Origin of the sequence: Pseudomonas sp. T8 (assembly GCF_024610635.1) — a bacterium.
Lineage (GTDB): Bacteria > Pseudomonadota > Gammaproteobacteria > Pseudomonadales > Pseudomonadaceae > Aquipseudomonas > Aquipseudomonas chlororaphis_I.
The window spans coordinates 5,513,453-5,569,920 of record NZ_CP102374.1; the positions used below are offsets into that span (position 1 = coordinate 5,513,453).

The following is a 56,468-nucleotide window of genomic DNA, read 5'->3' on the forward strand; positions in this document are numbered from 1 at the left end:
GCGGCGTATGCCTAGCGACGCATTCATAGCAAATTGCTCCTCAAGCGGATTCGCTCCTCACGGTTTTTATCCGCTGGGTTGAGCAGGCCTGAAGCCCTTTCGAGCGAGATCCGTATCCAACCAGCGGTGATTTTGTAGACAGATCTTATCAAGCATTCATTCGGATATTGGGTACGAACGCAGGCTTCAAGGCCTTCCACCGGTCCAAATGTCCTTTTGATCGATCCCGACCATAGCATAGTCCTCTTGACAGTTACCTGCTGACTGTTATCTTACAAGTGCGGAGGCTTTCTGGCCAATGCGTGTGGCAAGCGATGGCGAGGGCTCGTATTGCTTTCTGGTCCTCGTCCGCTTGCTTTGTGTCCCGATGCTCGTTCGACCACTACTGGGAGCACTAGAATGCAAAACAACAAAAAATGCGGGCTGAACGTGCTCGCAACCGCGGTTACTTTGCTGATGACTATGGGAGGGGCAAACGCAGCGGAGACTGAGGTAGTCAAGATTGGCTTTGCGGGGCCCTTGACCGGTCCATCAGCACACCAAGGCCAGGATGTTGAACATGGCATCCAGATCGCAGTCGAGGAGGCAAATCAACAGCAACTGAAAATCGGCGACAAGGTTGCCGAATTCAAGCTGGTTTCTGAAGATGATGTTGCGGATCCTCGCACCGGTACTGCGGTAGCCCAGCGCCTGGTGGATTCGAAAGTGGCAGTCGTAATTGGCCACTACAACTCCGGTACCAGTATCCCCGCCTCAAAAATTTACGCAGCCGCCGGCATCCCCCAAATCTCACCATCCGCTACCAACCCAGCGCTCACACGCCAAGGAATCCCTTCGGTGTTCCGTGTTGTCAACGATGACGCCACTCTTGGCCGCTACGCAGGCAACTATCTGGTCACCAAGATGGAAGCCAAGCGTATCGCTATCTTTGACGACCGTACTGCATACGGCCAGGGTCTGGCAGACGAAGTGACAAAGGCTGTTAAAGCAGCAGGCGGCAACGTGGTGGTGCGCGAATACACCAACGACAAGTCCACTGATTTCAACGCCATCCTCACTACCGCCAAGGCACAAAAAGCCGATGCGGTGTTCTTTGCCGCCTTGGACTACCAAGCCGCCCCAATGGCCAAGCAGATGAAAAACCTGGGCCTGAAGGCGCGCTTCATGAACATTGGCAACCTGCCTAACGACTCCTTCAAGCAGATGGCTGGTAGCGCTGCCGAAGGTGTGTATGCCTGGAACTACGGCACCCCGTTGTTGGAGATGCCCAAGGGCGCTGCTTTCGAGCAGAAGCTGAAAGACAAGTTCGGCGTTGGCGTAGTGCAGTCCTCACCAGCTGCCTATGACGCGACCTGGGCGGCAATCAACGCCATGGTTAAGGCCGGCTCTCCTGATCCGAAGGTGTACCTGCCTGTCCTCAAGCGTGAGAGCTATGAAGGTGTAACGGGCACCATCGCCTTTGACGACGAAGGCAATTTGAAAAGCCCGGCTGCAACGGTGTTCCAGTTCGAAGGTGGCGCATGGAAGACCTTGGCCGTTCAGCGGGATTAAGTAACGGCAAACCCTCGAATAATTAGCGGGCTGAAGCCTGCAAAAAACAATAAGACTTCACCCATCTGCCAGGTCCGTCGATGCATGACAACCCATTGTCATGCGTCGTCGTCAATGCAGTTTCGAGGATTCAGCTCGTGGACGGAAATTTCGATATTTTGTTACAACAGGTGCTCAACGGGTTGGTGTTGGGCAGCATTTACGCGCTAGTAGCTCTGGGCTACACCATGGTCTACGGCATCATCGGCTTGATCAATTTTGCCCACGGCGAAGTGGTGATGGTTGGTGCGATGGTGACCATCTCCGTTCTTACGATGCTCGCTGGCGCGGGATTCGCCCCCGGCATCGTCACCTTGCTTCTGGCGATCATGGCGGCGGCCGTAGTGTGCATGTTGCTGGCTCAAGGCATGGAGAAGTATGCGTACCGGCCGCTGCGTAAAGCGCCGCGACTGACTCCATTGATTCTTGCCATTGGCATCTCGATTGCCCTGCAGAACTTGGCGATGATGATCTGGGGGCGTGGCTACAAAACCTTCCCTGAAGTGGTCGAGACCCAGCCTGTGGACGTCTTTGGCGCCACCATGACCAACGTGCAGTTGTCGATCATGCTGATCGCTGTGGTGATCATGCTCGGCCTCTGGTTGTTGGTCGACAAGACTCGTCTGGGCAAAGCCATGCGCGCCACTGCGCAAAACCAGGAAGTTGCCGGACTGATGGGCATCAACATTAACCGGGTAATTTCCGCGACCTTCCTGATTGGCGCGAGTTTGGGCGCCATCGCCGGAGTGATGCGTGCGATCAACTACGGCCAGGCAGATGCCTATATGGGGCTGCTGCTGGGTTTGAAGGCTTTCTCTGCGGCGGTGCTTGGTGGCATCGGTAACCTGTTCGGCGCCATGGCAGGCGGGCTATTGCTGGGTCTGATCGAGTCGCTTGCGGCTGGTTACACCGGCCAAATCACCGGGGGCTTCCTCGGCGCCAACTACCAGGACATCTTCGCCTTTGCTGTGCTGATCCTGGTGCTGCTGTTCCGGCCCAATGGCCTGCTTGGCGAACGCCAGGCCGACCGAGCCTGAGGACGGGATCATGAAAAACCTCAAGACACAGTACCTTTTGTTGATCCTTGGCTTTATCGCCTTGCCGTTTTTGGTCGAGGCGATTCCCATGCTGGGCCCGACCTGGGTGCGCATCCTCGGCTTCGCCATGCTCTATGTGCTTCTGGCCCTGGGGCTGAACATCGTCATCGGTTACGCCGGTCTACTCGACATGGGGTATATCGGTTTCTATGCGATCGGTGCCTACCTCTATGCCTTGCTCGCGTCGCCACACTTGAACTTGGCTGGCCTTGCCAGTGGCGTGATGGATTGGCCATTGTGGGTGATCATCCCTGTGGCAGCGGTCGCTGCTGCCATCTGCGGGGTGCTGATCGGTGCGCCTGTGCTTAAGCTCCGGGGTGACTACTTGGCAATCGTCACCCTCGGTTTCGGCGAGATCATCCGAATCTTCATGAACAACCTGGACCAGCCGGTGAATCTCACCAATGGCCCCCAGGGCATCAGCAATATTGCGCCTCTGCATGTCGACTTTGGGCCATGGACGCATGCTGCAGGCAGTGAAGTGGTTCCAGTGTTGTCCCTTCAGCAGAACTGGAGCCTGTTCGGACTAAACGTGTCACCGGTAATCAGCTACTACCTGTTCTTCCTGTTCATCGTCATCCTCTGCATCATTCTGTCCAAGCGCCTTGAGGTCTCGCGTATCGGTCGCGCTTGGATGGCACTGCGCGAGGATGAAGTCGCCGCAGAGGCCATGGGTCTAAACAAGCGCAACCTTAAATTGCTTGCCTTTGCCATGGGCGCAACCTTCGGCGGTGTGTCCGGCGTCCTGTTCTCCAGCTACCAAGGCTTCGTGAGTCCCGAATCCTTCACCCTGATGGAATCCATCATGGTCCTGGCCATGGTCGTGCTTGGGGGTATGGGGTCCATCCGTGGCGTGGTTCTTGGTGCGTTGATCCTCTCGGTAATGCCCGAATTGTTCCGAGACCTGGTCAACTGGATTCAGCCGTGGGTGATGGACAATGTCACCTTCATCAGCCGCGACATCCTACGCAACGTTCTGGACGCATCGACTCTGCGCATGCTGGTGTTCGGACTGGCGTTGATTCTGGTAATGCGCTTCCGTCCTGAAGGCCTGTGGCCATCCGACAGGCGTCGCAATGAACTGCATGATACCGATCCTGAATTGGCCCCTGTGGCCGCCGCGCTGAGTACAACCGTGCAGGCTCCTGCGACCGAAGCATCCTTCGACTACCCGGCCAAAGAGGCGGACAAGGCATGAGCGACGTACTTCTCGAACTGCATCAGGTCAGCAAGTTTTTTGGCGGCTTGCAGGCTCTACACGGAATCGATCTGAGCATCCGCCGTGGCGAGATTCGCGGTCTGCTAGGGCCTAATGGTGCCGGTAAGACCACTCTGTTCAACGTCCTCACCGGTTTGTATCAGGCCGAGCAGGGACGCGTGGTGTTCGATGGCAAACCCCTTCGTATCAGTAAGCCTGACAAGGTGGTAGAAGCCGGCATTTCACGTACCTTCCAGAACATCCGCTTGTTCCACAACATGACGGCTCTGGAGAACGTAATGATTGGGCGGCATGTGCGCACCCGCAGCGGTGTGTTCGGCGCGATCTTGCGCACCAAGGCCTGTGTTCAAGAGGAGCGGGAGATCCGCCAAGCCGCCCGGCATTGGCTCGACTACGTTGGCATTGCCCACCTAGGGGGCGAACTAGCGCGCAATCTGTCTTACGGCGACCAGCGCCGCTTGGAAATCGCCCGCGCCCTGGCGACCGAGCCAAAACTGATCGCTCTAGATGAACCGGCCGCCGGTATGAACGCTTCGGAAACTGAGGGTCTGCGCAAACTGATGTGCAAGATGCAGGCAGATGGAAAGACTGTTCTGTTGATCGAGCATGACGTGAAGCTGGTAATGGGGCTGTGCGATCACGTCACGGTGCTCGAATTCGGCCGCAAGATCGCTGATGGCCTACCGGCCGACGTGCAGAAGGACCCCAAAGTCATCGAAGCCTATCTCGGTGCGGAGGCTGTGGCATGAAAAACATCCTGGAAGTAAATGATCTAAAGGTCGCCTATGGTGCGATCCAGGCTATCAAGGGAATCGACCTCAAAGTCGGAGAGGGCGAAATGGTTGCCCTGATCGGCGCAAACGGTGCAGGCAAGACCACCACCCTCAAGACACTGGCCGGTCTGCTGACTCCTAGTGCCGGGCAAATTACCTTCGACGGCAAGGCTCATGCTGCGATCAAGGGTTACGATCTGATCCGCGAAGGCCTGGCATTGGTGCCGGAGGGACGTGGCATCTTCCCCAAGCTAACGGTGCACGAAAACCTTGAAATGGGCGCTTTTTCCCGGCGTGACGGCAAGGATGCTATCGGTGCAGATATCGAGCGTATGTATGGAGTCTTCCCTCGCTTGAAGGAGCGTGCGTTTCAGCTGGCCGGAACCATGTCCGGAGGGGAGCAGCAGATGCTGGCGATTTCCCGCGCGCTAATGGGACGTCCGAAATTGCTGCTTCTAGACGAGCCATCCATGGGCCTTGCACCAATCATCGTACAGAAGATCTTCGAGACGATTCGCGATGTAGTGAAGGGCGGTGTGACGCTGCTTCTGGTAGAGCAGAACGCCCGCTTGGCCTTGCAGACTTGCGATCGTGCTTACGTCATCGATTCGGGCCGTATCGCTCTGACGGGCGATTGCCATGACTTGCTGCACGACAAGCAGGTCCAGAAAGCCTATTTGGGCGAATGAGGCAGTCGGAAGGGCTAGCTCATATCGCCAGTTGATCGTGAGTTTTCAATTTTAACTAGGGGTATTTTGCTGTGACTGATATTGAGCGGTACGCGTTTGATACGCGAATCCACCATGCCGTAAAGCACAATGGTGTGGTGTATTTGACAGGCCAGGTTGGCACACCGGGAGAATCTGCTGCAGCGCAGACCCAAGAGGTTCTTGAGAAAATCGATCGGCTTCTGGCACTGGCAGGCAGCGATAAAACCAAAATTTTGAACGCGATCCTTTGGCTGGACGATCTCCGGGATTTTGAAGAAGTGAATCGTGTGTGGGATGCCTGGTTGGTCAAGGAGCATGCACCTGCGCGGTCAACCGGTCAGGCCCGGTTAGCAAAATCCGGCATGCTGGTTGAGATCATCATTACGGCAGCTGCTTGAGGCGCTCACTTAGCCTGGTGCGCTCACGATTAACGCGGTCCGAAGGGTCGTGCAGAAAATAACGACAAGAAAACTCGCCGTCGCTCTTGTGGCGGCGACGTTGATCGAAGGTTTCAAATGACGTCGCTCCAACCGAATCAACAAGGTTCTCTGCAACATGGCTTGACATCCCGTCAGGTATCCATGATTTCCATCGCCGGCATCATCGGTGCTGGATTGTTCATCGGCTCCTCAATAGCGATTGCCTCAGCCGGCCCGGTGATTCTCGTGTCTTACGCGATGACCGGCCTTTTGGTGTTACTGGTAATGCGTATGTTGGGTGAAATGGCTGTGGCCAACCCCAACAGCGGTTCATTTTCCACCTATGCCGGCGAAGCTATCGGGCCTTGGGCGGGCTTTACCATCGGCTGGATGTACTGGTGGTACTGGGTGCTGATCATCCCGGTAGAGGCCATCGCTGGAGGTGACATTCTCCATGGCTATTTCCCTGCCATACCGTCCTGGGCATTTGCCTTCGCCATTATGGTACTGCTGGCCTGCACCAATTTGGTCAGCGTGAAAAACTTCGGTGAATTTGAATTTTGGTTTGCCCTCGTAAAAGTCATCGCGATCATTGCTTTCATCGTGGTCGGTGGCATGGCAGTCCTGGGGGTTTGGCCGTTAGCTGAGGTTGCGGGCGTTGAGAAGCTTTGGTCGGCCGGTGGTTTCGTGCCTAATGGTTGGGATGCGGTTCTCGGAGGGATACTGATCACGATCTTCTCCTTCTTTGGTGCCGAAGTAGTCACCATTGCAGCGGCAGAAACAGCCAATCCCCAAGAAAAAATTCGTCGTGCTACCAACCTGGTTGTCTACCGAATTGCAATTTTCTACCTGCTTTCGATCTTCCTAGTGGTTTCGCTAGTGGCCTGGAATGATCCGCGTCTTGTGGAGGTAGGTTCTTTCCAGCGCGTATTGGAAGTGCTAAACATCCCTGCGGCGAAGCTCATTGTAGATCTGGTAGTCCTGGTGGCCGTCACCAGTTGCATGAACTCTGGACTGTACACCGCTTCACGTATGCTCTATTCGCTTGGCGTGAGAGGCGAGGCGTTGGCTGTGACCAAGAGTGTTTCGCGCAATGGCGTTCCGGTGGTGGCAGTCATCCTGTCGACTCTCGCGGGCTTCGCCGGTTGTCTGCTGAATTATCTTTTCCCCGGCAAGGTGTTCGTATTTCTCTTGTCGACTACAGGCGCCCTTGCGCTGCTGGTGTACCTGGTTATCGCCATCTCGCAGCTGCGGATGCGTGCACGTGCAGAGCGGGCCGGGATCGAGTTGTCGTTCAAGATGTGGATGTTCCCTTGGCTGACCTGGATGGTGATTGGCACGATTCTCATGGTCTTGGGATACATGCTGCTGACAGACACGTATCGATATCAAACGTTGATGACGGTGGTCCTGACACTGCTCATCATGCTGATATACGCAGTCCGTCAAAGGCTGCGTGATAGACGTCAGCAGCGCGTCGCGGTGGTCCTTGGTAGGGTCGGTGGATAGGGATCAACATAAACGCGGGGGCTCATCAGCGGTGAGCTTTCAACGAGAGTTATGAGCGCCTGCAGGAATAGCGAACCCAAACTCTCATCATCTGAAGGAGGCGGCCAATGAAAACTAGGTGGCATCTGGTGTGGGGCTCAGTGTCTCAGATGGTAAAAACGGCCATGTCTAACCTCCTGTCTGATGGAAAGCGTGGCCGCCACCAGAAAGTAAGGGCTATAAAGAACTTTCTCATCGTTCACTGAGGAGCAGGCTGTTCGTGATGGGGCTGCTGCGATATCCCCTCTGCCGGAAACTGCACTCGACTGTAATGCAGGCTTAGAAAGCTGGGACCCCTGGGGTCTCCAGCGCCATTCGACGACGGTGGTTACGAATGACCAGCATGACGTGCAGCACAGCTACTGCCGGCTCGGGGCTCGCAGTGCGGACACTGGACGTTGAAGGGAGGGGTGAGCAAAAAATGATCAATTATTGTTTGCGAGATAATTAGAGATAATTCTGCCAATGGCCATCCCTAAGCCATGTCCCCAGCACCGCGGCTTTGCTGTTCTATGGATCGTTGAGGTCTCAGGGGCCCGAGGCCTGGCCCTACAGATTTACGTCTCTGCAGCGGCCAGCGCCTCACTCAGGCCTCCTTGAATGAATCAGCTAACGGCAGAAAATTGGTTGAGTTGCTGGATTTTGTGTCGCTGAATTAGTAAACGGAGAGAATCTCGGTTCGAAATCCGGAGGATATCTCCATTCGGAAAAGACTCCCTTCATCCACAGCACCGTCAATCATATGTTCAGAGGTGGAAGAGGCTCGGTTGACTTGAAAATCAAGCGCCCCATCTCCTGTCTCCAGGCCTATGTTGTCTTGCATGGTGGTGCAGCCACCACCGACCCGAAGAAGTTGGATGTGGTCCAAAACCGCCAGATCATCCGGTAAATCTTCAGCAACCCGCTGGGAAAACTGAAGCAGTGATGGCTCCGCAAGGACATAGAGCCAAGCTTCGCTATCATCGTTTCCGGTGCGTCTCAGCACGCGCCCGAGCACCTGACGATAATGTAGTTCCGTTCGAATTCGGCTGAGATAACAGCACACCTGTAAGCGAGGGATATCCGTACCTTCGCTTATCATTCCAACGGCAACAATCCACTTCCCCACCCCACCACGAAAGTCCTCGATGAGCTGTTGCGCGCCTGGGGTCCGGGTGGTTACCACCAAGCACTCTTCGCCTCGCGATCTGAGGACCGCAGCGACCTGGTTGGCATGCCTGATGTTCGCAGCAACGACCAAGCCGCCGGCATCCGGTATCTCGTAGCGCAATGCATCCAGTTTGCTGCGTCCAAGATCGATGACCTTCTCGATCAAGTCATGATGAGTGAGTAGATCTTCAAACGTCACGGGAGACTCGCTCAGCAACTGAGCGATGCTCGGATAGACAGTGACAATCGGTAACTCATCGACAAGCTCTGTGAGCTTTACGGCGCTGTTATCGATGACCACTATCCTTGGAGAACGGCAAACCTTGTCGGCTACCGCCTCCTTGAGGCCGTACCGATAATCACAAACGAGTCGGCCTTCCGGATCAGAATACCTCGCCAAAGCGATCGCTTTTTCATCGGAGCGCCATGGAGTACCGGATAAGGCTAATGTGAAGGCAGCTTGGTCTTGCAATCGTTGGAGGATGATTTGTCCCCAGGCGTTGCTCAAAAGTGGATCGTGTCCTGCGCAGTGATGAATTTCGTCGAAGACCGTCAACACTCGATAGTCTTTGAGCAACTGCCAAAATGATGCAGAGCGATGCTCCATCGCTTGATAGGTGGTAGCGACCCCAATTGACCCTAGACGGCCGTCAAACGAGCGGCCCAACACATCGGCGAATGTCTTCTCCAGTCCCCCAACCACTTGGCAGGAGGGCGCGAAGCACAGGACAAGATCAATGAGTCCGGCGTGCAATAAGCTTTTCGCGAGCTCAGCAGCCATCCGGCTTTTGCCGGCACCAGGTGTTGCTTGGCAAAAGAAATGGGATGAAGACTGATAATGCCCAAGCGCCGCGGCAACACAGGCGTTCTGCCATATACGCATACCCGTCATGCAGCTACCAACAGCTTCAGCGTATTTTCGATAGCGCGAAGGTGCCCCAAAAGCCTTGAACTGCGGTCACGCGCTTCAATGTAGTCATCCTCAACCCGAGCCTTGAGGACCGGCATCTCGGTGAATAGCTGCTTGTAGCGCTCTGCTTCACCCAGAGCGGTGAGCATGTCCAGACGTATTTCTTTCGCAAGGGACTCGAGTCGCCGGGTTGGACAACCATGGGATAGTTTTTGGGATGACGCCATGGGGGCAATCAGGCTTGGCGTCTCAATCTGGGGAGTCGAAAAGCGATGGTCCACAAGGAGTGGAGTAATAGCTTCAGGCATGTCCATGACGTGAAAGACTTGGTCACGCTTCCGTCGTATCGGGTCTTGTGTGATCCAGCCGACGCGCTTCAGGCGTTGAATCTGGTCATAAATGTAGCGCCATAACTCAACGTCGTGGGCCTGGCCATTCAAGCGAAGGGCATAGCCATCCCTCAGCGAACGGGTCGTAAATTGCTGAAAATGTCCATCCTTGAGAAGCTCGAAGACATGCCTGTCTAGCTTAAATGTTGCGGGTTTCATACAGGCACCCAAAGCAGCCGGAACGGGCAAAATGCGGATTATAATCCGTCGCTAGCTGTCAGGTAAACGACCGATAGTGCCGCCTTAGTCAATCGAGGCGGTTATGCAAGCGCTGGCAAAGGATCTCGGGCAGAAAATCCGCGAGAGGAGGATAGCGGTCGGGTTGTCCCAAGACGCCCTAGCGTTTGCCTGCGGGATGGATCGCAGCTACATGGGCAGGGTTGAGAGGGGTGAAGTCAACCTCACGGTAGAGAAACTTTACAGAATTGCGATTCAACTGAAGTGCCAGCCCCACACGCTTCTGCCGCGCGTGCCCCGGTGAGAATGAAATAGCTGATGGCAGATTTTTCTTGAAGACCGACAAGGTCAACCTAACCTATTTCTACCTGGTTAAATTCATTTTTTTGCCAAAGTTGTAGTAGGTCACAAAGCCGATTTTAAAATTTCATTCTGATAAAGTCGGGCGCGGTTGATAGTTTAATGAGAACTTCTAGAGGGTTATTAGTTCAATTATCTTGTTGGGCGCGGCGCGTGAACCTCTAAGAGTATTGAGTTCGACTCTGAGAGCATGGTTCTCGTGCTCCAGTGAAACAATTTTTGCGAGAGCTATCTCATAAGATTTTTTGATTTTATCCCGCTCTTGCCGGGCCACGTTTTTTAAGTGCTTCTGTTGTTCGGGTTTTTTTGCTTGGCTTTGGATGCTGGGGGTTTGAGAGGCTGGAATGGCAGCGATAATTTCCAATATAAGTTGAGCGTGTTCTGGTCTGCTCTTTTTTATTGATCCTCTTTTCCGTCCCGCTTCTAACGCCACAGTATCTTTATTGATGGCGGAGCCTTTTTGGATGTTTATAGGTTTGTTAGATATCAGTCTCTGAAGTGCTTCGCGGTATTCGTTGACAGCGCTCATTCAATTTCCTCCATTTTTTTTCGCAAGCCTCGTCTTTCTAGTTTTTCATATAATGACGAGATTTCAGATTCCAGTTGGCTGAATTGAGGTGCGTTGGAAGGGTAAAGCTCTTTTGCTCTTACCAAGTTATTAATTCCTTTTTTGATCTTCTTCAAGCTGCGATCATCATCTAAGATTGATTTTTCACAGTCAACGCATCCAAAGATGCTAGTAAAAGAAATTTTATCGCAGTGGTCTAAATTAGTACATCCCCCGATTGGTCCATTTTTGTAGACCATTTCCCCTTTAATGAATTTATGTTCAGTTAACTGCCGGTCTGTAGTGATAATTAATGGGCGACCTTTGTCGCGCGCTTGTTGGATTCGATTTCCCTCTCCTCCCCACAGTCGATTTGAGGTTTTGATAATGTCGTTGTCATAGTTAAAAAATTGAGCTGCTCTGCGCTCATGCTCCAATTCGCCCATCCAATTCTGAGCTTCATCGGACTGTAAAAAATTCACTGAAAATATACTATCCTTTCGATAGTATGAGGCCATTGCCTCTGTTAACTGTTTGAACTGGAGGGCACTAGATCCCAGTGATAACATCCCTGAGCGAGCCCCATAAACCGCTAGTGATCTTCGACATTGATGTGTTGCTAGTGGCCAAGGCGCACCAAGTGCTAAGTCAGGATCGCTTCGCCAATCACGGAACCCATCAAACAGTTCAAGCTCACGTATGTCTGATTCACAAATGCACAGAGTGGGAATTTTTTTGAGGAGTCTGCTAAGTGCTGTTTGGCAGATGCTCCCTGCTACTGGTGCTCCTTCGAAATGCCATGTATTTTTATTCGAGGAGCCAGCGTTGTGCTTCCTAGCTACCCTGCCAGCGAATAGAGGATACTGTAATTTATTTCGGTCGTCCCATCCGCACATAAAAGCAGATATTGTTCCGATTATCTTCGCGGCATTAATGCCTTTTTCAATAATTTCATGAGTTACCCAGAAGGTTGGTGTGTGGTTTTGTGCTGCTATCTTTGAAGTATAGCCTTTCAAAATTTTGAACGAGGCAGTTCCAGAATCAATCGACGCGTAAGTATCAGATGGTAGAAAATTTGCCTCATTGTCACGCATTCCCGAGAACAAATGAATCCAGTACTTGGCTGCCGCTTGGACTTCGCCAATGTACATTGCTAGTTCTTTCCAGTTTCTTATTGATAAGCCTTCAAAAAGCCTCGCGAGTCCATTATGGCTCACGGCCTGGTTCCAAGATATAATATTTTGGCTTCTATTGCTGTGGGCTTCTGGTACGGCATAACCATAAGTGGTTAATCTTGTTTTATGAAATTCTTCTATTTGTGCTGAGTGGAGGTTAAATTCATCAAGTATTTTACTTAGGCCATTAATGAGCTCGCCGTAAATCCTTGAGGGCATTAGCTTTGTTTGCAGAGGGGTGTTTTGTTTGGCTTTCGGATATTTGTTGTAAATTAGCTCAAGCTTGTCAAGTAGGTGGCTAGGTGGGGCAATGGTGAATTCGTTATGTCTGGTGCGTATTGCGAAAAGCTCCTTAAATACTGTAATCAGAGATTTCATCGAGTCTGGCGTGAGCGCGGCGAAGCTAGTAATAATTGATGTGTGGTAGTTTGAATCATTTAGTAAGTTCGTCAGGGTTGTACTGTTACTAAGCGCGAGCCTCGCCAGTTTTCGCAGCAAAATCAACCGTACCGAGGCTACTCGCCTTGGTGCGCCGGAAAGATAAAGTCTAGCGAGTTGCGCAATTTTCATTTCTCTGATGATTATGGTTTTGAGCGGGCTGTCAGTTTTAGACCATGAGGAAAAACTGTAGACGCACTTATTTTTAGCATCATATACACGCATGTCCCACACGTCATCGATGAAGTAGGAGATTACCTGACCCTCAAAATCTCGCGATATTACGAGACTGTCCTTCGGTGAAAGATAGAATGAAAGACTCCCTCCTTCCTCAGGAAAATATGCTAGTTCTTCTAGCCGGTCATGAACTCTAATTTTGTTCACACAACTGCTCCTATGTGTACCAGCGTGTCGAAGTGGATAGCCCAGAATTCATCTAAATGCCCTAACTCTACTTCGTTACGAATCTGGGAAATCAAAAATGGAATATTGGATCCTGTATGGCTAATTGCACTCAGGACTTCGTCGATTCTGTGAACGGTTGGGGCAATCTTCTGGATCCAATGTTCATGATCTATATTTGGTTTAGTTGCCATAATTACAAATCTTAGTGAAAGCAGTCGACGGATGTCGTCTTCGTCGGCATGCACTGAATAGAAATCACAAAACAAACACGTCTCGGGATCCCGGCAAGAGGGTTTTGGCGCCTGTTCGGTGAAGCCGGCGGTCCGTTGCGGATCTATATCTGATTTTTTTACGCAGCCTCCAACACCTATAGTTGCTTCCTGCCTCTTGTCCGTGGCGATACGGACCGGAATGTGCTCAGTAGTGCGCGTCTTAGCGATTGCTGTTGAATGGATAGCATCAAGCAAATTAGTTATTTGACTGGCGAACTCTTCCAATGCAGGTCTAGCATAGTTTTTTGCTACTGTACTCTCGGTGTTGCTGAGCTTTTCAGCGGTCAGGACAGTGTCCCCACCACTTTTGCTAATATACTGGTAGCTTACATTTTTTCGCCATTGTATGGCAGGAACCCAAGAGATTAAGGGGTAAATTTTTCGCATTAATTTTTTTAAGGTTTGAAGTGCGCTAGTGCCAACATAACCGATTGTGTTCGTTCCTTTGGGTAAAATGACAAACACATAATTAGATTCTCGGCCATCAAGTAGCCAGTTACGTATTTCAAGAATTTTATGAAATGTGGGTGTGAAACGGGCTCCGAATTCTGGCGCGACAGTCTTGCCATTAGCTCTAGGCTTCACGCCAAAGAAACGATAACCTTGGGTGCTGGGTAATACTTCAGAGCTTTCGATGTCAAGTTTTTGAGCGATACTTAGGTTGCATCCGGTCGCCCCTATGAATGCTAGCATGCCCGCGGTCATTGCGTGATTTGCAATTTGGAGTCGAATGCTAGAGCGCTTATCGATATTGTTTTTGATGTATGCTTTTTTGTAGTTGGTATAGTTTAAGTTGTATAGTAGATTGTTTTTAGGGATGCTGAAGTGTTCTGCTGTCGTTTCCCAGCTGGGAAATTCTGAGCATGTTGACAGAAAGTTGGCCATACTTAAGTTGGCTTTTTGGGTCTTAGCGGTATTTTGATGAAGACTGTAGACGAAATAGGGATCACTTCCTGGGGAAATTAGGTGTATAGGAAAATCACCGCCCTCAACCAAAAGGCGATGCGCTTCATCAATGAACTTGATTAACGTCGCAAATGTCCGGGATTGGGCGTCACTGCTTAGCTGTTTTAAATTGATATGAGCTTGACGGTCTGTCTGGATTATTGAAGTAGTAAGCAGTGCTATTTCTCTATCATGCATCCCCGTAGCATAACTTAAAACTTGTCGAGCGGAGACTTGCAGTATTGCCGCACTGTTAGCTGCAAGAGAGTTGCCCCTTATTGAAGAGGAGTCAACCCTGTCCAGCAAGTATTTAGTGTAACCAATGTACGCCAGACTACCTGATTCTCTGCTAGAGAGCTTGAATTCTTCTGTTTGCCCATCAACCCAATCAAAGAAGCACTTGATTGTAGTGTGAAAGCCTACTGTTGTGAGAAAGCTAGTCTGCGCTCGAGCTACTTCAATAATTTTACTGATCAGAGAAAGTCGATCAATATCAAGCGATGATGGATTAATGTACATTCCCTCGTACTTTCCATACCTGTTAATCGACCGTTTCTTTCTTTGTCGATAGCAAAGCGCACCGAAATCTAAGTAACGTTTTCCGTTCGTAACTTTGTTGTCGCCTGCGATGACAGTATTTTGTGGGTGTAAAGCTTCAACATCAGGATTTTTATAATCGATGATGGAGATCGGGCGTACTGCTAGACTAGTTGTCATAATGTCACGTAAGCCTTACATATTTGAATAGGGCTTGTTCGAACTCGCTCTCTACCTGTGACTTCCATTCTAGTCTTGATTTATAGTTTAGATATTGCATTGTTGTTGACTTGTCACGATGGCCCATGCGCTGTTGAACATAGTCTATGGCAGCTGTGATTGCCCTGTTACCAAGATGTTTTAGCTGACTTTCAAGAAGGTTCATCCCGAAAGTCGCCCTGAGATCATGAAATGTGAAATTCTGAAACTCAGGTTCCTCCTTGCGTATACGGGGAATTAGTATTTCGATGATATGTTGCCGAATTGATCCGCCGTCCTGAATCGAAACCTCGCTTGCTCGATCGGTTAATAGCGTATTGCGGCTTACCAATGAGTTCTGCCTGTCGTAAAGTTCTCTTTTGCTAGTGTAGTATGGAATTCCATTCTTACTTAAGAAAAGGTAGTTGTCATCAGTGTCCCCATAGAACGAGCGCTTGCGACGCTTTACTGCTTCCGGACTGCGGCTGTAAATTATCATGTCTCTAACTAGCCAGCCGGGTACGAGTAACGTCAATGGCGTGCCTCGTTTGGTGTCAATGCAGGTTCCTGATCCAACACTGAGCCGCAAGTTTCCGTCTCCATCTAAATTTCCATACAAATGCCTGGTCCTAATCGTTCCAGCCGTCTGCATCCGTGCACCTGTAAACAAGGCGAAATAAAATATAAGTTGGTACTCGCGAGAAGAAGATAGTAATGCTTTCAAAATCAATATTTGATGACTTAACACCAGCGGGCGAAGAGAGCCACCATCCCGTATATATTCTGCGGGAAGATTGTTCCTAGGCGTCTTGATAGCTAGGTTGTGAGATTTTACATTTATAGCGTTTTGAGTTCCGAATCCAGAGGTTACGATAATTTTCTTGACTACATCTTCGAAGGGCAGGTGTGGGATCTCCTCTTTATGAATTATATTCCAGTCTATTATTGATCTATAAAATATGGCAATTGCGTTTATCCTCGCACCTGCAGTGCTGGTTGATATTTCTCCTAGGTCTCGCAATTCAATAAGATGCTTGTGATAGCGGAAGGTTGCCTTGAGTCTGTTGTTTTTCGGAAGGTATAGATAGTCTAGACCTTCGTCTTCTAGAAATCGTAAGTAATTAAGTAGGTGGTCGGCGATTCCACGAAAGGTTCTAGATTCGTATCCGCTCTCTCGTTGAAGTTTAGTTGTTAAGTATAAGTTTGCGATTCGCCAAGGCTCTCCGTTCCCCTGAATAATAACCGGGAAGTTTGGATAGTAACCATCCTCACCACCTAACGTTACGTATTCAGTTGGACCACTAAAGACAGCCTCATTTTCAGCGGCAGAATAGCTGACTTGTAATAACTGAAATTCGGGTATGAGAACCCGATGAGCCTGGGAGCTGTAGCGGTCCCTGCTGCGAGATTTGGATTGCTTGGAACGCATCATGCACTCATCCTTTTGGTCGCTTGTCCACATGCTTCTACATGTGGATATAGGTGTCAAAGGGTCTACATGTAGACTGTCATCGGCGACCCTGTTACAAAAAAGGCCATCGTCGTCGACCCGGGCGGCAACCCCGACCTGATCATGGCGCGGCTCGACGCGCTGGGGCTGAAGGTGGTGAGCATCATTCATACCCATGCTCACCTGGATCACTTCCTGGCCTCCGGGCAGATGAAGGAGAAAACCGGCGCGACCCTGCACCTGCACAAGGAGGATCAGTTCCTCTGGGACAACCTGGAGATGCAGTGCGGCATGTTCGGCGTGCCTTACACGCCGGTACCGGCGCCGGATCGCTGGCTGGCGGACGACGAAGAGCTGGCCTGCGGCTGCGGCGTGGCCCTGCATACGCCGGGGCATACCCCAGGTTCCATGAGCTTCTGGTTCGCAGAGGCTAAGCTACTGATTGCCGGCGACACCTTGTTCAAGCGCGGGGTAGGGCGCACGGACCTGTGGGGTGGCGACCAGGCCACCATCGTGCGTTCGATCAAGCAGCGTCTGTACACCCTCGATGAAGACGCGACCGTGGTGGCCGGGCATGGTCCGGACACCCGCCTGGGCGATGAAATGCGTGAGAATCCCTTTGTCAGGGCCTGACATTTGCTGTCAAAAGTTTCACGGAATTTTTGTCATTGGCCGTGTTCAAACGCCTGCAAAGGTCTGTTGCCAACGTCCGCTGCATCACAGAATGAAAAAAGTAGGAGCTTCTCCATGTTCACCTCGCGTCGTTTGATCGTTGTTGCTACTGCTGTGGCCTTGTTGTCCGGCTGTGCTTCGCCTAACCCCTATGACAATCAGGGGCAGGCCGACGGCTCCACGGGCATGAGCAAAACTGCAAAATACGGTGGCTTGGGTGCCTTGGCCGGTGCGCTGGCCGGTGCCGCCATCGACCACAACAACCGTGGCAAGGGCGCGCTGATTGGCGCCGCGGTAGTCGGTGCTTCCGCCGCCGGCTACGGCTACTACGCCGACCAGCAGGAAAAGAAACTGCGTGCCAGCATGGCCAATACCGGGGTCGAAGTGCAGCGCCAGGGCGATCAGATCAAGCTGATCATGCCGGGTAACATCACGTTCGCCACCGATTCGGCGAACATCGCTCCAAGCTTCTATCAGCCGCTGAACAACCTGGCCAACTCCCTCAAGGAGTTCAATCAGAACCAGATCGAAATCGTCGGCTACACCGACAGCACCGGCAGCCGCCAGCACAACATGGACCTGTCCCAGCGTCGCGCCCAGAGCGTGGCGACCTACCTGACCTCGCAAGGTGTCAGCGATGCCAACCTGTCGGCCCGTGGCGCTGGCCCGGATAACCCGATCGCCAGCAACAGCGACGTCAATGGCCGTGCGCAGAACCGTCGAGTGGAAGTGAACCTCAAGGCGATTCCTGGCCAGCAGTATGGTGGTCAGCAGCAACAGCCGGGTACGGTTCAGCAGTATCCGTAACTGATCGCTTGAATGAAGAAATGCCCGATCCTGTGATCGGGCATTTTTGTGTGCGGCCTTTGCCGGCCTCTTCGCGGGCTTGCCCGCGAAGAGGTCCGATCAGCCGCTATCCAATCACCAGATACAAAAAAGCCCCCGGACAACCGAATTGTCCGGGGGCTTTTTATTGGACGCGAAGCCTGATTACTTCTTCAGACCATAATGCTCGTCGAGCATGCCAGGCGCGTTAGGCGTCTTTGGCGCGTAGTCCCGTGGCGGTTCCTGGTCGCGCGGCGGCGTCAGGCGTTCCCGTGGAGCCTGCACCGAGTCGGAGTGCAGCGCGGCCAGCAGGCGTTGGCGGGTCAGCTCGTCCAGGGCCAGGCGGTTGGCGCCCTCGGCGAGATGGTCCTGCACTTCCTGATAGCTTTGAGTGAGTTTTTTCACCAGGGTGGCGGTGCTGTTGAAGTGGGTGACCACTTCGTTCTGATAGCTGTCAAAACGTTCCTGAATATCATCCAGCTGACGTTGCGTGCGGTTAGGCGCGGCATTCGGCAGCAGGCGAGCGACCAGAAATCCAATGGCGACACCCGCGATCAGGGCAAGAGTCGGCAACAACCAAACTAAGAGCGAGTGTTCCACGAGTCCTTCCTCTATAAACGGCTTTGCTTTACGTTAACGGCTCGAACCTGCGCTGTATACCGCGATTCACTCGCAATAGATTGGCACAGACAATTTGCTAGACGAGTCGACCCGATTCGAGGTCACGGAGTTCCTTCCTTGCTTATGCGTGAAACCCCCGTAGTGATTGCCGGCCCGGTCGGTCAACTGGAAGCCCTGTATCTGGATGTCGCCGACGCCCGTGGCGTGGCGCTGATCTGCCATCCGAACCCGGTGCAGGGCGGCACCATGCTCAACAAGGTGGTCTCGACCCTGCAACGTACGGCGCGCGACGCCGGCCTGATCACCTTGCGTTTCAACTACCGTGGCGTCGGCGCCAGCGAAGGCAGCCACGACATGGGCAGCGGTGAAGTCGACGACGCGCAGGCGGCTGCCGAATGGCTGCGGGCCAGGCACCCGGATCTGCCGATGACCCTGCTCGGTTTCTCCTTCGGCGGCTTCGTCGCCGCCAGCCTCGGTGGGCGCCTGGAAGCCCGCGGCGAACAGCTCAAGCACCTGTTCATGGTCGCCGCTGCGGTGATGCGTCTGCGCGACAGCGACCTGCTGCCGCAGAACTGCCCGCTGACCCTGATCCAGCCGGAAACCGACGAAGTGGTCGACCCGCAACTGGTCTACGACTGGTCCGACGCGCTTGAGCGCCCCCATGAGCTGCTGAAAGTGGCAGAATGCGGACACTTTTTTCATGGCAAGCTCACTGATCTCAAGGATCTGGTGCTGCCACGACTCTCGAATTGATTGCAGTCTGATAAGCGATTACCCATGACTACTCGTACGCGCATCCTCACCGGCATCACCACCACCGGCACGCCGCACCTGGGCAACTACGCCGGCGCCATCCGCCCGGCGATCCTCGCCAGCCGCGACAGCAATGCCGATTCGTTCTACTTTCTGGCCGACTATCACGCCCTGATCAAGTGCGACGACCCGCTGCGTATCCAGCGCTCGCGCCTGGAAATCGCCGCGACCTGGCTGGCCGGTGGCCTGGATGTGGAGCGCGTGACTTTCTATCGCCAGTCGGACATCCCGGAAATCCCGGAGCTGACCTGGTTGCTGACCTGCGTGGCGGCCAAGGGCCTGCTCAACCGCGCCCACGCCTACAAGGCTTCGGTGGATAAAAACGTCGAAACCGGTGAAGACCCGGATGCCGGCATCACCATGGGCCTGTACAGCTACCCGGTGCTGATGGCCGCGGACATCCTGATGTTCAACGCGCACAAGGTGCCGGTCGGTCGCGACCAGATCCAGCACGTGGAAATGGCCCGTGACATCGGCCAGCGCTTCAACCACCTGTTCGGCCAGGGCAAGGAGTTCTTCACCATGCCCGAGGCGCTGATCGAGGAAAGCGTCGCCACCTTGCCGGGCCTCGATGGCCGCAAGATGTCCAAGAGCTACGACAACACCATCCCGTTGTTCAGCAGCGCCAAGGAGATGAAGGACGCGATCTCGCGCATCGTCACCGACTCCCGAGCTCCTGGCGAAGCCAAGGACCCGGACAACGCGCACCTGTTCACCCTGTTCCAGGCCTTCGCGACACAGGCCCAGGCTGACGAATTCCGCAGCGAACTGCTGCAGGGCCTGGGTTGGGGCGAGGCGAAGAATCGTCTGTTCCAGCTGCTGGACAACCAGCTGGGCGAAGCGCGCGAGCGTTATCACCAGTTGATCGAACGCCCTTCGGACCTGGAAGACATCCTCCAGGCCGGCGCCAAGAAAGCCCGCGCCGTGGCCACCCCGTTCCTCAACGAACTGCGTGAGGCCGTGGGCCTGCGTTCGTTCGTCAACCAGGTGCAAGTGGCGGCGACCACCAAGAAGAAAGCGGCCAAGGCCGCGCGCTTCGTCAGCTTCCGTGAAGACGACGGCAGCTTCCGTTTCCGCCTGCTGGCCGCCGATGGCGAGCAGCTGTTGCTGTCGCGCAACTTCGCCGACGGCAAGACTGCGGGTGCCGTGACCAAGCAACTGCAAGCCGGCCAGGCTCTGGAACTGCGCAGCGAAGCGCTGAGTTTCAGCGTCTGGCTGGAAGGTGAGTGCGTGGCCGACAGCCCGGCCTTTGCCGACGCGGCGGCCCGCGATGCGGCGATCGATGCACTGCGTGTCGCCCTGACGCCTGTGCAGGACTAACCGCAATCTCCCGACCAAGGGCTGATTGCCATTCTCAAGGGCCGTCGCTACAGTGACGGCCCGTTTTTGTTGCCTTGCTAACGAATTATGACGCCCCTAGAACGATACCAAGCTGATCTGAAACGCCCGGAGTTCTTCCACGACGCTGCGCAGGAAACCGCCGTGCGTCATTTGCAGCGCCTGTACGACGATCTGATCGCCGCGTCGAACAACAAGCCGGGCCTGCTGGGCAAGCTGTTTGGCAAGAAAGACCAGGTGCCGGTCAAGGGCCTGTACTTCTGGGGCGGGGTAGGGCGTGGCAAGACGTATCTGGTCGATACCTTCTTTGAAGCCCTGCCGTTCAAGCAGAAGGTCCGTACTCACTTCCACCGCTTCATGAAGCGTGTGCACGAAGAGATGAAGACCCTGGGCGGCGAGAAGAACCCGCTGACCATCATCGCCAAGCGTTTCGCCGATGAGGCCCGGGTGATCTGCTTCGACGAATTTTTCGTCTCCGACATTACCGACGCCATGATCCTCGGCACGCTGATGGAAGAGTTGTTCAAGAACGGCGTGACCCTGGTGGCCACCTCGAACATCGTGCCGGACGGTCTGTACAAGGATGGCCTGCAACGGGCGCGCTTCCTGCCGGCCATTGCCCTGATCAAGCAGCATACCGAAATCGTCAACGTCGATAGCGGTGTCGACTACCGTCTGCGTCATCTGGAGCAGGCCGAACTGTTCCACTTCCCGCTGGACGAAGCGGCCCACGAAAGCCTGCGCAAGAGCTTCCGCGCGCTGACGCCGGAATGCACCCAGGCGGTGGAAAACGATGTGCTGATCGTCGAGAACCGCGAAATCCGCGCCCTGCGTACCTGTGATGACGTGGCTTGGTTCGACTTCCGTGAACTGTGCGACGGTCCGCGCAGCCAGAACGACTACATCGAGCTGGGCAAGATCTTCCACGCTGTGCTGGTCAGTGGTGTCGAGCAGATGAGCGTCGCCACCGACGACATCGCCCGTCGCTTCATCAACATGGTCGACGAGTTCTATGACCGTAACGTCAAGCTGATCATTTCCGCTGAAGTCGAGCTCAAGGACCTGTACACCGGCGGTCGCCTGACCTTCGAGTTCCAGCGCACCCTCAGCCGTCTGCTGGAAATGCAGTCCCACGAGTTCCTCTCACGGGCGCACAAGCCTTAACGGTTGTCTGGATAAAAGAAGGGCCTGCATTGCAGGCCCTTTTTCATTTATGCGGCTTGTTGGTGAAACTGCTGCCGGTACTGGTTCGGTGACAGCTCGGTGTGCTGGCGGAACAGGCGGGCGAAGAAGCTCGCATCGTCATAGCCGACCTCATAGCTGATGGTCTTGATGCTCTTGCGCGTTCCCGAGAGCAGGCCCTTGGCGGTTTCGATACGCAGGCGTTGCAGGTAATGCAGGGGCTTGTCGCCGGTGGCGGTCTGGAAGCGCCGCATGAAATTGCGAATGCTCATGCCATGTTCCCGGGCCACGTCCTCGAAGCGGAACTTGTCGGCGAAGTGCTCTTCGAGCCAGTGCTGGATCTGCAGGATGATCACGTCCTGGTGCAGCTTCTGGCCGCCGAAGCCAATACGCCCCGGGGAATAGCTGCGCTGCACTTCATAGAGAATGTCGCGGGCCACGGCCTGGGCGACGTTGGCGCCGCAGAAGCGCTCGATCAGGTAGATGTACAGGTCGCAGGCCGAGGTGGTGCCGCCGGCGCAATACAGGTTGTCGGCGTCGGTCAGGTGCTTGTCCTGATTGAGCTGGACCTTGGGGAAGCGCTCGCTGAAGGCATTGAAGAAGCGCCAGTAAGTGGTGGCTTCCTTGCCGTCGAGCAGCCCGGCCTCGGCCAGCCAGAACACCCCGGTGGCCTCTCCGCAGAGCACCGCGCCGCGGGCATGTTGCTGGCGCAGCCAGGGCAGGATCTGTGGATAACGTTGGCAGAGAGTTTCGAAATCGTCCCAGAACGCCGGGAGGATGATCACATCGGTATCTTCCAGGGCGCCGTCCACCGGGAGCATCACGTTGCTGAAACTGCACACCGGTTTTCCGTCCGGGCTGACCAGGCGGGTTTCGAATGCCGGGGTCAGGCCCTGGCCCAGCTGCTTGCCGTAGCGCAGGCTGGCCAGATGGAAGAAGTCCTTGGCTTGCATGAGGGTGGAGGCGAAAACCCGGTCGATCGCCAGGATGCTGACGCGCCGCAAGGGCGTGGAGGTTTGGTTAGACATAATTCAATTGTTCTTATAGGGGAAAGTGGTCACCAGACGGCTGGATCGTCTTATTTTTTGTCGGATGTGTCCAGTGTCCTGTGTCGTACGCGTGGGCTTAGGCTCTGTGGGCCAATCCCGGCTAACAATAACGACAGGTGGCCCCATGATCCCCAGAACCTTGTTCAGCTCCGAGCACGAACTCTTTCGTGACAGCGTGCGTACCTTCCTGGAAAAGGAGGCCGTGCCGTTCCATGGGCAATGGGAAAAACAGGGCTACATCGACCGCGCCTTGTGGAACAAGGCCGGTGAGGCGGGCATGCTCTGCTCCCATCTCCCCGAGGAGTACGGCGGGCTGGGGGCTGACTTCCTCTATAGCGCGGTGGTGATCGAGGAAGTGGGGCGTCTCGGCCTGACCGGCATCGGCTTCTCCCTGCATTCCGACATCGTCGCGCCCTACATCCTGCATTACGGCAGCGAGGCGCTGAAACACAAGTACCTGCCGAAACTGGTATCTGGCGAGATGGTCACGGCCATTGCCATGACCGAGCCGGGCGCTGGTTCCGACCTGCAAGGGGTCAAGACCACCGCGGTGCTGGACGGTGACGACTATGTGATCAACGGCTCGAAGACTTTTATTACCAACGGCTATCTGGCCGATCTGGTGATTGTCGTGGCCAAGACCGATCCCAAGGCCGGCGCCAAGGGCACCAGCCTGTTCCTGGTGGAGGCGGATACGCCCGGTTTCTCCAAGGGCAAGCGCCTGGAAAAGGTCGGCATGAAGGCCCAGGACACGTCGGAGCTGTTCTTCCAGGATGTTCGCGTACCCAAGGAAAACCTGCTGGGGCAGGCCGGCGCGGGCTTTGCCTATCTGATGCAGGAGCTGCCCCAGGAGCGCCTGACGGTGGCTGTGGGTGGCCTGGCGTCAGCCGAGGCGGCATTGCAGTGGACCCTGGAATACACCCGCGAGCGCAAGGCCTTCGGCAAATCGATCGCCGATTTCCAGAACACCCGCTTCAAGCTGGCGGAAATGGCCACCGAGATTCAGATCGGTCGGGTGTTCGTCGACCGCTGCCTGGAATTGCACCTGCAAGGCAAGCTCGACGTACCGACCGCCGCCATGGCCAAGTACTGGGGCACGGACCTGCAGTGCAAGGTGCTCGACGAGTGCGTGCAGTTGCATGGCGGCTACGGCTTCATGTGGGAATACCCGGTGGCCCGGGCCTGGGCGGATGCGCGAGTGCAGCGGATCTATGCCGGGACCAATGAGATCATGAAGGAGATCATCGCGCGTTCCCTGTAGCGCGTTGTCTCCTGCGTAGAGGCGAGCTTGGCGGGCCAGCTCGCTTCTAGGCGGGAGGGCAGGTTACGGCGCCGGGTTCGGGTGGTCCTTGTGGATCGCCTCGATGCCGGCCAGCACCTCATTCGACAGCTTCAACTCAAGACTGGCGATGTTGCTGTCCAGTTGCTCAAGGGTGGTCGCGCCGATGATGTTGCTGGTGACGAACGGTTGCTGGGTGACGAATGCCAGAGCCATTTGCGCCGGGTCCAGGCCGTGTTCGCGGGCCAGGGCGACATAACGGCTGCAGGCCGCTTCCGATTGCGGGTTGAAGTAGCGACTGAAGCGGCTGTACAGGCTCAGGCGGCCTTTGGCCGGGCGCGCGCCGCCTTCGTATTTGCCGGAGAGGAAGCCGAACGCCAGGGGCGAATAGGCCAGCAATCCACATTGTTCGCGAATGGCGATTTCCGCCAGGCCCACTTCAAAGCTGCGGTTGAGCAGGTTGTACGGGTTCTGGATCGATACCGCCCGTGGCCAGCCGCGGCTCTCGGCCAGGGCCAGGAACTTCATGGTGCCCCAGGGCGTTTCGTTGGACAGGCCGATGTGACGGATCTTGCCGGCCTTGACCTGTTCGTCCAGGGCTTCGAGGGTTTCCTCCAGCGGGGTGAAGTCTTCTTCCTTGTGCTTGTAGCCCAGTTGGCCGAAGAAGTTGGTGCTGCGCTCCGGCCAATGTAGCTGGTAGAGGTCGATCCAGTCGGTCTGCAGGCGCTCGAGGCTGGCGTCCACGGCTTGGACTATGTGCTTGCGGTTGTGTTTGAGCTGCTTGTCGCGGATGTAGTCGATGGTATTGCCGGGACCGGCGATCTTGCTGGCGAGGATCCAGTCGGCGCGATCGCCGCGAGCCTTGAACCAGTTACCGATGTAGCGCTCGGTGGTGGCATAGGTTTCGGCCTTTGGCGGCACCGGGTACATCTCGGCGGTGTCGATGAAATTGATCCCCGCAGCCTTGGCCCGTTCGATCTGGGCGAAGGCCTCGGACTCGCTATTTTGCTCGCCCCAGGTCATGGTTCCCAGGCAGATTGCGCTCACGTTCAGGTCGGTCCGGCCTAGCTGGCGATAGTCCATCGGGTGCTCCTTCGGCAAAACAATCATAAAAGCAGGTTGAATTTTTTTTCGCAATCTGCATAATTCCGCAGCTCTTTCTGCAGTGGAAGTGATGCGCCGCCTGCCGAAGAATCTTGCCGTATAACGGACGCGCTGACCCGAGCCCCCGATAGCGTCTGTATCCGGCTGCCTTTGACTTGTCAAAGTACGCACTATTCAGTAAGATCCGCCGTCTAATTTACAGGGCGGCCCCTGAGGCTATAAAGAATGAAAACTTTTACTGCTAAACCGGAAACAGTTAAGCGCGACTGGTTTGTCGTCGACGCTGCTGGTCAGACCCTGGGTCGTCTGGCCACCGAAATCGCGAGCCGTCTGCGTGGCAAGCACAAGCCTGAGTACACCCCTCACGTCGACACCGGTGACTACATCGTCGTGATCAACGCTGAGCAAGTACGTGTTACTGGCGCTAAAACCACTGACAAAATGTACTACTCCCACTCCGGTTTCCCGGGCGGCATCAAGTCGATCAACTTTGAAAAGCTGATCGCCAAGGCCCCTGAGCGCGTGATCGAGACCGCGGTAAAAGGCATGCTGCCTAAGAACCCGCTGGGTCGCGACATGTACCGTAAGCTGAAAGTCTATGCGGGCGCTGCACACCCTCATACTGCTCAGCAGCCCCAAGAACTGAAGATTTAACGGAATAGTTCATTATGTCGGCGACTCAAAATTACGGCACTGGCCGTCGCAAGACTGCAACCGCACGCGTTTTCCTGCGTCCGGGCACTGGTAACATCTCCATCAACAACCGCTCCCTGGATAACTTCTTCGGCCGCGAAACTGCCCGCATGGTAGTTCGTCAGCCGCTGGAACTGACCGAGACCGTCGAGAAGTTCGACATCTACGTCACCGTTATCGGCGGTGGTGTGAGTGGCCAAGCTGGCGCAATCCGCCACGGCATCACTCGCGCTCTGATGGATTACGACGAAACTCTGCGCAGCGCTCTGCGTAAAGCCGGTTTCGTAACCCGTGACGCACGTGAAGTTGAACGTAAGAAAGTTGGTCTGCGTAAAGCGCGTAAGCGTCCGCAGTACTCGAAGCGTTAATTCGCTTTCGCGTTCAAAAGAACGCCCAGTCTCCTCGTGGAGCTGGGCGTTTTTTTATGGGTGACTATTTTACAGTGTGACAACTTGCCACATCTGCAGAGCCCCTATACTACAGGGCTTGGGGCAGGGCCAAGTTGGTAATTACCTTGTCAGAGTAGGGGCTTTTCATTACCATTCGGCAAAATTTTTATAAGTTCAGATTTTTACTTAGTAGATGCCTGATTTAACAGGCCACAAAGCTGATGGGAGAGGACTGAATGAGCAATGACGGCGTGAATGCAGGCCGGCGTCGCTTCCTTGTAGCAGCCACATCCGTGGTGGGTGCTGCAGGAGCGGTGGGGGCTGCGGTCCCGTTCGTGGGGTCATGGTTTCCCAGTGCCAAGGCGAAAGCCGCAGGGGCACCGGTGAAAGTGAATATCAGCAAGATCGACCCAGGTCAGCAGATGATTGCTGAGTGGCGTGGTCAGCCGGTATTCATCGTCCGCCGTACACAGGAAATCCTGGGGAATCTCAAAAAGATCGAGGGTCAACTTTCCGACCCCGACTCCAAGAACTCTGTTCAACCAACCTACGTCGACCCGGAAGTGCGTTCGATCAAGCCAGAGATTCTGCTGCTGATCGGTATCTGCACCCACTTGGGTTGCTCGCCGACATTCCGCCCTGAAGTGGCGCCTGCAGATCTGGGCAAGGATTGGGTAGGCGGCTATTTCTGCCCTTGCCACGGTTCCCACTACGATCTGGCTGGTCGCGTCTACAAGTCGCAACCCGCGCCTTTGAACCTGCCAGTACCCCCGCATTCCTATGAGTCGGACGACCTTATTGTCATCGGCGTCGATACGGAGAAAGCGTGATGAGCAAGTTCATGGATTGGGTTGATGCGCGCTTCCCCGCGACCAAAATGTGGGAAGACCATCTCAGCAAGTATTACGCCCCGAAGAACTTCAACTTCTTCTATTTCTTTGGTTCCCTGGCTCTGCTGGTTCTGGTTAACCAGATCGTCACCGGTGTCTGGCTGACCATGAGCTACACCCCGTCGGCAGAAGAAGCTTTCGCTTCCGTCGAATACATCATGCGCGACGTCGAGTACGGCTCGATCCTGCGTCTGCTGCACTCCACCGGCGCTTCGGCGTTCTTCATCGTGGTCTATCTGCACATGTTCCGTGGCCTGCTCTACGGTTCCTACCAGAAGCCGCGTGAGTTGGTGTGGCTGTTCGGCATGCTGATCTACCTGGCGCTGATGGCCGAGGCCTTCATGGGCTACCTGCTGCCTTGGGGGCAGATGTCCTACTGGGGCGCCCAGGTGATTATCTCGCTGTTTGGTGCGATCCCGGTCATCGGTAACGACCTGACCCAGTGGATTCGTGGTGACTACCTGATTTCCGGCATCACCCTGAACCGCTTCTTCGCCTTGCACGTTGTGGCCCTGCCGATCGTGATTCTTGGTCTGGTGGTGCTGCACATCCTGGCGCTGCACGAAGTGGGTTCGAACAACCCGGATGGCGTGGACATCAAGAAGCACAAAGACGAAAACGGCGTACCGCTGGATGGCATCGCGTTCCATCCGTACTACACCGTGAAAGACATCGTCGGTGTGGTGGTGTTCCTGTTCATCTTCTGTTCGATCGTGTTCTTCTTCCCGGAAATGGGTGGTTATTTCCTCGAGAAGCCGAACTTCGAGCAGGCCAACCCGTTCAAGACGCCTGAGCATATCGCCCCGGTTTGGTACTTCACCCCGTTCTACGCGATTCTGCGTGCGGTTCCGGACAAGCTCTTGGGTGTGATTGCGATGGGTGCGGCGATCGCTGTGCTGTTCGTGCTGCCATGGCTTGACCGCAGCCCGGTCAAATCCATGCGCTACAAGGGTTGGCTGAGCAAGATCTGGCTGGTGGTGTTCTGCATCTCGTTCGTGATCCTGGGGATCCTGGGCGTCCTGGCACCGACTCCGGGTCGTACGCTGCTGTCGCAGGTATGTACCTTCCTGTACTTCGCCTACTTCATTCTGATGCCGTTCTACACCAGGCTCGAGAAGACCAAACCGGTTCCGGAAAGGGTGACTGGCTGATGAAAAAGCTATTTGCTGTACTGATTCTTGCTGCTATGCCTGTACTGTCCTTCGCGGCCGCACAAGGTGGTCCCGAGCTGGAAAAAGTCGACATCGACGTCTCCGACAAGGCCGCCATGCAGGATGGCGCGCGGACATTCGCCAACTACTGCATGGGCTGCCACAGCGCCAAGTTCCAGCGCTATGAGCGCGTTGCCGACGATCTGGGGATTCCTCACGATCTGATGATGAGCAAGCTGGTGTTCACCGGTGCAAAAATCGGCGATCACATGAACATCGGCATGCAGCCGGCTGACGCCAAGACCTGGTTCGGTGCGGCTCCGCCCGACCTGACCCTGGTGGCTCGTGTGCGTGGTACCGACTGGCTCTATGGCTACCTGCGTTCCTTCTACGAAGACCCTGCGCGCCCATGGGGCGTGAACAACAAGGTCTTCCCGAACGTGGGCATGCCTAACGTTCTGGTCGGCCTGCAAGGCCGCCAGGTTGTGGGTTGCAAGCAGGTTCAGATCGTCGAAGACGGCAAGAAGCAATACGATCCGCTGACCGGCACCGCTTTGACCCATGAAGCCTGCGACCAGCTGACCGTGCTGCCAAAAACCGGCGCGCTCAACGAAGAACAGTTCAACGAGAAGGTCAAGAACCTGGTGACCTTCCTGGCCTACTCGGCCAACCCGGTCAAGCTGGAGCATCAACGTATCGGCACCTATGTGTTACTGTATCTGGCCTTCTTCTTCGTGTTCGCCTATCTGCTCAAGCGCGAATACTGGAAAGACGTTCATTGATAAAGCTGTAATTCATTGCTGTTAATCGTGCGCGCCCAAGGGCGTCTCTGAAGGTGTAACGAGTCTGGATCATCCAGGCGTTACGGGAGGCGCCCTCTGGGCGCGCTCGTTTTTCTGCTTCCGATAATTTCAACAAGCGAGGAGGACCGCCATGGGCGTGACCAATCGGTTGGCCTGTTACTCCGACCCCGCCGACCACTATTCCCACCGGGTACGTATCGTGCTCGCAGAGAAGGGTGTCAGCGCCGAGATCATCAGTGTGGAGGCGGGGCGTCAGCCGCCGAAGCTGATCGAAGTGAACCCTTACGGCAGTCTGCCCACCCTGGTCGATCGTGACCTGGCGTTGTGGGAGTCGACCGTGGTGATGGAATATCTGGATGAGCGTTACCCGCACCCGCCACTACTGCCGGTTTACCCTGTGGCGCGTGCCAACAGCCGTCTGCTGATCCATCGGATCCAGCGTGACTGGTGTGGGCTGGTGGACCTGATCCTGGATTCCCGGACCAAGGAAGCGGCTCGGGCTCAGGCGCGTAAAGAGCTGCGTGAGAGCCTGACCGGGGTTTCGCCGCTGTTCGCGGAGAAGCCGTTTTTCCTCAGTGAGGAACAAAGTCTGGTGGATTGCTGCCTATTACCAATACTCTGGAGATTACCGATTCTGGGTATTGAATTGCCACGGCAAGCCAAGCCGTTGCTTGATTATATGGAGCGCCAGTTCGCCCGTGAGACGTTCCAGGCAAGTCTGTCTGGCGTCGAACGCGACATGCGCTAAGGCTTAAGGAGCCGCTATGAACTCCAGTCGACCTTATCTGGTCCGCGCGCTCTACGAGTGGATTGTGGACAACGATTGCACCCCGCATATGCTGGTCAATTCCGAATACCCGGCGGTGCAGGTGCCTCAGGGTTTCGCCAGTGACGGACAGATCGTCCTGAATATTTCGCCGAGTGCCGTGCGCCATCTGCACATGGATAACGAGGTGGTGACTTTCGAGGGGCGCTTCGGTGGTGTCCCGCATAGCTTGTACGTCCCTGTGCCGGCGATCCTGGGCATTTACGCCCGGGAGAATGGTCAGGGTATGGTGTTCGATCTGGAGTCGCCCGTGGATGACGAGGACGATGAAATCGAGCCGGATGATGATATCCCGCCACCGGATAACGAGCCGCCGCGTCCAAGCGGCCGACCCAGTCTGAAGGTCGTGAAGTAATAAAAAAGGCGATCCATCCGGATCGCCTTTTTTGTGCATGTACCTTTCGCCTACATCAGTCGATGTACTCGAACAGTTTGACGATTTTCTGCACGCCGGAAACGCCCTGTACCAGGTTGGTCGCCTGGGTGGCTTCCTGTTGGGTCAGCAGGCCCATCAGGTAGACGATGCCGTTCTCCGTCACGACCTTGATGCGCGAGCCTGGAATGCTGGCGTCGGTCAGCATCTGGGTCTTGATCTTGGTGGTCAGCCAGGCATCGTTCTGCCGGGCCAGCAGGGAGGAAGGCGGCAGAACCTGCAGTTCGTTGTGGACCTTCTTCACTCGTTGCACGGCGCTGGCGGCCTGCTCGGCGAGTGTCTTGAGGTCGGCCCGCGGGGTCTGGCCAGCCAGCAGGACGATGCCATTGAAGCTGGTCACCACGATGTGTGAATTGTGGTCCAGGTCCGGGCTGGCTTTGGCGACGTTCACTTCGACTTTGGTCTGGATCAATGAGTCATCGATCTTGCTGCCGAAGGTGCGGGTGCCGCGGTCATCTTCGATCGGGCTTTCGCGGGTGGCGGTAATCACCGAGCTGCAACCGCTGATGCTCAAGGCTAGGGTCAGGGCCAGTAGGCCAAGGCGATTAGGGGTCATTCTTCACTCCCGAACAGTTGGCTGTCGATCAAGTCGCAGAGGCAGTGGATCGCCAGCAGGTGGACTTCCTGGATGCGTGCAGTGACGTTGGCCGGTACGCGAATCTCGACATCTTCCGGCAATAGCAGGGATGCCATGCCGCCGCCATCGCGACCGGTCAATGCTACGACAATCATTTCGCGATCATGTGCGGCCTGGATCGCTTGAATAATGTTCGCTGAGTTGCCGCTGGTGGAAATCGCCAGCAGGACGTCGCCGGGCTGGCCCAGGGCGCGAATCTGCTTGGAAAAGACTTCGTTGTAGCTGTAGTCGTTGGCGATCGAGGTGATCGTCGAGCTGTCGGTGGTCAGCGCAATGGCTGGCAGGCTCGGGCGCTCGCGCTCGAAACGGTTGAGCAGCTCGGAAGAAAAGTGCTGGGCATCGCCGGCCGAGCCGCCGTTGCCGCAGGAAAGCATTTTCCCTTCGTTGAGCAGGGCGTTGACCATGACCTGGCTGGCTTGCTCGATGTGCGGTGCAAGTACGTCCATCGCCTGTTGCTTGGTGTCGATACTGGCCTGAAAAAGCTGGCGAATTCGGGATTGCATGTCCATCTGTGTGACCTTAAGTAGCGCGGCTTTCTGGCACATGAATGTGCTGCCCGCAAAGCAAAGAGCAAAAATGTTGAGTGAAAATGTCCGGCTCGGCCCGAGAGCGTCGATCAGCTTTCAAAGGCATTCCGTAGCCAGTTCAAATGAGTTGTCGTGCCTGGGGCGCTGTCTATGGCGACCACATCGAAACGGCAAGGGTGGTTGGACCAGCGCGACTCGCGCTGCAGGAAAAACTGTGCGGCGAGTATCAGTTTCTGACGCTTGCGTGCGTCGATACTGCCCAGTGCGCCACCCCATTGCGTGTGTTGTCTGTAGCGGACTTCGACGAATACTACTGTATCGCCGTCAAGCATGACCAGATCAAGCTCGCCGCGTTTGCACAACCAGTTCTGCGCCAGCAGGCGCAGCCCCTGTTGTTCAAGATGCCGGAGCGCTTGGGCTTCGGCATCCTGACCGCTTTGCTGGCGTGATCGTTGTGGCATTAACGCTGGGTGTCGGGCAGGCGAGTGATCTGGCCGCTGACGAACTCGGCCCATGGCAACTGGCGTTGAACGCGCTGGCTCGGGCTCATGGTCAGGCTGCCCGACAGGCCTTCGATGCGGCTGTCCGGCAGCGCCTTGAGTTGCCCCAGGCGTGGCGCCAGTCGGTAGGCGTCGGCACCCATCGCATACAGTCGGCCCAGGCTGCCACCGGCTTGTGGCCACTGCGCGGCGACCTGCCGGCGCAGCGGGTCATTGGCGTCCAGCAGCCAAGGCGTTTCGCAGAAGCGTACGCCGTTCATGTCGTTGTACTGGTTCTGGTCGCCGTTGGCGCTGAAAACGTGGGAGGTGGCATAGACAGGTACATCGCCAGCGTACTGAAAGTTCAGGGTCGGCTTGATCTGTTGTGCCTGTTGCGGTGTGGACGCCAGGAAAATGAACTCGATGTCCTGGCGGCGCGAAGGTTGTGCGGCCACCTGGGTGCCGGCGGCGTTCTGCAGGCTCTTGGCGCGAGCTTCGCTCTGGCGCAGTTGGAACAGGTCGGCAATCTGCTGGGCCAGGGCCACCGGCTGATCGACGCGTTCGATACCGACCACGCTACCGCCGTTGCTTTCCCAGTCCTGACGGAAAGCCTTGAGCACACGATCGCCCCATTCGCCGCGTGGCACCAGGACAGCGGCGCGGTGCAGGCCATCGGCGCGAGCGCGACGGGAGACTTCGCGAGCTTCGTCTTCGGCAGCCAGGCCGAACTGGAACAGTTGCGCCGGGCCTTGCTCGCCTTCGCTGTAGTTCAGCGCCAGGGTGGTGATAGGCAGTTGCGGGCGTGCGGCGAGCTGTTTGACCAGCGGTTTTTCCAGCGGGCCGACGACCAGTTGCACGCCATCAGCCTGGGCCTTGCGGTAGAAGTCATCCAGCGAAGTCAGGCGCGAGCTGTCGTAGAACTCGATGCTGGGTGGTTTCTGTCCGGCTTGCTGGGCCTGATAGTGTGCGGCCATGAAACCGTCGCGCAGGGCCTTGGAGACCGCAGCCAGCGGGCCGTCCTGCGGCAACAGCAGGGCGATCTTGGACAGCGGCTGGCTGGCCAGTTCCTTGAGTTTGGTCAGTGGCAGCGGCAGTTGAATGGCGGCCGGATGCTTGGGGTTCTGTGCGCGCCAGTTGTCGATGGCGGCCTGCTGTTGTTCCAGGGTACCGGCAGTCTTCACTGCCAATGCCAGGCTCATCCAGCCGCCGAGGTCGTCGTTGCTGACGGCTTGCAGTTGATCGGTCGGCAAGCTGGCAATCAATGCCCAGATGGCTTCATGGTTCTTGCTCGCGGCGTCGTCCTTGAGCAATGGTGCAATGAAGATGCGCTCCCGTGCTGCGGCGAGAGCCTGGCCGTCGGCCTCGAGTGCGCGAGCATGGATGGTGCCGGTGCGGATCTGCTGCTCTTCCGGCAGTTCGCTCAGGCGTTGCAGGCTCGGGTGGCTCAGGGCAGTCAGGGCCGCCTTTGGCTGGTTGCGAGTCATGGCCAGTTCGGCCGCCAGGGTGCTGGCGAAAACCTGCTGGCCGGGCTTGAGTTGCTCCATTGGCACTTGTTGCAGGATTTGCGCGGCCTGGCCGGCGTTGCCCTGGCGATAGGCCAGGTCGGCAGCGCTCAAGCGCAGCAGGGCTGCCTTGTCGGGTGTTTTGCTGTTGGCGGCCTGTTCGAGCAGTTGCTCGATGCTGGCATCCGGGGTCCGTGGAAGTTCGCCAAGGCTGGAGGAGGGCGAGCTGGCGCAAGCTGCCAGGAGGGCAGCAAGGCATAAGGCAGAGAACAGCCGCAGGCAAGCGATCATGTAAGTGTTCCTGATACTCGATCAAATTAGCGTGGAATTGTACCCAAGCACTGGCCGGGGCGCGATCTTACTGGCAATAAACCGTCTATTTTAGGTCGTGCAAATGTTGCAGCGCTTTAGAATGGCCGGTGTTGTCGCAGGTGCGAGGTGCCTGCGACACGCATTCCGAAGGCATCTACGCGCTACAATGTCGGTTTTACCGATCAAGAGGTGTGCGCTTTGACTGCTCCAGGTCCTTTGAATTCCGCTGCTGGCTCGCTTTATGTGGTGGCGACGCCCATCGGCAACCTGGACGACATCAGTGCCCGGGCCTTGAAGATCTTGCGTGAGGTGGCGTTGATCGCCGCCGAGGACACGCGTCACTCGCAGCGCTTGATGCAGCACTTCGGGATTTCCACGCCGCTGGCCGCCTGCCATGAACATAACGAGCGGGATGAAGGCAGCCGCTTTCTGACCCGTCTGTTGGCGGGAGACAGTGTTGCGCTGATTTCCGACGCGGGCACGCCGTTGATCTCCGATCCGGGTTACCACTTGGTACGTCAGGCGCGGGCGGCGGGAATCAATGTCGTTCCTGTTCCTGGGGCTTGCGCTCTGATTGCGGCCTTGTCGGCGGCGGGGCTGCCTTCCGATCGTTTTATCTTCGAAGGGTTTCTGCCGGCCAAGGCGGTAGGGCGGCGCGGGCGTCTTGAGCTATTAAAGGAAGAGCCGCGCACGCTGATTTTCTATGAGGCGCCACACCGCATTCTCGAGTGCCTGCAGGATATGGAGCTGGTGTTTGGTGGTGAGCGTCCGGCATTGCTGGCGCGGGAACTGACCAAGACCTTTGAAACCCTCAAGGGCTTGCCGCTTTCGGAGTTGCGCGCTTTCGTCGAGGCGGACAGCAATCAGCAGCGCGGCGAATGCGTGGTGCTGGTGGCGGGGTGGTCGGCGCCGGAGAGCGACGAGGCCGTAAGCGGTGAGGCAATGCGAGTTCTCGATCTGCTGCTCAAGGAGATGCCGCTCAAGCGGGCTGCGGCATTGGCGGCGGAAATTACCGGCGTGCGCAAGAATGTTCTCTATCAGGCGGCGCTGGATAAACAGAAAGGCGAGTAAACGCGATCGGCGGAATGGCAAAAGGCTTTTATCACTTGTTCTTCCGCCGCTCTGCCGTTAACCTGCGCGGCGGAGAGTCGATTGGACAGTCGCTGCCCTCTATGAAAATTAGAGGGGGGAGGAAAGTCCGGGCTCCATAGGGCGGAGTGCCAGGTAATGCCTGGGAGGCGCGAGCCTACGGAAAGTGCCACAGAAAATAACCGCCTAAGCACTTCGGTGCCGGTAAGGGTGAAAAGGTGCGGTAAGAGCGCACCGCACGTCTGGCAACAGTTCGTGGCTAGGTAAACCCCACTCGGAGCAAGACCAAATAGGGTTCCAAGGCGTGGCCCGCGCTGGAACCGGGTAGGTTGCTAAAGATGTCCAGTGATGGCCATCGTAGAGGAATGACTGTCCTCGACAGAACCCGGCTTACAGATCGACTCTCCACCTTTTCCCTCCCTGCTTGAATCAATAGCAGAAGCGCTTTTGTAATACCGAAAAGATCTTACTCTTAACAAATTACTTTAACTTCGCGATACAGCTCCTTGAGCTGATTGAAGTTATTGCGCCAAATCCTTCGCCAAATTCCCGTTACCCCTCCTTTTAGTCTCCTAAATCTCCGTTCTATAAGGCTTTTCCGTCGCTCCGTGCCTTGACGGTGTGGTGGGCGCATTCCTATAGTGTGCGCAAGTGGCGGAAAGTGGCATGAAGTGGGTTTTTTGGACGTAAAACGCTAAAATTTGGAGAAACGCTGACGTGTTTCGCGGAGCTAACGCTATCAGTCTCGACGCAAAGGGCCGTCTCGCCATGCCGAGCCGGTACCGTGACGAGCTCGTTTCGCGTAGTTCCGGGCAACTTATCGTCACTATTGATGCCGTTGATCCGTGTTTGTGTGTCTACCCCCTCGATGAGTGGGAAATTATTGAAACCAAGCTGCGCGCGCTGCCTTCGCTACGTGAAGAAAACCGTCGCTTGCAGCGTTTGTTGATTGGTAATGCCGTCGACCTCGAACTCGATGGCAGTGGTCGTTTTCTGGTTCCGCCACGTCTGCGCGAATATGCCAAGTTGGATAAGCGCGCAATGTTGGTAGGCCAACTGAACAAGTTCCAACTGTGGGACGAGGATGCCTGGAATGCTGTTTCTGCAGCGGACCTGGCAGCTATTCAACAACCGGGCGCCATGCCTGATGAACTGCGTGATTTGATCCTGTGACTATTGATAGCGGCTTTAACCACATCACCGTACTGCTTGACGAAGCCGTCGAGGCTCTCGCCGTACGTCCTGATGGCTGCTATCTGGATGGCACCTTCGGTCGCGGCGGTCATAGTCGTTTGATCCTCAGCAAGCTCGGGCCGGATGGCCGGCTGCTCGGATTCGACAAAGATCCTCAAGCGATTGCCACCGGGCAAGCGCTAGCGGCCGAAGACGGCCGCTTTGTCGTTGTGCAGCGCAGCTTTGCCGAGCTGGGTTCGGAAGTGGCCGAGCGTGGCCTGGATGGCAAGGTCAGCGGTGTGTTGCTCGACCTGGGCGTATCTTCGCCGCAGCTCGACGATCCTGAACGCGGCTTCAGTTTTCTCAATGACGGTCCCCTGGATATGCGCATGGACCCGTCCCGCGGCATCAGCGCGGCGGAGTTCGTCAACACCGCTCCGGTGGAAGAAATCGCCCGTGTGTTCAAGGAATACGGCGAAGAGCGTTTCTCCGGTCGCATGGCCCGCGCCGTGGCTGAGCGCCGCGACATCAAGCCGTTCGAGCGCACCGCCGACCTGGCGGAGGTCTTGAAGGTCGCCAACCCGGCGTGGGAAAAGGGCAAGAACCCGGCTACCCGCGCATTCCAGGGGCTGCGCATTCACGTCAACAACGAGCTGGGCGATCTCGAGGCCGGCCTCGAAGCGGCGCTGGAATCTCTCGAAGTGGGCGGTCGCCTGGTGGTGATCAGCTTCCATTCCCTGGAAGATCGCATCGTCAAATTGTTCATGCGCAAGCTGGTGAAGGGCGAGGCGGACAACCTGCCTCGCAATCTGCCGGTTCGCCACGTGGCTTTCGAGCCGAAAATCAAAATCCATGGCAAAGCGCAGACGGCCTCCGATGCCGAACTCAAAGCCAACCCGCGTGCCCGTAGTGCTGTCATGCGCGTTGCGGAGAAGCTGCGGTGAGCAAGCTCTTCGCCAAGCCACTTCCAGGCGGAAGCTTTTTCATGCTTCTGCTGTTCATCGGCGTTCTGGTGTCCGCGATTGCGGTGTCCTATAGCGCGCACTGGAATCGTCAACTGCTCAATACGCTGTACGGCGAGTTGAGTGTGCGCGACAAGGCGCAAGCGGAGTGGGGGCGGCTGATTCTCGAGCAAAGCACCTGGACTGCCCATAGCCGGATCGAAGTGCTGGCCACCGAACAACTGAAAATGCGTATTCCTGGCGCGGCCGAAGTCCAGATGGTGGCGCCATGATGAAGCTTGAAGGCGCACTCTTTCCCTGGCGGTTCCGCCTGGTGCTGGGCTTGCTCGGCGTCATGGTGGCGGCGATCGCCTGGCGCATCATCGATCTGCAGGTCGTCGATCGCGACTTCCTCAAGGGGCAGGGCGACGCGCGCAGCGTTCGGCATATCCCGATCCCGGCTCACCGTGGCCTGATCACCGACCGTAACGGCGAGCCGCTGGCGGTCAGTACGCCTGTGACCACCCTGTGGGCCAACGCCAAGGAAATGCAACTGGCCAAGGACAAGTGGCCGGCACTGGCTGCTGCCTTGGGGCAAGACCCTAAAGCGCTGGCCGAGCGCCTTGAAGCACAAGCCAATAAAGAGTTCATCTACCTGGTGCGTGGCCTGACGCCCGAGCAGGGCCAGCAGGTTCTCGATCTCAAGGTGCCGGGGGTCTACGGTATCGAAGAGTTTCGGCGTTTCTACCCGGCCGGTGAAGTGACCGCGCACATGGTCGGCTTTACCGACATCGACGACCGCGGGCGCGAAGGGGTCGAACTGGCCTATGACGAATGGCTGGCCGGGGTCCCGGGCAAGCGCCAGGTCATCAAGGATCGGCGCGGCAGACTGATCAAGGATGTCCAGGTCACCAAAAACGCCAAGGCCGGCAAGCCCTTGGCGTTGTCGATTGACCTGCGCCTGCAATACCTCGCCAACCGCGAACTGCGCAATGCCATCGTCGAGAACGGCGCCAAGGCCGGCAGCCTGGTCATCATGGATGTGAAGACCGGCGAGATCCTGGCCATGGTCAACCAGCCGACCTACAACCCGAACAACCGTCGCAACCTGCAGCCGGCGATGATGCGCAACCGCGCCATGATCGACGTGTTCGAACCGGGCTCGACCATGAAAGCCATCTCCATGAGCGCTGCGCTGGAGACCGGCCGCTGGAAACCGAGCGACACCGTCGAGGTGTATCCGGGCACGCTGCAGATCGGCAAATACACCATTCGAGACGTATCCAAGACCGAAGGTGCTGTGCTCGACCTGACCGGGATTCTGATCAATTCCAGTAACGTCGGCATGAGCAAGATCGCCTTCGACATCGGCGGCGAAGCCATCTTCCGTCTGGCCCAGAAAATTGGCCTCGGCCAGGATACCGGCCTCGGCTTCCCGGGCGAACGTGTCGGCAACCTGCCGAATTACCGCGAATGGCGCAAGGCCGAAACCGCCACGCTGTCGTACGGCTACGGCATCTCGGTGACCGCGATCCAGTTGGTTCACGCCTTCTCGGCACTGGCCAACAACGGTCGCATCGCACCGCTGACTCTGATCAAAACCGACAAGACTCCGGAAACCACCCAGGTGATTCCGGAAAAGGTCGCCAAGACCATGCAAGGCATGTTGCAACAGGTGATCGAGGCTCCGCGTGGCGTGTTCCGTGCCCAGGTGCCGGCTTATCACGTGGCGGGCAAGAGTGGTACCGCGCGTAAGACGTCGGTGGGTACCAAGGGTTATGCCGAGAACTCCTACCGCTCGCTGTTTGCCGGTTTCGGCCCGATGAGCGATCCGCGTTACGCCATCGTTGTGGTGATCGATGAGCCGAGCAAGGCCGGCTACTTCGGTGGCCTGGTATCGGCACCGGTGTTCAGCAAAGTGATGTCCGGCACCCTGCGTCTGATGAATATCTCGCCGGACAACCTGCCACCTACTCAACAAGCCAATGCGGCACCAGCTAAAGGAGGGCGCGGCTGATGTCTCTTAGCCTGAACAAGATTTTCGCCCACGCTGGTCGTGATCTGCTGATCCGCGAACTGACCCTGGACAGCCGCAATGTGCGCGCCGGCGATCTGTTTCTTGCGGTTCCTGGCGGCAAGTTCGATGGCCGTGCGCACATCGCCGATGCCTTGCAGCGCGGTGCGGCTGCCGTGGCTTATGAAGTCGAAGGCTCGACCGTCCTGCCGATTACCGACGTGCCGCTGATTCCGGTCAAAGGCCTGGCGGCGCAGCTGTCGGATATCGCCGGACGTTTTTATGGCGATCCGAGTCGTCATCTCAACCTGATTGGCGTGACCGGTACCAACGGCAAGACCAGCGTGACCCAGTTGGTCGCGCAAGCGCTTGACCTGCTGGGCCAACACTGCGGCATCGTCGGCACCCTGGGCAGCGGTTTTTATGGCGCGCTGAAAAGCGGGATGCACACCACACCGAACCCGATTGCCGTGCAGGCCACCCTGGCCGACCTGAAAAAGGCCGGTGCCAAAGCCGTGGCGATGGAAGTGTCGTCCCATGGTCTGGACCAGGGGCGGGTTACTGCTCTGGCTTTCGATGTGGCGGTGCTGACCAATCTGTCGCGTGACCATCTGGATTATCACGGCACCATGGAAGCCTACGGCTCCACCAAGGCCAAGCTGTTCGGCTGGACCGACCTGGGTTGCCGGGTCATCAACCTCGACGATGAATTCGGTCGGCTGTTGGCCAGTGACGAGCAGGATTCGCGGCTGATTACCTACAGCCTCGAGGACCCACGGGCCTATCTGTACTGCCGCGAAGCGCAATTCGATGATGAAGGCGTGCGTGCAATCCTGGTGACTCCGCAGGGCGAGCATCATCTGCGCAGCACCTTGCTCGGTCGTTTCAACCTGAGCAACGTGCTGGCCGCTGTCGGTGCCTTGCTCGGCCTGGATTACGCCCTCGACGAAATCCTCCAGGTGCTGCCGAAACTGGAAGGTCCGGCCGGTCGCATGCAACGCCTGGGCGGTGGTTCGCAACCGCTGGTGGTGGTCGATTACGCCCACACCCCGGATGCCTTGGAAAAAGTACTGCTGGCCCTGCGTCCCCACGCCAAGGGCCGCTTGCTGTGTCTGTTCGGCTGCGGTGGCGATCGCGATCGCGGCAAGCGTCCGCTGATGGCGGAAGTGGTCGAGCGCCTGGCCGATGGTGTGCTGGTCACCGACGACAACCCGCGCACGGAAGATCCGGCGCAGATTTTCGACGACATTCGCGCCGGTTTCAGCGCGGTGGACAAGGTCGAGTTCGTCTCCGGTCGCGGCCTGGCCATCGCTCAGCTGATCGCCGGCGCTTCGGCGGATGACGTCATTGTCCTGGCCGGTAAAGGCCATGAGGACTATCAGGAAATCAACGGCGTGCGTCTCGACTTCTCCGACCTGGTGGAAGCCGACCGGGCGCTGACTGCGTGGGAGGTGGCCCATGCTTAAGGCCCTGAAACTCAGTGAACTGAGCGGAGCGTTGGCGGGTCGCCTGCTGGCTGGCGATTGCAGCTTCGATGGTGTGAGCATCGACAGTCGGGCGATCAAGCCGGGCCAGCTCTTTATTGCCCTGGCCGGCCCGCGTTTCGACGGGCACGACTACCTGAATGAAGTCGCTTCTAAAGGCGCCGTCGGTGCCCTGGTCGAACGCGAAGTGCCAGACAGCACGCTGCCGCAGTTGCTGGTCAGCGATACCCGGCAGGCGCTCGGCCAGTTGGGAGCGTTGAATCGCGCGGCTTTTACCAAGCCTGTCGCGGCGATTACCGGCTCCAGCGGCAAGACCACAGTCAAGGAAATGCTGGCCAGCATCCTGCGTACGCGTGGGCCGGTGCTCGCCACGCGCGGCAACCTGAACAATGACCTGGGCGCACCCTTGACCCTGCTGGAGCTGGCCCCGGAGCACACCGCGGCCGTGATCGAGCTGGGGGCTTCGCGCATCGGCGAAATTGCCTACACCGTGGCGATGACCAAGCCGCATGTCGCCATCATCAATAACGCCGGTACCGCCCATGTTGGCGAGTTTGGCGGGCCGGAAAAAATCGTTGAGGCCAAGGGCGAGATCCTCGAAGGGCTGGATGCTTCGGGTATCGCCGTGCTCAATCTCGACGACAAGGCCTTCCCGATCTGGAAAACCCGCGCCGCCGGCCGTCAGGTGCTGAGTTTTGCCCTGACCAACAATGCCGCCGACTTTTACGCCTCGGATATCCAGCGTGATGCCCGTGGCTGCCCGAACTTCACCCTGCACGCTGGCAACGGCTCCGAGCGGATCCAGTTGAACCTGCTGGGTACCCATAACGTGGCCAATGCCCTGGCCGCTGCGGCTGCCGCTCATGCCCTGGGCGTGTCGCTGTTCGGCATCGCCACCGGGCTCAACGCGGTGCAGCCGGTCAAGGGCCGCACCGTTGCCCAGCTGGCGAAAAACGGCATGCGGGTCATCGACGACACCTACAACGCGAACCCCACGTCAATGTGCGCGGCCGTTGATATACTCGCCGGCTTTTCCGGCCGCACCGTCCTGGTGCTCGGAGATATCGGCGAGTTGGGCGATTGGGCGGAGCAGGGGCACCGCGAAGTGGGTGCTTATGCTGCCGGCAAGGTGTCGGCGCTCTACGCCGTGGGCCCAATGATGGCCCACGCGGTCGCTGCCTTCGGTGAGCACGCCCGACACTTCGCCAGCCAGGCCGAGCTGATCGCAGCCCTGGGCGCCGAGCAAGATACAAACACCACTATTTTGATCAAGGGATCGCGCAGCGCGGTGATGGAAAACATCGTCGTGGCTTTGTGTGGTTCCAGCACGGAGAAACATTGATGCTGCTGCTGCTAGCGGAGTACCTGCAACAGTTCTACAAAGGCTTCGCGGTCTTTCAGTACCTGACCCTGCGCGGGATTCTCGGGGTACTGACTGCACTGGTGCTGTCCTTGTGGCTGGGGCCGTGGATGATCCGCACTTTGCAGACCCGTCAGATCGGCCAGGCCGTGCGTAACGACGGTCCGCAATCGCACCTCTCCAAGTCGGGCACCCCGACCATGGGCGGCGCGCTGATTCTTTCGGCAATCGGTATCAGCACTTTGCTGTGGGCCGACCTGAGCAACCGTTATGTGTGGGTGGTGTTGCTGGTCACCCTGTTGTTCGGTGCCATCGGCTGGGTCGATGACTATCGCAAGGTGATCGAGAAAAACTCCCGTGGCTTGCCTAGCCGCTGGAAGTACTTCTGGCAGTCGGTATTTGGCCTGGGTGCGGCGATCTTCCTGTATGTCACCGCGCAAACCCCGGTCGAAACCACCTTGCTGATCCCCATGCTCAAGGACGTCAGCATTCCGCTGGGCATTGGCTTCGTGGTCCTGACCTATTTCGTGATCGTCGGCTCCAGCAACGCGGTCAACCTGACCGATGGCCTCGACGGCCTGGCGATCATGCCGACCGTGATGGTGGGCGGTGCCCTGGGCATCTTCTGCTACCTGTCGGGTAACGTGAAATTCGCTGAGTACCTGCTGATTCCTTACGTTCCAGGCGCGGGTGAGCTGATTGTGTTCTGCGGCGCGCTGATCGGCGCCGGACTGGGCTTCCTGTGGTTCAACACCTACCCGGCACAAGTCTTCATGGGCGACGTCGGCGCGCTGGCGCTGGGCGCGGCCCTGGGCACCATCGCGGTGATCGTTCGTCAGGAAATCGTCCTGTTCATCATGGGCGGTGTGTTCGTGATGGAAACCCTGTCGGTGGTCATTCAGGTGGCTTCCTTCAAGTTGACCGGTCGCCGTGTATTCCGCATGGCACCGATTCACCACCACTTTGAACTCAAGGGCTGGCCCGAGCCGCGCGTGATCGTCCGTTTCTGGATCATCACCGTGATTCTCGTGTTGATCGGCCTTGCCACCCTGAAGCTGAGGTAGAACGAGTGTCTCTGATCGCTTCTGACCACTTCCGCATCGTTGTCGGCCTCGGCAAGAGCGGCATGTCCCTGGTTCGCTTCCTGGCGAACCGGGGCGTGTCGTTTGCCGTCGCCGATACGCGGGAAAATCCACCGGAACTGGCCACGCTGCGCCGTGACTATCCGCATGTGGAAGTGCGTTGTGGCGAGCTGGACGTCGACTTCCTGTGCCGTGCCGACGAGCTCTACGTGAGCCCCGGCCTGGCCCTGGCGACTCCGGCCCTGCAAGCCGCCGCCGCCCGTGGGGTGAAACTTTCCGGCGATATCGAGCTGTTCGCGCGTAACGCGAAGGCGCCGATTGTTGCCATCAGCGGTTCCAACGCGAAAAGCACCGTGACCACCCTGGTGGGGGAAATGGCGGCGGCGGCGGGCAAGCGGGTCGCCGTGGGTGGAAACCTGGGTACCCCGGCCCTGGACCTGCTCAGCGACGACGTCGAGCTGTACGTCATGGAACTGTCCAGCTTCCAGCTGGAGACCACCGATCAGCTGGGTGCCGAAGTGGCCACCGTGCTGAACATCAGCGAAGACCACATGGACCGCTACAGCGGCCTGCCGGCGTATCACCTGGCCAAGCACCGGATCTTCCGGGGCGCCCGGCAGGTGGTGTTCAACCGCCAGGATGCCCTGACCCGGCCATTGATCGGCGAAGGCCTGCCGTGCTGGACCTTCGGTCTGAGCAAACCCGACTTCAAGGCGTTCGGCCTGCGTGAAGAGAACGGCGAGAAATACCTGGCCTTCGAATTCCAGAACCTGATGCCGGTGCGCGAGCTGAAGATCCGCGGCGCCCATAACCAGTCCAACGCCCTGGCGGCGCTGGCCCTGGGGCATGCGGTCGGCCTGCCGTTCGACGCCATGCTCTCGGCCCTGCGCACCTTCGCCGGCCTCGAGCACCGCTGCCAGTGGGTTCGCGACCTGGATGGCGTGGGTTATTACAACGACTCCAAGGCCACCAACGTTGGCGCCGCACTGGCGGCCATCGAAGGCCTGGGCGCGGACATTGAAGGCAAGATCGTGCTGATCGCCGGTGGCGACGGCAAGGGTGCCGAGTTCAAGGACCTGCGCGACCCGGTGGCGGCCAACTGCCGCGCCGTGATCCTGATGGGCCGCGATTCCGACAAGATCGGCGAGGCCATCGGCGATGCCGTGCCGCTGATTCGTGTCGGCTCCTTGGTCGAAGCCGTGGCGCAATGCCGTGCCGCCGCCCAGGCTGGTGACGTGGTATTGCTGTCGCCGGCCTGCGCCAGTTTCGACATGTTCAAGAATTACGAAGACCGTGGTCACCAGTTCGTCCGCGCCGTGGAGGATCTGGAATGAACCTGAGAGACATCATCAAGCCTTATCCATCGCCGATCATCACCGGACGCGGCGTCGACCTCGATTTCCCGATGCTCGCCGGTTGCCTGGCGCTGCTCGGCCTCGGGCTGATCATGATTGCCTCGGCCTCCACCGAAGTGGCGGCGGTGCAGTCGGGCAGCGCCTTGTACTACATGATTCGCCACCTTATTTACGTGGTGCTGGGCCTGGGTGCGTGCATCGTCACCATGATGATCCCGATCGCCACTTGGCAACGCCTGGGCTGGATGATGCTGCTCGGTGCTTTCGGTTTGCTGGTGATGGTGATCATTCCGGGGATCGGCCGCGAAGTGAACGGTTCGATGCGCTGGATCGGCTTCAGTTTCTTCAACGTCCAGCCTTCCGAGATCGCCAAGGTATTCGTGGTGATCTATCTCGCCGGTTATTTGGTGCGTCGCCAGAAAGAAGTGCGTGAAAGCTGGATGGGCTTCTTCAAGCCATTCATCGTGCTGCTGCCAATGGCCGGCCTGCTGCTGATGGAGCCGGACTTCGGTGCCACCGTGGTGATGATGGGGGCCGCGGCGGCGATGCTGTTCCTCGGTGGGGTCGGGCTGTTCCGTTTCTCCTTGATGGTGGTCCTGGCGGTCGCGGCGGTGGTCCTGCTGATTCAGATGCAGCCCTATCGAATGGCGCGCCTGACCAACTTTGCCGACCCTTGGGCCGACCAGTTCGGCGCGGGCTACCAGTTGTCCCAGGCCTTGATCGCTTTCGGCCGCGGCGAATGGCTGGGCGTTGGCCTTGGCAACAGCGTGCAGAAGCAGTTCTACCTGCCGGAAGCCCACACCGACTTCGTGTTCTCGGTCCTGGCCGAAGAGCTGGGCGCCGTCGGTTCCCTGTGCACGGTGGCGCTGTTCGTCTTCGTCTGTATCCGTGGCATGTACATCGGCCTGTGGGCCGAGAAAGCCAAGCAGTTCTTTGCCGCCTATGTCGCTTATGGCCTGTCATTCCTGTGGATCGGCCAGTTCCTGATCAACATCGGGGTGAACGTCGGTTTGCTGCCGACCAAAGGTCTGACTTTGCCGTTCCTCAGTTATGGCGGCAGTTCGTTGGTGATCTGCTGCGCCTGTCTGGGCCTGTTGCTGCGCATCGAGTGGGAGAGTCGGACCCACCTGGGCAGCGAAGAGATGGAGTTCAGCGAGAGCGACTTCGCCGAGGAGCCAAGCCATGGGCGCTAATGTGCTGATCATGGCCGGTGGCACCGGCGGTCACGTGTTCCCGGCGCTGGCCTGTGCCCGTGAGTTCCAGGCGCGCGGTTATACCGTGCACTGGCTCGGCACCCCGCGCGGTATCGAAAACGAGCTGGTGCCGAACGCCGGCCTGCAACTGCACCTGATCAACGTCAGCGGCCTGCGGGGCAAGAGCAAGCTGTCGCTGCTCAAGGCGCCATTCGTGCTGCTTAAGGCAGTGCTGCAGGCGCGCCGGATCATTCGTCAGCTCAAGCCGGTCTGCGTGCTGGGCTTTGGCGGTTATGTGACCGGCCCTGGTGGCGTCGCGGCAAAACTGTCCGGTGTGCCGGTGATCGTTCATGAACAGAACGCGGTCGCCGGTACCGCCAATCGGCTGCTGGTGCCGTTGTCGGCCCGAGTCTGCGAAGCTTTCCCGGACACCTTTGGTGCCTCCAGCAGCCGGCGTACCACCGGCAACCCGGTGCGCACCGAGCTGTTCCTCGATACACCGCGCGAGGCTTTGGCCGGACGCAAGGCGCGTTTGCTGATCCTGGGTGGAAGCCTGGGAGCGGAGCCGTTGAACAAGTTGCTGCCTGAAGCCCTGGCGCTGGTCTCTCCCGAGCTGCGTCCGGAAGTGTTTCATCAGGCCGGCAAAAACCACGATGAAGTGACTGCAGAGCGCTATCGCGCCGCTGGCGTCGAGGCGCAGGTGCAGCCGTTCATCAAAGACATGGCCCAAGCCTACGGCTGGGCTGACCTGGTGGTCTGTCGCGCAGGCGCGTTGACCGTCAGTGAACTGGCTGCCGCCGGTCTGCCTTCGATGCTCGTGCCTTTGCCTCACGCCATCGACGATCACCAGACCCGCAATGCCGATTATTTGGCTCGTGAAGGCGCTGCCTTCCTGATGCCGCAAAGAACGACTGGCGCAGCGGACCTTGCCGCTCGCCTGACAGAGGTTTTGATGCAACCGGAACGACTCAACAGCATGGCCGACGCCGCACGTCGCCTGGCCAAACCCGATGCCACCCGTAGCGTGGTCGATATCTGCCTGGAGGTGGCCCATGGTTGAGAATCAGAAAGCCATGCCACAACCGGAAATGCGCCGCATCCGTCGCATCCACTTCGTCGGTATCGGCGGCGTGGGCATGTGCGGGATCGCCGAAGTACTGCTGAACCTGGGCTACCAGGTCTCCGGCTCCGACCTCAAGGCGTCGCCAGTTACCGAGCGCCTGGAGTCCTTTGGTGCGCAGATCTTTATCGGCCACCGCGCCGAGAACGCCGCCAACGCCGATGTACTGGTAGTGTCCAGCGCCGTGAACACCTCCAACCCGGAAGTGGCCACCGCCCTGGAACGCCGCATCCCGGTGGTGCCGCGTGCGGAAATGCTGGCCGAGCTGATGCGCTACCGCCACGGCGTCGCCGTGGCCGGTACCCACGGCAAGACCACCACCACCAGCCTGCTGGCCTCGGTGTTCGCCGCCGGTGGCCTGGACCCGACCTTTGTCATCGGTGGCCGGCTGAATGCAGCTGGGACCAATGCACAGTTGGGCACCAGCCGCTACCTGATCGCCGAAGCCGATGAAAGCGACGCCAGCTTCCTGCACTTGCAGCCGCTGGTGGCCGTGGTGACCAACATCGACGCCGACCACATGGCGACCTACGACGGTGACTTCAACAAACTGAAGAAAACCTTCGTCGAATTCCTGCACAACCTGCCGTTCTATGGCCTGGCCGTACTGTGCCTGGACGACCCGGTGGTGCGCGAGATCCTGCCGCAGGTCAAGCGTCCGACCGTCACCTACGGTTTTAACGAAGACGCCGACGTGCGGGCGATCAATGTACGCCAGCAGGGCATGCAGACCTTCTTCACCGTGCTGCGCCCCGATCGCGAGCCGCTGGATGTCTCGGTGAACATGCCGGGCAACCACAACGTGCTGAACGCGCTGGCGACCATCTGCATCGCCACCGACGAAGGCATCAGCGATGAAGCCATCGTCCAGGGCCTGTCGGGCTTCCAGGGTGTGGGGCGACGCTTCCAGGTCTACGGCGAGCTGCCGGTGGAAGGCGGCAACGTGATGCTGGTGGACGACTATGGTCACCACCCGACCGAAGTCGCGGCGGTGATCAAGGCCGTGCGCGGTGGCTGGCCTGAGCGCCGCCTGGTGATGGTCTACCAGCCGCACCGTTTCAGCCGCACCCGCGACCTGTACGACGATTTCGTCCAGGTGCTGGCGGATGCCAACGTCCTGCTGTTGATGGAAGTCTATCCGGCGGGCGAAGAGCCGATCCCGGGGGCGGACAGCCGTCAGCTGTGCCACAGCATCCGTCAGCGCGGTCAGCTGGACCCGATCTACATCGAGCGTGGGGTCGACCTCGCGCCGCTGGTCAAGCCGCTGCTGCGTGCCGGCGACATCCTGCTGTGCCAGGGCGCCGGTGATATCGGCGGCCTTGCGCCGAAGCTGTTGAACAGTCCGTTGTTCGCGGGTGCCGTGCCTGCCGGTCAGGGGAAGTCGAAATGACTGCTGCCTACGCCTCTCTGTTTTCGACCATCGCGCCGAAGGATTTCGGCCGTGTCGCCGTGCTGTTCGGCGGCAAGAGCGCCGAGCGCGAAGTCTCGCTGAAGTCCGGCAACGCCGTGCTCGAAGCCTTGCTGAGCGCTGGTGTGGACGCCTTCGGCATCGACGTCGGTGACGACTTCCTGCAGCGCCTGCTGAACGAGAAGATCGACCGCGCCTTCATCATCCTCCACGGCCGTGGCGGCGAAGACGGCAGCATGCAGGGCTTGCTGGAATGCCTGGGGATTCCCTACACCGGCAGCGGCATCCTGGCTTCGGCGCTGGCGATGGACAAACTGCGTACCAAGCAGGTCTGGCACAGCCTCGGTATTCCGACGCCACGCCACGCCGTACTTGGCTCCGAGGCCGATTGTATTTGCGCGGCTACGGAACTGGGCATGCCTTTGATCGTCAAACCGGCGCATGAAGGTTCCAGTATTGGTATGGCCAAAGTGACATCCGCGTCCGAACTGATCGACGCATGGAAAGCGGCCAGCACCTACGACTCGCAAGTCTTGGTTGAACAATGGATTCAAGGTCCGGAGTTCACCATCGCCACGCTGCGCGGCCAGGTATTGCCACCGATCGCCCTGGGCACGCCCCACACGTTTTACGACTACGACGCCAAGTACCTGGCTTCCGATACCCAGTACCGGATCCCGTGCGGCCTCGACAGCGACAAAGAGCAGGAGCTCATGGACCTGACGGCGAAGGCCTGCGGGGCGCTCGGTATCGCCGGTTGGGCGCGTGCCGACGTGATGCAGGACGCCGACGGCCAGTTCTGGTTCCTGGAAGTGAATACCGCCCCCGGCATGACCGATCACAGCCTGGTTCCGATGGCGGCGCGTGCCGCCGGTCTGGATTTCCAGCAGCTGGTTCTGGCCATCCTGGCGGAAAGTGTCGTCAGTAACGCAGAGCCGCGAGGTTAAGGCCATGCAAGGCGCCCAGCTACGTCATCAGCAACCCGCTCCCGGCCGCAAGCCGGTGCCGCGTGGTGCCAGCCGGATGGTGGCCAAGGAGCCGATGTCGGTGCGCCTGCCGAAAGCCAACTTTGGCGTGCTGAAAAGCCTGATGTGGCCGGTGCTGCTGGTCGCGCTGGGCTTCGGCACTTACGAAGGCGCGCAACGCCTGCTGCCCTATGCCGACCGGCCGATCACCAAGGTCGCGGTGCAGGGCGACCTGAGTTACATCAGCCAGCAGGCGGTGCAGCAGCGGATCGCGCCCTACGTCGCGGCGAGCTTCTTCACCATCGACCTGGCGAGCATGCGTACCGAGCTGGAACAGATGCCATGGATCGCTCATGCCGAGGTACGGCGTGTGTGGCCGGACCAGGTGGTGATTCGCCTGGAAGAACAACTGCCGGTGGCCCGTTGGGGCGACGAGGCGCTGTTGAACAACCAGGGCCAGGCCTTCACCCCGCGTGAACTGGCGAACTACGAGCACTTGCCACAGTTGTTCGGCCCGCAGCGGGCCCAGCAGCAGGTGATGCAGCAGTACCAGGTGCTGAGCCAGATGCTGCGCCCGATGGGTTTCTCCATTGCCCGTCTGGAGTTGCGCGAGCGCGGCAGCTGGTTCCTGACCACGGGGGCCGGTAGCGCTGGCCCTGGTATCGAGCTGTTGCTCGGACGCGATCACCTGGTGGAGAAGATGCGCCGCTTCATTGCCATTTATGAAAAAACGCTGAAAGAACAGATTACGAACATCGCGCGCATCGATCTGCGTTATGCCAACGGCCTGGCCGTCGGCTGGCGGGAACCTGTAGCGCCCACGACGGCCCAACCCGCCGTCGCGAAGAATTAAGAAGAGGCAGGACCATGGCAAACGTGCAAAGCGGCAAAATGATCGTCGGTCTGGATATCGGCACCTCCAAGGTGGTGGCGCTGGTAGGCGAGGTCGCGGCCGATGGCACGCTGGAAATCGTCGGTATCGGCACCCATCCATCGCGCGGCCTGAAGAAGGGCGTGGTGGTGAATATCGAGTCCACCGTTCAATCGATCCAGCGCGCGGTAGAAGAAGCGCAACTGATGGCCGGTTGCCGTATCCACTCGGCGTTCGTCGGCGTGGCGGGCAATCACATTCGCAGCCTGAACTCCCACGGCATCGTGGCGATTCGTGATCGCGAAGTGAGTTCGGCGGACCTGGAGCGGGTACTCGACGCGGCACAGGCCGTGGCGATTCCGGCCGACCAGCGGGTGCTGCACACCCTGCCGCAGGATTACGTGATCGATAACCAGGAAGGCGTGCGCGAGCCCCTGGGCATGTCCGGTGTACGTCTGGAAGCCAAGGTGCACGTGGTGACCTGCGCGGTGAATGCCGCCCAGAACATCGAAAAGTGCGTGCGTCGCTGTGGCCTGGAAATCGACGACATCATTCTCGAACAGCTGGCCTCGGCGTATTCGGTGCTGACCGACGACGAGAAAGAGCTGGGCGTGTGCCTGGTGGATATCGGCGGCGGTACCACCGACATCGCGATCTTCACCGAAGGCGCGATCCGCCATACCGCGGTGATCCCGATTGCCGGCGACCAGGTGACCAACGACATCGCCATGGCGCTGCGTACGCCGACCCAGTACGCCGAAGAAATCAAGATCCGTTACGCCTGCGCCCTGGCCAAGCTGGCCGGTGCCGGTGAAACCATCAAGGTGCCAAGTGTCGGCGACCGTCCACCGCGCGAGCTGTCCCGCCAGGCCCTGGCCGAAGTGGTCGAGCCGCGCTACGACGAGCTGTTCACCCTGATCCAGGCCGAACTGCGTCGCAGTGGCTACGAAGACCTGATCCCGGCCGGCATCGTGCTGACCGGCGGTACTTCGAAAATGGAAGGCGCGGTCGAACTGGCCGAAGAGATTTTCCACATGCCGGTCCGCCTGGGCGTGCCGCACACCGTCAAGGGCCTGTCCGACGTGGTGCGCAACCCGATCTATTCCACCGGCGTGGGCTTGCTGTTGTACGGGCTGCAGAAGCAGTCCGACGGTATCTCGTTCTCCGGCATCGGCAGCCGGGACAGCTACAGCAGCGACGAACCCAAGGCCGCCTTGCTCGATCGCATCAAGAGCTGGGTGCAGGGCAATTTCTGAAGATTTACCGCAACACCGTTGTAAAGCAGTAGGCGAAAAAACTAGAGAAATGAAAGGAGAGGGAAAATGTTCGAACTCGTAGACAACGTCCCCGCAAGTCCGGTAATCAAGGTTATCGGTGTTGGCGGTGGCGGCGGCAACGCCGTCAATCACATGGTCAAGAGCAACATCGAAGGCGTCGAATTCATCTGCGCCAACACTGATGCTCAAGCGCTGAAAAACATCGGCGCGCGGACCATCCTGCAACTGGGTACCGGCGTGACCAAGGGCCTGGGTGCTGGCGCCAATCCTGAGGTCGGTCGTCAAGCCGCCCTGGAAGACCGCGAGCGTATCGCTGAAGTGCTGGCGGGCACCAATATGGTGTTCATCACGACCGGCATGGGCGGTGGTACCGGTACCGGTGCCGCGCCGATCATCGCCGAAGTGGCCAAGGAAATGGGCATCCTCACCGTTGCGGTGGTGACTCGTCCGTTCCCGTTCGAAGGCCGCAAGCGTATGCAGATCGCCGATGAAGGCATCCGCGCGCTGAGCGAAAGCGTCGATTCGTTGATCACCATTCCCAACGAAAAGCTGCTGACCATCCTCGGCAAGGACGCCAGCCTGCTGTCGGCTTTCGCCAAGGCCGACGACGTTCTGGCCGGTGCCGTTCGCGGTATCTCCGACATCATCAAGCGTCCGGGCATGATCAACGTCGACTTCGCCGACGTACGTACCGTGATGAGCGAAATGGGCATGGCAATGATGGGCACTGGCTGCGCCAGCGGTCCTAACCGTGCACGTGAAGCGACCGAGGCGGCAATCCGCAACCCGCTGCTGGAAGACGTGAACCTGCAAGGCGCGCGCGGCATCCTGGTGAACATCACCGCCGGTCCCGACCTGTCCCTGGGCGAGTACTCCGACGTGGGTAGCATCATCGAAGCCTTCGCTTCCGAGCACGCGATGGTCAAGGTCGGTACCGTTATCGATCCGGACATGCGCGACGAGCTGCACGTGACCGTGGTTGCCACGGGTCTGGGCGCGAAAATCGAGAAGCCTGTGAAGGTCATCGACAATACCGTGCAAACCTCCATGGCCGCTGCACAGGCGCCAGCCCCTGCCCGTCAGGAACTGCCGTCGGTCAACTACCGTGATCTGGACCGTCCGACCGTCATGCGCAACCAGGCCCAGGCCAGTGCTGCGACTGCGGCGAAGCTGAATCCGCAAGATGATCTGGACTATCTGGACATCCCGGCTTTCCTGCGTCGCCAGGCCGATTGATGGAATGTATCAGGGGTATTAGGGTGATTGGTGTTCAGCAAAGGCCTGGTCTGCTATTATCGCCAGCCTTTGTTGATACCAGTTCGCAATTTGCGCTGAAGCGGCCCAAGCCATGATTAAACAACGCACCCTGAAGAATATTATCCGTGCCACAGGTGTAGGCCTGCACTCTGGGGAGAAGGTTTACCTGACCCTCAAGCCTGCGCCTGTCGACACCGGCATTGTGTTTTGTCGTGCCGACCTGGACCCTGTGGTGCAGATTCCTGCTCGCGCGGAAAACGTTGGTGAAACCACTATGTCGACCACCCTGGTCAACGGTGACACCAAAGTGGACACGGTGGAGCACTTGCTCTCGGCCATGGCTGGCCTGGGCATCGATAACGCCTACGTCGAGCTCTCCGCGTCCGAAGTCCCGATCATGGATGGCAGCGCTGGACCCTTCGTATTCCTGATTCAATCTGCCGGCCTGGAAGAACAGGACGCAGCCAAGAAGTTCATCCGCATCCTTCGTGAGGTGACGGTGGAAGACGGCGACAAGCGCGCCACTTTCGTGCCTTTCGACGGTTTTAAAGTGAGCTTTGAGATCGATTTCGATCACCCGGTTTTCCGTGACCGCACCCAGAGTGCAAGCGTGGACTTTTCCAGCACGTCGTTCGTGAAGGAAGTCAGCCGCGCCCGTACCTTTGGTTTCATGAGTGATATCGAGTACCTGCGCAAGCACAACCTCGCACTCGGCGGCAGCGTGGAAAACGCCATCGTGGTCGACGCGGATGGTGTACTGAACGAGGACGGCCTTCGCTACGAAGACGAGTTCGTGAAGCACAAGATCCTCGACGCAATTGGTGACCTCTACCTGCTGGGCAACAGCCTGATAGGTGAGTTCAAAGGCTTCAAGTCGGGCCATGCACTGAACAACCAGCTTCTGCGCAAGCTCATTGAGCAGAAAGACGCTTGGGAAGTCGTGACCTTCGAAGATGCCAGCACTGCACCGATCTCTTACATGCGTCCGGTTGCGGCCGTGTAAGTAACACTCTCTTTCCTTTAGTTTTTAAAGGCTGCCTTCGGGTGGCCTTTTTTTATGCCCGCAGATTGTTGCGCGGCTGATGAGGTTATCGCGGGCAGCACGGGCCCCGTAGAAGCGAGACTTGCCCGCGATGAGGTCAACCCACCACTCGGTTTCGCCCCTCGGCCTTGGCCTGGTACAGCGCCTTGTCGGCCATCGAACACAGCGCTTTCAGGCTGGACTTCGGCGTGCCTGCCCAGGTGCCGAGGCCAATGCTGATGGTGATCGGCGAGGCACCGTCCTGGATCGGCGGCAGGCGCTCGATCGCCAGGCGAATATGCTCGGCGATACGCCGGGCGCCGGCGTTGTCAGTCTCCGGCAGGACCACGGCGAACTCTTCGCCGCCGTAGCGTGCGGCCAGGTCGCCGGGGCGACGGATATTGTCACTGATCACCCGGGCGACGATGCGCAAGGCTTCATCGCCGAGCGGGTGGCCATAGCGATCATTGAAGGCCTTGAAGTGATCCACGTCGAGCATCAGCAGCGACAGCGCGCTATGGGAGCGCTGCGCGCGACCCCATTCGCGAGCCAGGGTCTGATCCAGGCTGCGACGGTTGTCGAGGCCGGTGAGGGCATCGGTGGCCGCCAGTTGCGCGAGTTCCTGCTCGGCGCTCTGGCGCCGGCGCAATTCCCGGCACAGCAGCCAGGTCAGCCACAGCAGGCCCAGGCACAGCGCACCGGTGGCGCCGCCAACCACCAGCGCGGTGCGCTGCCAGGAGGCGAATACTTCATTGCTGGAGAGCGCCACGATCACGATCAGCGGCAGGTCCCCGACCTGGGAGAAGGTGTACAGGCGCGGCTGCTGGGTGCTGGACATGCCTTTGAAGCTGCCGTTCCCCTCGCGCAGGATGCGGATGAAATTGGGCCGTTGGCTGAAGTCCTGGCCGATCAGGTTGTCCGCTCGCGGCGGCTCCTGGGCCAACAGGATACCGTCGCGACTGATCAGGTTGACCGAGCTGTCGCGGCCGACATTCAGGCTTTTGAACAACTGGCTGAAGTAGTCCAGGCGCATGGCCGCTTCGGCCACGCCGAGGAATTCTCCACGTTCGTTGGAAACCCGCCGGCTGAAACTGATGCGCCAATCCAGCTCGGGCGGGAGGGCGCGGAACGGTCGGCTGATCAGCATGCCCGGATCGGGGTTATTCACATGAGACTGGAAATACTCCCGATCGGCAAAGTTGCCCTTGCGCGGTTCGACCGAAGCGGAGTCGGCGAGCACATCGCCGTGCGCGTCGAGCAGCAGGATGTTGCCCTTGTAGGGTGCAGCCGTGGCCCGGTCGAACAGCGCCATATGGCGAATGGTCGGCGAGACCTGTTTCAGGTCCTCGTGTTGCGAGGCGCTGATCAGGCCTCGCAGGGAGACGTCGTACAGCTCGACGTTGCGCAGCACGTCGGCGTCGATCAATTGCACGATGTTGGAAGCCGCGCGGGTGGCAGCTATTTCGGCGCTGCCGCGTTCGCGAATCAGCAAGAAGGTCACGATGCTCAGGATGGAGATGACCATCAATGAGCTTCCAAGAATCAGCATCCTTTCCGACCGGCTCGAAGTGGTCGTGTTGCGGGGTGTCGCACTACTCACACTCATGGTTCTGGCTTCTGCGTTGTGTACGTTTTCTATAAGGGTGTTTCGGGTGAAGCGAGCAGAGTTGCAGAGACCGATCGCGCCTGCGGGCGCATGTATAAATCGCAGACAAAAAAAAGGCCAGCAAAATGATGCTGGCCTTTTGCGTATTCGCGCTTAGAACACATTGATCGGGTAATCGACGATCACCCGGTATTCGTCGGTGTCGTTGTCCAGCGCGCCATAACCGTTGCCGCCACGGTTGGTGGCCCACTGCAGGCGGACCGCCAGGTCCTTGGCCTGGCCACCCTGCACCACGTACTTGAGGTCGAGGTCGCGTTCCCAGTGCTTGGCGTGCTCGCCGCCGGCGCTGTACCAGTGGGCGTAGCCACGGCTGTGCGGATCGACCTTGGTCAGGTCCAGCTCGCCGCGCGAGTAGGAAAGCGCCGACGTCAGGCCCGGCAGGCCGAGACCGGCGAAGTCGTAGGCGTACTTGAGTTTCCACGAGCGTTCGTTGGGGCCGTTGAAATCCGAATACTGCTGGGAATTGTCCAGGTAGATGCTGTCACCCTGGTTGATGTAGTCGAACGGTGTGTTGCCGTTCACCCGCTGGTAGGCGGCGGTGAGGCTGTGATGGCCCACGCCCAGGGTGAAATGCAGGCTGTAGGTGTTGTTGTCGATGTCGCCCAGCAGCGCGTCGCCGGTGTCCTGGGTGTGATAGAAGTGCAGGCCCGGGTTCAGGGTCACCAGCTCGTTCAACGCATAGCTGTAGTCGAGGTCGTAGTAGTACTGGTTCCAGATGTCCTTGAGTTCGGCGGCGTACAGGCTGCTGGTCAGCCCGCTCACGCCGCTCCAGGCCACGCCGGCCCAGTTCAGGTGGCGGCTTTCATCGCCGTCCAGCAGTTTGCCGTAGGCCGTGTCGATACGCTGGCGGCCGCTCTGGTTGTAGAGCTTGGTGAAGCTGGCCTGGCCGCCTTCGAGCAGCCAGCCGTCGAAGCTGTGGTTGCTCAGGCTGACCCCGCGGAAGGTCTGCGGCAGCATGCGGCTCTGGCCGCCGGCGATCACCGGATTGTTGAGGAACAGGTCGCCGGCCTTGAGCTCGGTGTCGAAGGCGCGGATTTTCAGGGTGGCGCCAGCGGTGGAGAACGACGTCGGGGCTTTGCCGTTGCCGTCGCTGATCGGCAGGATGCTCGAGCTGTCGGTACCGCCACCGCCATCGAGTTTCAGGCCGAGCATGGCGTTGGCATCGAGGCCGAAACCGACCGTGCCCGGGGTATAACCCGACTCGAAGATCCCCAGGAAACCCTGGCCCCATTCGATGTTGTCATCGTTCTGCTGGTGGCGGTTGCGATTCATGTAGTAGTTGCGGGCGTTGAGCTTGAGGCTTGCGCCTTCGACGAAGCCTTCGGGGCTGGCCTGATCGGCCGCCTGGGCACAGGGGGC

General features: G+C 58.1%; 54 protein-coding genes and 1 other RNA gene (2 of these 55 running past the window's edge). 39 read left to right on the plus strand and 16 right to left on the minus strand.

The annotated features are described in order from the left end of the window. Positions 1–27: the 5' portion of a FadR/GntR family transcriptional regulator gene (locus NRG23_RS25040; RefSeq protein WP_257372660.1), read on the minus strand. Its footprint begins 699 nt before the window's first position; the window shows 27 of its 726 coding nt (coding positions 1–27); it begins with the start codon at positions 25–27; the stop codon falls past the left edge of the window. 372 nt (positions 28–399) lie between these two features. Here NRG23_RS25040 and NRG23_RS25045 point away from each other — a divergent pair, with 372 nt between their 5' ends. From NRG23_RS25045 to NRG23_RS25075, 7 genes are all read left to right on the plus strand, one after another. Further along, complete coding sequence (locus NRG23_RS25045) at positions 400–1,551, plus strand: branched-chain amino acid ABC transporter substrate-binding protein (protein ID WP_257372662.1); 1,152 nt, start codon at positions 400–402, stop codon at positions 1,549–1,551. A gap of 137 nt (positions 1,552–1,688) precedes the next feature. Next, positions 1,689–2,627, plus strand: coding sequence for a branched-chain amino acid ABC transporter permease (locus NRG23_RS25050; protein WP_306674808.1), 939 nt, complete (start codon positions 1,689–1,691; stop codon positions 2,625–2,627). Positions 2,628–2,637: 10 nt separating this feature from the next. Then, a complete protein-coding gene (locus NRG23_RS25055; RefSeq protein ID WP_257372666.1) occupies positions 2,638–3,885 on the plus strand; it encodes an ABC transporter ATP-binding protein in 1,248 nt (415 codons plus the stop codon). Continuing rightward, positions 3,882–4,655, plus strand: coding sequence for an ABC transporter ATP-binding protein (locus tag NRG23_RS25060; RefSeq protein ID WP_257372668.1), 774 nt, complete (start codon positions 3,882–3,884; stop codon positions 4,653–4,655). Before NRG23_RS25055 ends, NRG23_RS25060 begins: the two co-directional genes overlap by 4 nt. Further along, the gene (locus NRG23_RS25065; RefSeq protein ID WP_257372670.1) at positions 4,652–5,368 is read left to right on the plus strand and encodes an ABC transporter ATP-binding protein; all 717 of its coding nucleotides are present in this window, start codon (positions 4,652–4,654) and stop codon (positions 5,366–5,368) included. Before NRG23_RS25060 ends, NRG23_RS25065 begins: the two co-directional genes overlap by 4 nt. Positions 5,369–5,439: 71 nt before the next feature. Beyond that, the gene (locus tag NRG23_RS25070; protein ID WP_257372671.1) at positions 5,440–5,787 is read left to right on the plus strand and encodes a RidA family protein; all 348 of its coding nucleotides are present in this window, start codon (positions 5,440–5,442) and stop codon (positions 5,785–5,787) included. Positions 5,788–5,904: 117 nt separating this feature from the next. Continuing rightward, a complete protein-coding gene (locus NRG23_RS25075; protein WP_257372673.1) occupies positions 5,905–7,317 on the plus strand; it encodes an amino acid permease in 1,413 nt (470 codons plus the stop codon). A 694-nt stretch (positions 7,318–8,011) separates the two neighbouring features. Here NRG23_RS25075 and NRG23_RS25080 read toward each other — a convergent pair. Both NRG23_RS25080 and NRG23_RS25085 read right to left on the minus strand, forming a co-directional pair. Then, complete coding sequence (locus NRG23_RS25080; protein WP_257372675.1) at positions 8,012–9,397, minus strand: DEAD/DEAH box helicase; 1,386 nt, start codon at positions 9,395–9,397, stop codon at positions 8,012–8,014. Then, positions 9,394–9,963 carry a hypothetical protein gene (locus NRG23_RS25085; RefSeq protein WP_257372677.1) on the minus strand — a complete coding sequence of 190 codons (570 nt, stop codon included), beginning with the start codon at positions 9,961–9,963 and terminating at the stop codon, positions 9,394–9,396. Before NRG23_RS25085 ends, NRG23_RS25080 begins: the two co-directional genes overlap by 4 nt. A gap of 103 nt (positions 9,964–10,066) precedes the next feature. Here NRG23_RS25085 and NRG23_RS25090 point away from each other — a divergent pair, with 103 nt between their 5' ends. Then, positions 10,067–10,285: a helix-turn-helix domain-containing protein gene (locus NRG23_RS25090; RefSeq protein WP_257372679.1), complete on the plus strand. Its 219-nt coding sequence runs from the start codon at positions 10,067–10,069 to the stop codon at positions 10,283–10,285. 168 nt (positions 10,286–10,453) lie between these two features. On the opposite strand, the gene NRG23_RS25095 is transcribed toward NRG23_RS25090, so the two are convergent. From NRG23_RS25095 to NRG23_RS25110, 4 genes are read right to left on the minus strand one after another with little or no spacing between them, the layout of a single operon-like run. Further along, complete coding sequence (locus NRG23_RS25095; protein ID WP_257372681.1) at positions 10,454–10,870, minus strand: hypothetical protein; 417 nt, start codon at positions 10,868–10,870, stop codon at positions 10,454–10,456. After that, complete coding sequence (locus tag NRG23_RS25100; RefSeq protein WP_257372682.1) at positions 10,867–12,885, minus strand: hypothetical protein; 2,019 nt, start codon at positions 12,883–12,885, stop codon at positions 10,867–10,869. The genes NRG23_RS25095 and NRG23_RS25100 overlap by 4 nt, the downstream gene beginning before the upstream one ends. After that, a complete protein-coding gene (locus tag NRG23_RS25105) occupies positions 12,882–14,840 on the minus strand; it encodes a hypothetical protein (protein WP_257372684.1) in 1,959 nt (652 codons plus the stop codon). Before NRG23_RS25105 ends, NRG23_RS25100 begins: the two co-directional genes overlap by 4 nt. Positions 14,841–14,844: 4 nt before the next feature. Beyond that, positions 14,845–16,290, minus strand: coding sequence for a site-specific integrase (locus NRG23_RS25110; protein ID WP_257372685.1), 1,446 nt, complete (start codon positions 16,288–16,290; stop codon positions 14,845–14,847). A 78-nt stretch (positions 16,291–16,368) separates the two neighbouring features. Here NRG23_RS25110 and NRG23_RS25115 point away from each other — a divergent pair, with 78 nt between their 5' ends. Together NRG23_RS25115 and NRG23_RS25120 are read left to right on the plus strand one after the other, a co-directional pair. Continuing rightward, positions 16,369–16,941, plus strand: coding sequence for an MBL fold metallo-hydrolase (locus tag NRG23_RS25115; RefSeq protein ID WP_257375091.1), 573 nt, complete (start codon positions 16,369–16,371; stop codon positions 16,939–16,941). A gap of 114 nt (positions 16,942–17,055) precedes the next feature. Beyond that, positions 17,056–17,787 carry an OmpA family protein gene (locus tag NRG23_RS25120; RefSeq protein ID WP_257372686.1) on the plus strand — a complete coding sequence of 244 codons (732 nt, stop codon included), beginning with the start codon at positions 17,056–17,058 and terminating at the stop codon, positions 17,785–17,787. Between the two features lie 183 nt (positions 17,788–17,970). Here NRG23_RS25120 and NRG23_RS25125 read toward each other — a convergent pair whose 3' ends face one another. Beyond that, complete coding sequence (locus NRG23_RS25125; protein WP_007928428.1) at positions 17,971–18,405, minus strand: YhcB family protein; 435 nt, start codon at positions 18,403–18,405, stop codon at positions 17,971–17,973. Between the two features lie 144 nt (positions 18,406–18,549). On the opposite strand from NRG23_RS25125, the gene NRG23_RS25130 reads away from it, so the two are divergent. From NRG23_RS25130 to zapE, 3 genes are all read left to right on the plus strand, one after another. After that, positions 18,550–19,179: an alpha/beta hydrolase gene (locus tag NRG23_RS25130; RefSeq protein ID WP_016703548.1), complete on the plus strand. Its 630-nt coding sequence runs from the start codon at positions 18,550–18,552 to the stop codon at positions 19,177–19,179. 24 nt (positions 19,180–19,203) lie between these two features. After that, positions 19,204–20,559, plus strand: a complete 1,356-nt coding sequence (locus NRG23_RS25135) for a tryptophan--tRNA ligase (protein WP_053269874.1) — start codon at positions 19,204–19,206, stop codon at positions 20,557–20,559. Between the two features lie 87 nt (positions 20,560–20,646). Then, a complete protein-coding gene (gene zapE / locus NRG23_RS25140) occupies positions 20,647–21,741 on the plus strand; it encodes a cell division protein ZapE (protein WP_007928431.1) in 1,095 nt (364 codons plus the stop codon). Between the two features lie 47 nt (positions 21,742–21,788). On the opposite strand, the gene NRG23_RS25145 is transcribed toward zapE, so the two are convergent. Further along, positions 21,789–22,688, minus strand: coding sequence for a GlxA family transcriptional regulator (locus NRG23_RS25145; RefSeq protein WP_172666974.1), 900 nt, complete (start codon positions 22,686–22,688; stop codon positions 21,789–21,791). Positions 22,689–22,932: 244 nt separating this feature from the next. Here NRG23_RS25145 and NRG23_RS25150 point away from each other — a divergent pair, with 244 nt between their 5' ends. Continuing rightward, a complete protein-coding gene (locus NRG23_RS25150; RefSeq protein WP_124314342.1) occupies positions 22,933–24,069 on the plus strand; it encodes an acyl-CoA dehydrogenase family protein in 1,137 nt (378 codons plus the stop codon). Positions 24,070–24,132: 63 nt separating this feature from the next. On the opposite strand, the gene NRG23_RS25155 is transcribed toward NRG23_RS25150, so the two are convergent. After that, a complete protein-coding gene (locus NRG23_RS25155; RefSeq protein ID WP_009050728.1) occupies positions 24,133–25,170 on the minus strand; it encodes an NADP(H)-dependent aldo-keto reductase in 1,038 nt (345 codons plus the stop codon). Between the two features lie 246 nt (positions 25,171–25,416). Here NRG23_RS25155 and rplM point away from each other — a divergent pair, with 246 nt between their 5' ends. The 7 genes from rplM to NRG23_RS25190 all read left to right on the plus strand — a co-directional run bounded on the left by rplM (position 25,417) and on the right by NRG23_RS25190 (position 30,298). Continuing rightward, positions 25,417–25,845, plus strand: coding sequence for a 50S ribosomal protein L13 (rplM, locus tag NRG23_RS25160; RefSeq protein WP_007928449.1), 429 nt, complete (start codon positions 25,417–25,419; stop codon positions 25,843–25,845). A 14-nt stretch (positions 25,846–25,859) separates the two neighbouring features. Next, on the plus strand, positions 25,860–26,252 hold the full coding sequence (gene rpsI / locus NRG23_RS25165; protein WP_003228056.1) for a 30S ribosomal protein S9: 393 nt from the start codon (positions 25,860–25,862) through the stop codon (positions 26,250–26,252). Between the two features lie 257 nt (positions 26,253–26,509). After that, positions 26,510–27,103, plus strand: a complete 594-nt coding sequence (gene petA, locus NRG23_RS25170; RefSeq protein WP_007928454.1) for a ubiquinol-cytochrome c reductase iron-sulfur subunit — start codon at positions 26,510–26,512, stop codon at positions 27,101–27,103. Further along, positions 27,103–28,314, plus strand: coding sequence for a cytochrome bc complex cytochrome b subunit (locus NRG23_RS25175; RefSeq protein ID WP_007928456.1), 1,212 nt, complete (start codon positions 27,103–27,105; stop codon positions 28,312–28,314). Before petA ends, NRG23_RS25175 begins: the two co-directional genes overlap by 1 nt. Beyond that, complete coding sequence (locus tag NRG23_RS25180; RefSeq protein ID WP_009050727.1) at positions 28,314–29,096, plus strand: cytochrome c1; 783 nt, start codon at positions 28,314–28,316, stop codon at positions 29,094–29,096. Before NRG23_RS25175 ends, NRG23_RS25180 begins: the two co-directional genes overlap by 1 nt. A 151-nt stretch (positions 29,097–29,247) precedes the next feature. Next, on the plus strand, positions 29,248–29,865 hold the full coding sequence (locus NRG23_RS25185; protein WP_007928460.1) for a glutathione S-transferase N-terminal domain-containing protein: 618 nt from the start codon (positions 29,248–29,250) through the stop codon (positions 29,863–29,865). Between the two features lie 16 nt (positions 29,866–29,881). After that, a complete protein-coding gene (locus NRG23_RS25190) occupies positions 29,882–30,298 on the plus strand; it encodes a ClpXP protease specificity-enhancing factor (RefSeq protein WP_007928461.1) in 417 nt (138 codons plus the stop codon). A gap of 55 nt (positions 30,299–30,353) precedes the next feature. Here NRG23_RS25190 and NRG23_RS25195 read toward each other — a convergent pair whose 3' ends face one another. From NRG23_RS25195 to NRG23_RS25210, 4 genes are all read right to left on the minus strand, one after another. Next, entirely contained in the window at positions 30,354–30,932 is a 579-nt protein-coding gene (locus tag NRG23_RS25195; RefSeq protein WP_009050725.1) for a BON domain-containing protein, read from the minus strand. Further along, the gene (locus NRG23_RS25200; protein ID WP_007928463.1) at positions 30,929–31,522 is read right to left on the minus strand and encodes a phosphoheptose isomerase; all 594 of its coding nucleotides are present in this window, start codon (positions 31,520–31,522) and stop codon (positions 30,929–30,931) included. The genes NRG23_RS25195 and NRG23_RS25200 overlap by 4 nt, the downstream gene beginning before the upstream one ends. A gap of 107 nt (positions 31,523–31,629) precedes the next feature. Next, positions 31,630–32,001: a YraN family protein gene (locus NRG23_RS25205; protein WP_007928464.1), complete on the minus strand. Its 372-nt coding sequence runs from the start codon at positions 31,999–32,001 to the stop codon at positions 31,630–31,632. After that, positions 32,001–33,812 (minus strand): penicillin-binding protein activator, encoded by a 1,812-nt coding sequence (locus tag NRG23_RS25210; RefSeq protein WP_009050724.1) that lies wholly within the window; start codon positions 33,810–33,812, stop codon positions 32,001–32,003. Before NRG23_RS25210 ends, NRG23_RS25205 begins: the two co-directional genes overlap by 1 nt. A 237-nt stretch (positions 33,813–34,049) precedes the next feature. Between NRG23_RS25210 and rsmI the strand changes: the two genes are divergently transcribed. From rsmI to lpxC, 18 genes are all read left to right on the plus strand, one after another. After that, entirely contained in the window at positions 34,050–34,904 is an 855-nt protein-coding gene (rsmI, locus tag NRG23_RS25215; protein WP_162096448.1) for a 16S rRNA (cytidine(1402)-2'-O)-methyltransferase, read from the plus strand. A 73-nt stretch (positions 34,905–34,977) separates the two neighbouring features. Beyond that, positions 34,978–35,331: RNase P RNA component class A (rnpB, locus tag NRG23_RS25220), an RNA gene on the plus strand. Between the two features lie 308 nt (positions 35,332–35,639). Then, the gene (gene mraZ, locus NRG23_RS25225; protein WP_003205355.1) at positions 35,640–36,095 is read left to right on the plus strand and encodes a division/cell wall cluster transcriptional repressor MraZ; all 456 of its coding nucleotides are present in this window, start codon (positions 35,640–35,642) and stop codon (positions 36,093–36,095) included. Beyond that, positions 36,092–37,039, plus strand: coding sequence for a 16S rRNA (cytosine(1402)-N(4))-methyltransferase RsmH (gene rsmH / locus NRG23_RS25230; RefSeq protein ID WP_009050722.1), 948 nt, complete (start codon positions 36,092–36,094; stop codon positions 37,037–37,039). Before mraZ ends, rsmH begins: the two co-directional genes overlap by 4 nt. Then, positions 37,036–37,329, plus strand: coding sequence for a cell division protein FtsL (gene ftsL, locus NRG23_RS25235; RefSeq protein ID WP_009050721.1), 294 nt, complete (start codon positions 37,036–37,038; stop codon positions 37,327–37,329). Before rsmH ends, ftsL begins: the two co-directional genes overlap by 4 nt. Next, positions 37,329–39,053: a penicillin-binding protein 2 gene (locus NRG23_RS25240; protein WP_164485390.1), complete on the plus strand. Its 1,725-nt coding sequence runs from the start codon at positions 37,329–37,331 to the stop codon at positions 39,051–39,053. Before ftsL ends, NRG23_RS25240 begins: the two co-directional genes overlap by 1 nt. Further along, positions 39,053–40,516 (plus strand): UDP-N-acetylmuramoyl-L-alanyl-D-glutamate--2,6-diaminopimelate ligase, encoded by a 1,464-nt coding sequence (locus NRG23_RS25245; protein ID WP_257372695.1) that lies wholly within the window; start codon positions 39,053–39,055, stop codon positions 40,514–40,516. Before NRG23_RS25240 ends, NRG23_RS25245 begins: the two co-directional genes overlap by 1 nt. Next, entirely contained in the window at positions 40,509–41,876 is a 1,368-nt protein-coding gene (murF, locus tag NRG23_RS25250; protein WP_257372696.1) for a UDP-N-acetylmuramoyl-tripeptide--D-alanyl-D-alanine ligase, read from the plus strand. The genes NRG23_RS25245 and murF overlap by 8 nt, the downstream gene beginning before the upstream one ends. Then, positions 41,876–42,958 (plus strand): phospho-N-acetylmuramoyl-pentapeptide-transferase, encoded by a 1,083-nt coding sequence (gene mraY / locus NRG23_RS25255; protein ID WP_007928475.1) that lies wholly within the window; start codon positions 41,876–41,878, stop codon positions 42,956–42,958. The genes murF and mraY overlap by 1 nt, the downstream gene beginning before the upstream one ends. A 5-nt stretch (positions 42,959–42,963) precedes the next feature. Next, entirely contained in the window at positions 42,964–44,310 is a 1,347-nt protein-coding gene (gene murD / locus NRG23_RS25260) for a UDP-N-acetylmuramoyl-L-alanine--D-glutamate ligase (RefSeq protein ID WP_257372698.1), read from the plus strand. Next, positions 44,307–45,524 carry a putative lipid II flippase FtsW gene (gene ftsW, locus NRG23_RS25265; RefSeq protein WP_097139509.1) on the plus strand — a complete coding sequence of 406 codons (1,218 nt, stop codon included), beginning with the start codon at positions 44,307–44,309 and terminating at the stop codon, positions 45,522–45,524. Before murD ends, ftsW begins: the two co-directional genes overlap by 4 nt. Next, complete coding sequence (gene murG, locus NRG23_RS25270) at positions 45,514–46,584, plus strand: undecaprenyldiphospho-muramoylpentapeptide beta-N-acetylglucosaminyltransferase (RefSeq protein ID WP_009050717.1); 1,071 nt, start codon at positions 45,514–45,516, stop codon at positions 46,582–46,584. Before ftsW ends, murG begins: the two co-directional genes overlap by 11 nt. Beyond that, the gene (murC, locus tag NRG23_RS25275) at positions 46,577–48,034 is read left to right on the plus strand and encodes a UDP-N-acetylmuramate--L-alanine ligase (RefSeq protein ID WP_009050716.1); all 1,458 of its coding nucleotides are present in this window, start codon (positions 46,577–46,579) and stop codon (positions 48,032–48,034) included. Before murG ends, murC begins: the two co-directional genes overlap by 8 nt. Next, positions 48,031–48,999: a D-alanine--D-alanine ligase gene (locus NRG23_RS25280; protein ID WP_016703535.1), complete on the plus strand. Its 969-nt coding sequence runs from the start codon at positions 48,031–48,033 to the stop codon at positions 48,997–48,999. The genes murC and NRG23_RS25280 overlap by 4 nt, the downstream gene beginning before the upstream one ends. A 4-nt stretch (positions 49,000–49,003) precedes the next feature. Further along, positions 49,004–49,870 carry a cell division protein FtsQ/DivIB gene (locus NRG23_RS25285; RefSeq protein WP_257372701.1) on the plus strand — a complete coding sequence of 289 codons (867 nt, stop codon included), beginning with the start codon at positions 49,004–49,006 and terminating at the stop codon, positions 49,868–49,870. Positions 49,871–49,884: 14 nt separating this feature from the next. Then, on the plus strand, positions 49,885–51,144 hold the full coding sequence (ftsA, locus tag NRG23_RS25290) for a cell division protein FtsA (RefSeq protein ID WP_007922131.1): 1,260 nt from the start codon (positions 49,885–49,887) through the stop codon (positions 51,142–51,144). A gap of 66 nt (positions 51,145–51,210) precedes the next feature. Beyond that, positions 51,211–52,401 carry a cell division protein FtsZ gene (gene ftsZ / locus NRG23_RS25295; RefSeq protein ID WP_007922129.1) on the plus strand — a complete coding sequence of 397 codons (1,191 nt, stop codon included), beginning with the start codon at positions 51,211–51,213 and terminating at the stop codon, positions 52,399–52,401. 112 nt (positions 52,402–52,513) lie between these two features. After that, positions 52,514–53,425 (plus strand): UDP-3-O-acyl-N-acetylglucosamine deacetylase, encoded by a 912-nt coding sequence (gene lpxC / locus NRG23_RS25300; protein WP_009045509.1) that lies wholly within the window; start codon positions 52,514–52,516, stop codon positions 53,423–53,425. 136 nt (positions 53,426–53,561) lie between these two features. Here the strand turns inward: lpxC and NRG23_RS25305 are convergent, their stop codons facing one another. Continuing rightward, entirely contained in the window at positions 53,562–55,049 is a 1,488-nt protein-coding gene (locus NRG23_RS25305; RefSeq protein WP_016703534.1) for a sensor domain-containing diguanylate cyclase, read from the minus strand. A gap of 153 nt (positions 55,050–55,202) precedes the next feature. Beyond that, positions 55,203–56,468: the 3' portion of an OprD family porin gene (locus NRG23_RS25310; RefSeq protein ID WP_051673204.1), read on the minus strand. 15 nt of this gene lie beyond the right edge of the window; 1,266 of the gene's 1,281 nt are visible here — the last part of the coding sequence; the start codon falls outside the window, past its right edge — the gene reads right to left on this strand; it ends in the stop codon at positions 55,203–55,205.

Bases quoted from the DNA above. Each gene is read 5' to 3' on its own strand.
- NRG23_RS25045 (WP_257372662.1), top strand. From the start codon at position 400: ATGCAAAACAACAAAAAATGCGGGCTGAACGTGCTCGCAACCGCGGTT.
- NRG23_RS25055 (WP_257372666.1), top strand. From the start codon at position 2,638: ATGAAAAACCTCAAGACACAGTACCTTTTGTTGATCCTTGGCTTTATC.
- NRG23_RS25060 (WP_257372668.1), top strand. From the start codon at position 3,882: ATGAGCGACGTACTTCTCGAACTGCATCAGGTCAGCAAGTTTTTTGGC.
- NRG23_RS25065 (WP_257372670.1), top strand. From the start codon at position 4,652: ATGAAAAACATCCTGGAAGTAAATGATCTAAAGGTCGCCTATGGTGCG.
- NRG23_RS25075 (WP_257372673.1), top strand. From the start codon at position 5,905: ATGACGTCGCTCCAACCGAATCAACAAGGTTCTCTGCAACATGGCTTG.
- NRG23_RS25080 (WP_257372675.1), bottom strand. From the start codon at position 9,397: ATGACGGGTATGCGTATATGGCAGAACGCCTGTGTTGCCGCGGCGCTT.
- NRG23_RS25085 (WP_257372677.1), bottom strand. From the start codon at position 9,963: ATGAAACCCGCAACATTTAAGCTAGACAGGCATGTCTTCGAGCTTCTC.
- NRG23_RS25090 (WP_257372679.1), top strand. From the start codon at position 10,067: ATGCAAGCGCTGGCAAAGGATCTCGGGCAGAAAATCCGCGAGAGGAGG.
- NRG23_RS25095 (WP_257372681.1), bottom strand. From the start codon at position 10,870: ATGAGCGCTGTCAACGAATACCGCGAAGCACTTCAGAGACTGATATCT.
- NRG23_RS25105 (WP_257372684.1), bottom strand. From the start codon at position 14,840: ATGACAACTAGTCTAGCAGTACGCCCGATCTCCATCATCGATTATAAA.
- NRG23_RS25110 (WP_257372685.1), bottom strand. From the start codon at position 16,290: ATGATGCGTTCCAAGCAATCCAAATCTCGCAGCAGGGACCGCTACAGC.
- NRG23_RS25120 (WP_257372686.1), top strand. From the start codon at position 17,056: ATGTTCACCTCGCGTCGTTTGATCGTTGTTGCTACTGCTGTGGCCTTG.
- NRG23_RS25130 (WP_016703548.1), top strand. From the start codon at position 18,550: ATGCGTGAAACCCCCGTAGTGATTGCCGGCCCGGTCGGTCAACTGGAA.
- NRG23_RS25135 (WP_053269874.1), top strand. From the start codon at position 19,204: ATGACTACTCGTACGCGCATCCTCACCGGCATCACCACCACCGGCACG.
- zapE (WP_007928431.1), top strand. From the start codon at position 20,647: ATGACGCCCCTAGAACGATACCAAGCTGATCTGAAACGCCCGGAGTTC.
- NRG23_RS25150 (WP_124314342.1), top strand. From the start codon at position 22,933: ATGATCCCCAGAACCTTGTTCAGCTCCGAGCACGAACTCTTTCGTGAC.
- NRG23_RS25155 (WP_009050728.1), bottom strand. From the start codon at position 25,170: ATGGACTATCGCCAGCTAGGCCGGACCGACCTGAACGTGAGCGCAATC.
- rplM (WP_007928449.1), top strand. From the start codon at position 25,417: ATGAAAACTTTTACTGCTAAACCGGAAACAGTTAAGCGCGACTGGTTT.
- rpsI (WP_003228056.1), top strand. From the start codon at position 25,860: ATGTCGGCGACTCAAAATTACGGCACTGGCCGTCGCAAGACTGCAACC.
- petA (WP_007928454.1), top strand. From the start codon at position 26,510: ATGAGCAATGACGGCGTGAATGCAGGCCGGCGTCGCTTCCTTGTAGCA.
- NRG23_RS25175 (WP_007928456.1), top strand. From the start codon at position 27,103: ATGAGCAAGTTCATGGATTGGGTTGATGCGCGCTTCCCCGCGACCAAA.
- NRG23_RS25180 (WP_009050727.1), top strand. From the start codon at position 28,314: ATGAAAAAGCTATTTGCTGTACTGATTCTTGCTGCTATGCCTGTACTG.
- NRG23_RS25185 (WP_007928460.1), top strand. From the start codon at position 29,248: ATGGGCGTGACCAATCGGTTGGCCTGTTACTCCGACCCCGCCGACCAC.
- NRG23_RS25190 (WP_007928461.1), top strand. From the start codon at position 29,882: ATGAACTCCAGTCGACCTTATCTGGTCCGCGCGCTCTACGAGTGGATT.
- NRG23_RS25195 (WP_009050725.1), bottom strand. From the start codon at position 30,932: ATGACCCCTAATCGCCTTGGCCTACTGGCCCTGACCCTAGCCTTGAGC.
- NRG23_RS25200 (WP_007928463.1), bottom strand. From the start codon at position 31,522: ATGGACATGCAATCCCGAATTCGCCAGCTTTTTCAGGCCAGTATCGAC.
- NRG23_RS25205 (WP_007928464.1), bottom strand. From the start codon at position 32,001: ATGCCACAACGATCACGCCAGCAAAGCGGTCAGGATGCCGAAGCCCAA.
- NRG23_RS25210 (WP_009050724.1), bottom strand. From the start codon at position 33,812: ATGATCGCTTGCCTGCGGCTGTTCTCTGCCTTATGCCTTGCTGCCCTC.
- NRG23_RS25240 (WP_164485390.1), top strand. From the start codon at position 37,329: ATGAAGCTTGAAGGCGCACTCTTTCCCTGGCGGTTCCGCCTGGTGCTG.
- NRG23_RS25245 (WP_257372695.1), top strand. From the start codon at position 39,053: ATGTCTCTTAGCCTGAACAAGATTTTCGCCCACGCTGGTCGTGATCTG.
- murF (WP_257372696.1), top strand. From the start codon at position 40,509: ATGCTTAAGGCCCTGAAACTCAGTGAACTGAGCGGAGCGTTGGCGGGT.
- mraY (WP_007928475.1), top strand. From the start codon at position 41,876: ATGCTGCTGCTGCTAGCGGAGTACCTGCAACAGTTCTACAAAGGCTTC.
- ftsW (WP_097139509.1), top strand. From the start codon at position 44,307: ATGAACCTGAGAGACATCATCAAGCCTTATCCATCGCCGATCATCACC.
- murG (WP_009050717.1), top strand. From the start codon at position 45,514: ATGGGCGCTAATGTGCTGATCATGGCCGGTGGCACCGGCGGTCACGTG.
- murC (WP_009050716.1), top strand. From the start codon at position 46,577: ATGGTTGAGAATCAGAAAGCCATGCCACAACCGGAAATGCGCCGCATC.
- NRG23_RS25280 (WP_016703535.1), top strand. From the start codon at position 48,031: ATGACTGCTGCCTACGCCTCTCTGTTTTCGACCATCGCGCCGAAGGAT.
- NRG23_RS25285 (WP_257372701.1), top strand. From the start codon at position 49,004: ATGCAAGGCGCCCAGCTACGTCATCAGCAACCCGCTCCCGGCCGCAAG.
- ftsA (WP_007922131.1), top strand. From the start codon at position 49,885: ATGGCAAACGTGCAAAGCGGCAAAATGATCGTCGGTCTGGATATCGGC.
- ftsZ (WP_007922129.1), top strand. From the start codon at position 51,211: ATGTTCGAACTCGTAGACAACGTCCCCGCAAGTCCGGTAATCAAGGTT.
- lpxC (WP_009045509.1), top strand. From the start codon at position 52,514: ATGATTAAACAACGCACCCTGAAGAATATTATCCGTGCCACAGGTGTA.
- NRG23_RS25305 (WP_016703534.1), bottom strand. From the start codon at position 55,049: ATGAGTGTGAGTAGTGCGACACCCCGCAACACGACCACTTCGAGCCGG.